This window comes from Synechococcus sp. MU1643, from assembly GCF_020514095.1.
Taxonomy (GTDB): Bacteria; Cyanobacteriota; Cyanobacteriia; order PCC-6307; family Cyanobiaceae; genus Parasynechococcus.
The window spans coordinates 107,227-161,720 of record NZ_VTKY01000005.1; the positions used below are offsets into that span (position 1 = coordinate 107,227).

Here is a 54,494-nt window from a genome sequence, read left to right on the forward strand (position 1 = left end):
GCACCCTTGTCGCCAACATGATCGAGGGTGTCAACAACGGCTACAGCAAGTCCCTGGAGATCGTCGGCGTGGGCTCCCGTGCCCAGGTCAAAGGCAAAACCCTCGTGGTGAGTGCTGGCTACAGCCACCCCGTCGAGATGGAAGCACCTGAGGGCATCACCTTCAAGGTGGAGAACAACACCAAGGTGATTGTCTCCGGAATCGATAAGGAGCTGGTGGGCAACGAAGCCGCCAAGGTCCGCGCCATCCGCCCCCCCGAGCCTTACAAGGGCAAGGGCATCAAGTACGAGGGCGAGCGCATCCTGCGCAAGGCAGGCAAGTCCGGCAAGAAATAAGCCTTGTCCTGACGTTCCTACCCTTCATCCACCATGTCCCAACTGTCCCGCAAACAGCAGACGCAGAAACGCCACCGGCGTCTGCGTCGTCACATCACCGGAACCTCAGACCGTCCGCGGCTGGCCGTGTTCCGCTCCAACAACCACATCTACGCCCAGGTCATCGACGACGCGGCCCAGAGCACACTGTGCTCAGCCTCCACCGTTGACAAGGAGCTGCGTGCCGGCCTCAAGGCTCCGGCTGGCGGCTGCGACGCCTCTGTCGCCGTCGGCGAACTGGTCGCCAAGCGCGCCATTGCCAAAGGCATCCAGCAGGTGGTGTTCGACCGCGGCGGAAATCTGTACCACGGCCGGATTAAAGCCCTCGCCGATGCCGCCCGGGAAGCGGGCCTTCAGTTCTGATTCCTGCTTAACCCATGACAGATTCCTCCCCCCAATCCAATCCCAACGCCGTACCGGGTGCAGCCGACGTTCCAGCGGCAGCCGAAGGGCAGCAGCATCAGGAACAGCGCCGCGGCCGTGGCGACCGTGACGGTCGTCGTGGCGACCGGCGTGGTGGTCGTCGCGGCCAAGAGCGCGACTCCGAATGGCAAGAGCGCGTGGTTCAGATCCGCCGCGTCTCCAAAACCGTCAAAGGCGGCAAGAAGATGAGCTTCCGGGCCATCGTTGTCGTCGGCAACGAGAAAGGCCAGGTCGGCGTTGGCGTCGGCAAGGCAGGTGATGTGATCGGTGCTGTCCGCAAGGGTGTTGCCGATGGCAAAAAGCACCTCGTCAAGGTGCCGCTGACCCGTCACAACTCCATCCCGACCATCTCCAATGGTCGTGACGGTGCTGCGAGCGTGCTCATCCGCCCTGCAGCGCCTGGTACCGGTGTGATCGCTGGCGGTTCAATCCGCACAGTGCTCGAACTCGCTGGCATCAAGAATGTCCTGGCCAAGCGTCTGGGCAGCAAGACCCCCCTGAACAATGCACGGGCTGCCATGGTGGCCCTGTCGCTTCTCCGCACCCATAAGGAGACGGCCAAGGAACGGGGAATCTCCCTCGAACAGATCTATTCCTGATTCGCGATGACTCTCCGACTCGATTCCCTCAAATCAAACAAGGGCGCTCGTCGCCGCAAACTGCGCAAGGGCCGCGGCATCGCTGCCGGTCAGGGCGCCAGCTGCGGCTTCGGTATGCGCGGCCAGAAATCCCGCTCGGGTCGCCCCACGCGCCCCGGTTTCGAGGGTGGCCAAATGCCTCTTTACCGCCGGGTGCCGAAGCTGAAGCACTTCCCCCTGGTCAATCCCAAGCACTTCACCGTGCTCAACGTCTCGGCATTGAACGACCTGAAGGACGGCAGCTCCGTCAACTTGGATTCCCTAGTTAAGGACGGCATCGTGACCAGCCCCAAGCATCCGCTGAAGATGCTCGGCAACGGTGAACTGAAAGCCCAAAAGCTGACAGTGCAAGCCGCGGCGTTCACAGCATCCGCCCGCACCAAGATCGAAGCCGCAGGTGGCACCTGCGAAATCCTCGACTAATCAAGGGCTCGCCCCCAAGTCAGCCCTAGGGTCTGAGCCGTCCGCTGGATTTCGATCCACGGGCGGCTTCTTGGCTTTTCGCCCAACTTCACTTTCTTCCGGACATGCTCGTCAGTCGGGGTCGCAACCCCAACGCCTCCGAAGTGATCGGCCAGCTGATCACCAACCCTGGGCTCCGCAGTCGTGTGCTCACCACACTCGGTCTGCTGTTGTTGGTGCGTCTTGGGATCTACATCCCGATGCCAGGAATCGATCGAGAAGCGTTCAAGCAGTTCATCGATCAGGGCGGACAGCTGATCGGTTTCCTCGACATTTTCACCGGCGGGGGCATCTCCACCCTGGGCATTTTTGCCCTTGGGATCCTGCCGTTCATCAATGCCTCGATCATCCTCCAGCTGCTGACCGCAGCGCTGCCGCAACTGGAAGACCTCCAGAAGAATGAGGGCGAGGCCGGCCGACGCAAGATCGCCCAGATCACTCGCTATGTGGCGCTGGGATGGGGGCTCGTCCAGAGCGTGGTCTTCGCGATGATCCTGCGCCAATACGCCGTGGAAGGCCTCAGCGAAGTGACCTTTGTGGTGCAGACGGCACTGGCCTTAGTCACCGGATCGATGGTGGTGATGTGGCTGAGTGAAGTGATCACGGAGCGGGGCATCGGCCAGGGAGCCTCCCTGGTGATTTTTCTGAACATCGTCGCCACCCTGCCGCGCACCCTCGGCGCCACGATCGAAGCCGCTCAAACCGGTGACCGCGACACCGTGCTGGGCATCATTGTTCTTGTGCTGGTGTTCCTGGCAACGATCGTTGGAATCATCTTCGTGCAGGAGGGGGCTCGCCGTATTCCCATCGTCAGTGCCAAGCGCCAGGTGGGTGGAGCAGGCGTTCTCCCCACCCGTCAGAGCTATCTGCCGCTCAAGCTGAATGCTGGCGGTGTGATGCCGATCATCTTTGCCTCAGCCCTTATTTTCCTGCCGGTCACCATCGCCAACCTGACCAAGAGCGAGTGGTTGATCCGTGCTGCCAGTGCACTAAATCCCGGAGCAGCGAACCCCTGGCCGTACGCTCTGACCTTTTTTGGGTTGATCCTGGGCTTCTCCTACTTCTACGCCTCACTCACGGTGAATCCCGCTGACATAGCCACCAACCTGAAACGGGGTGGTGTGGCAATTCCGGGCGTCCGCCCCGGCAGCGCCACGGCCAACTATCTCTCAGGAGTCCAGAACCGCCTCACCTTGCTGGGTGGTCTGTTCCTCGGCGCCGTCGCCATCATTCCTGCGGCCGTGGAACGCGCCACAAATGTGCAGACCTTCCAAGGTCTTGGCGCTACTTCACTGCTGATCCTGGTCGGTGTGGCCATCGACACCGCCAAGCAAGTGCAGACCTATGTGATTTCTCAACGCTACGAAGGCCTGGTTCGCCAATGAGCGCTGCTGAGCAGCGCACCTTCCGTTCACTTCACCCCACGATTACGAAACCATGAAAAATTGCTTGCTCTTTCTTGGCCCTCCCGGAGCCGGCAAAGGCACCCAGGCCACCCGACTGTGCGATGCCAACAGCATGAAGCATCTGTCCACAGGCGATCTGCTTCGCTCTGAAGTGTCAGCCGGCAGCGAACTAGGCAAAGAAGCTGAAGCGGTGATGAACCGCGGCGAGTTGGTGAGCGACGCCCTCGTGCTGGCAATTGTGGAAAGCCAGATGAAGGCACTCACCACGGATGGATGGCTGCTGGATGGGTTTCCACGCACAGTGCCCCAAGCGGAAGCCCTCGAACCCCTACTGGCCGAATTGCAGCAACCCATCCAGGCCGTGGTTCTGCTGGAGCTGGATGACGCCGTTTTGATTGAACGGCTGCTGGCCCGCGGTCGCGCCGACGACAACGAAGCGGTGATCCGCAATCGCCTTGAGGTTTACCGTGAGAAAACGGCACCTCTAATTCGCTTTTACAGCGATAAAGGTCTCCTGGTTTCCGTCCCTGCCCAGGGCTCTGTCGAGGAGATCACCAAGCGGATCGAATCCATACTGAGTTGACCCGCATGGTAATGTTGCCGTTTGGAAATTTGGAGAGCCACGCCTCATGAAGGTGCGCAGCTCAGTGAAAAAAATGTGTGACAAGTGCCGGGTGATCCGTCGCCACGGCAAGGTCATGGTCATTTGCACCAACCCCAAGCACAAACAGCGCCAGGGCTGATCCCCAGCTGTTCTAAAACATTCCTCGCCTCCAGGACCTCGGAGGTATCTGTCCTTTTCAACTGAACGAACGTGGCACGGATCGCCGGCGTTGACATTCCCCGCGACAAGCGGATTGAAGTGTCCCTCACCTACATCTACGGAGTTGGGCTCACCCGCTCACAGTCCATCCTGGCCAAAACCGGTGTGAACCCTGACATCCGGGTGAAAGATCTGGAGGACGGAGATCTTCAGAAGCTCCGCGGTGCTCTAGAGGAGTACACGGTGGAAGGTGATCTGCGCCGTCAGGAAGGCATGGCCCTCAAGCGCCTGCAAGACATTGGCTGCCTCCGTGGCCGTCGCCACCGCATGAGCCTTCCGGTTCGTGGCCAACGCACCCGCACCAACGCCCGTACCCGCCGCGGCGCGCGGAAAACTGTGGCTGGCAAGAAGAAGTAAGTCCTCTACATCCTTATCCCTGACTGCATACGGCCATGGCTAAAACCGTCAAAAAATCCGGGCCTAAGAAGGCCAAGCGCAACGTCCCCAACGGTGTTGCTCACATCCAGAGCACCTTCAACAACACCATCGTGTCCATCACCGACACGGCCGGTGAGGTGATTTCTTGGTCCTCCGCAGGCGCCAGTGGTTTCAAAGGTGCTCGCAAAGGCACCCCCTTCGCCGCTCAAACTGCTGCAGAGGCAGCCGCACGTCGTGCACTCGACCAAGGCATGCGTCAGATTGAAGTGCTTGTGAGAGGCCCTGGCTCAGGCCGTGAGACCGCCATTCGCGCACTCCAAGTTGCTGGCCTCGAAATCACCCTGATTCGCGACGTCACTCCCCTGCCCCATAACGGTTGCCGCCGGCCCAAGCGCCGCCGCGTCTGAACCGAGCTGATTTCCGTCCGGTTTCTCCACTTACCCCGATTCAGATCGTGTTGCAGTACCAGATTGATCGCATCGAGCATCAGGTGGCCGAGGATCGCGCCCAGTCCGGCGTCTTCCTGATCGGCCCCCTAGAGCGTGGCCAGGCCACGACCCTGGGCAACGCGTTGCGTCGCGTGCTGATGGGTGGCCTCGAAGGCAGTGCCGTCACCGCTATCCGGATTGCCGGTGTCAATCACGAATACGCCACGGTTCCTGGGGTACGTGAAGACGTTCTCGACATCCTGCTGAACTGCAAGGAGCTCACAGTCAGCAGCCGTTCGGCCGAACTGGAGATCGGCCGTCTTGTGGTGGCTGGTCCCGCTGAAGTCAAGGCCGGAGATCTGCAGTTCTCCTCTCAGGTTCAAGTGGTGGACGCCGATCGTCCGATCGCCACCGTGGCCGATGGCCACAGCCTCGAGCTGGAAGTTCACGTTGAGCGTGGCGTCGGCTATCGCCCGGTGGATCGGTACAACGAAGAAACCAGTGCCATCGATCTGCTCCAGATCGATGCGGTGTTCATGCCTGTGACCCGGGTCAATTTCACGATTGACGAAACCGCCGTTGCTGAAGGCGGTTCGGCCCGCGAGCGCCTTCGGATGGAGATCATCACTGACGGCTCCATTACTCCCGACGACGCCCTGGCTCAGTCGGCCAATCAATTGATTGAGCTGTTCCAGCCGCTTGCCACGGTCACTCTCGTGGAGGAAGTTCCTGCTGAACCCGAGCCCTCGGCGGAAGCACAGATTCCTCTAGAGGAATTGAACCTTTCGGTTCGGGCCTACAACTGCCTCAAGCGCGCCCAGGTCAACTCCGTGTCTGACCTGATGGGCTTCAGCTATGAGGATCTACTCGAGATCAAGAACTTCGGTTCCAAATCCGCTGATGAAGTCATCGAAGCCCTCGAGCGCATCGGCATCTCCATCCCCCAGAGCCGGACTTCTGCATAACCGCAGAACGGCCTGAACGTCCTTTTTCGTCTTCGTCACCGACAGAACCATGCGTCATCAATGCCGAGTTCCTCAGCTGGGACGTCCAGCTGACCAGCGCAAGGCAATGCTGCGCGCCCTAACCACCCAGCTGATTCGCGAAGGTCGGGTCACCACCACCAAGGCACGGGCCAAGGCGCTTCGCGATGAAGCCGAGCGCATGATCACCCTGGCCAAGGACGGCAGCCTCGCCTCTCGTCGCCGGGCCATGGGCTACATCTACGACAAGCAACTGGTGCATGCCCTGTTCGACAAGGCACCCAACCGCTACAGCGATCGCAAGGGCGGCTACACCCGCATCACGCGTACCGTTCCCCGCCGTGGCGATAACGCCGAGATGGCCATCATTGAATTGGTCTGATCAGGCCTCACGTCAGTCCTGACGTTTGAATACCGCACCCTCGTCTGCAAGTCTTGAGCCAGCGTCCCTTCAGCGGATCGGCCTCAGCCTTCAGTACGAGGGTTCTTCGTTTTGTGGCTGGCAGCGCCAACGCAACGGTCGCAGTGTTCAGGCCGTGCTGGATGACGCCATCGCCCAGCTCGATCCGCACCGGCCAGTGCAGACCTTTGCCGCCGGTCGTACCGATGCCGGCGTTCATGCCGCCGGCCAGGTGGTGCACTTCGACTGCAGTGGCCCGATCCCCGCTCACAAATGGGCCCCGGCCTTGAACGGCCGCCTGCCGAGCACCATTCGTGTGCGCGAATCCGTCGCCCGTTCCCTCGATTGGCATGCCTGTTACTCCGCCATCTACCGGCGGTACCGGTACACGATTCACAACGGCCGGCGCCCCAATCTGTTTCTCAGCCCCTGGAGCTGGCACCGCTACCAACAGAGGCTGGATGCGTCCCGCATGCGGGACGCTTTGAACACCATGCTTGGCCTACACGACTTCAGCGCCTTCATGAAGGCAGGCAGCCGTCGCGCCCATGCCCGAACAACCGTGCAGGAGGTGCTCGTGGAGCGCCAAGGCGATCTTCTCCGGGTTGAGATTCAGGCCAGTGGTTTTCTGTACGGCATGGTTCGCCTGCTGATGGCCCAGTTGGTGGCCGTTGGCGAGCACCGTCTCAGTGTTGCCGCCTTTGAACATCGCTGGCGGGAACGACGACGCCACGAGGTGAAGGAGGCAGCGCCAGCCACAGGCCTCTGCTTGCTTCGGGCTGGCTATGCGGAGCCCATCTTCACCAAAGCCGGCTGGTACGATTGTCAACCGTGGTTTTTTCTGGCCGAGAGCGATCCGCCTCCGGATCCACCCTCAACGCCGGAATAAACGGGCCTCTACTTGGAATGCTGCCCAACTCACAGGAGCTGGAGGGCTGAAGAGTAAGCTCGATCTTTAGCCCCGTCAGGTCCAGCTCTGGACCGACCCCCTTTGCCCAGTTCCGCTGCATTAGGCGGGACATACCCGAACCGGCATGCCGGCGCGATGAACAAGACCTCTCTCCCCCCGATTGATTCGATCGACCGCCAGTGGTACTTGGTGGACGCTGAGAATCAAACCCTCGGCCGTTTGGCCACTGAAGTGGCAGCCGTGCTCCGCGGCAAGAACAACCCCAGCTTCACCCCCCATCTGGACACCGGTGATTTTGTCGTCGTTGTGAACGCCGAGAAGATCAAGGTCTCCGGCCGTAAGCCCCAGCAGAAGCTGTACCGCCGTCACTCCGGTCGTCCCGGTGGAATGAAGGTGGAAACCTTCGAGGCTCTGCAGGAAAGGATTCCCGAGCGGATCGTGGAGAAGGCCATCAAAGGCATGCTTCCCCACAACGCCCTGGGCCGCCAGATGTTCCGCAAGCTCAAGGTCTACAAGGGCACCGAGCATCCCCACGCCGCTCAGAAGCCCCAGCCTCTTCAGCTCAACCCCTCCGCATCCGCCAAATGAGCAACAATTCCGTCGTTTATTGGGGCACCGGTCGTCGCAAGACTTCTGTCGCCCGTGTTCGCCTCGTCCCCGGCAATGGAACGATCACCATCAACGGTCGTCCCGGCGACAACTATCTGAACTACAACCCCTCATACATCGCAGCGGTGAAGGCTCCCCTAGAGACCCTCGGCCTTAGCAGCGAGTACGACATCCTCGTGAACGTTCACGGTGGTGGACTCACCGGTCAGTCCGGCGCCATTAAGCAGGGTGCTGCCCGCGCCCTGTGTGAACTGTCTGCCGACAACCGCAAGCCGCTGAAGACGGAAGGTCACCTGAGCCGCGACCCCCGTGCCAAGGAACGCCGCAAGTACGGCCTCAAGAAAGCCCGTAAGGCTCCTCAGTTCTCCAAGCGCTGATTTTTTACCGATGCCAAAGCCCGACATTCATCCCACCTGGTATCCCGACGCCAAGGTGATCTGCAACGGCGAAGTGGTCATGACCACAGGCGCCACCCAGCCCGAGATCCACGTCGACGTCTGGAGCGGCAACCACCCCTTCTTCACTGGCACCCAGAAGATTCTCGACACCGAGGGTCGTGTGGACCGCTTCATGAAGAAGTACGGCATGGGCACCAAGAAAAAAGGTGCCGACTCCGCCAAGGCCGAGTCCAAAGCCTGAGGGTGAGAACGGGGCATGGACGCCTCGACCTTGTTCACACGGCTGGAAACAGCCACAGCCAGCTTCCGCAACCTCGAGCGGCAGCTGGCTGATCCTGATGTGGCCGCTGATCCGAAGCGGATTGAATCGATCGCACGGGAGCGATCAAGGCTTGAGCCTCTTGTGCTCGACTTCGAGGAACTCAAGAAACTCGAATCCGAGCGTGATTCCGCACGTCAACTGCTCAAAGACAGTCGCGGTGACGCTGCGATGGAGGAACTTGCGCAAGATGAGTTGGCCAGCCTCCAAGAGCAGCATTCAACGCTGACGGAGCGGCTCACCCTCGCTCTGCTGCCGCGAGATCCCCGCGATGAGCGCAGCGTGATGCTGGAAATTCGTGCCGGCGCAGGGGGCGACGAGGCCTGTCTCTGGGCCGGTGATCTGGCACGGATGTATGAGCGTTACAGCCAGAAAGTGGGCTGGGCCGTGCAATCCATCAGCTGCACCGAGGCCGACCTGGGAGGGTTTCGTGAACTAATCCTTTCGGTGCGTGGCGACAGCGTTTACAGCCAACTGAAATTTGAAGCGGGAGTGCATCGGGTGCAACGCGTCCCGGCCACAGAATCCCAGGGTCGGGTCCACACCTCCACAGCCACGGTGGCCGTGATGCCGGAAGCCGATGCCGTGGAAGTTCAGCTCGATCCAAAGGATCTCGACATCAGCACCGCTCGTTCAGGCGGTGCGGGGGGGCAAAACGTCAACAAGGTGGAAACAGCCGTGGACCTTCTCCACAAACCCACGGGGATCCGTGTGTTCTGCACCCAGGAACGCTCCCAGCTGCAGAACCGGGAACGGGCGCTGGAAATCCTGCGCGCCAAATTGTTGGAGCGGGAGCAGGCTGCTGCTGCGGAACGGGAAAGCAGCGACCGCCGCGCCCAGGTGGGCAGTGGTGACCGCTCCGAAAAAATCCGCACCTACAACTACAAAGACAACCGAACCACCGATCACCGGCTGGGTCGAAACTTCACCCTTGAGCCTGTGCTGGAGGGCCAATTGGAGGACCTGATCGGTGCGTGCATCGCCGAAGAGCAACGTCAGAAACTCGAAGCCCTGAGCGATCAAGCCGAGACCTGACGGTCAAGCACCAATGACGTATTTCGCCCATTCCTGATGATGCCCGGAATGGATCTGGCGCCGGGCCTCAAAACTGAGGCTGCTGGCCGGCCGCCGCGGGACATGGCGCAAAGGCATGGCGGCTTCCTTCGGAGTTCGGTTGCCCTTTCGCACATTGCAGCTGAGACAGGCGGTGGTCACGTTCTCCCAGGTGTCACCACCTCCCCGACTGCGGGGCATCACATGGTCGATTGACAACTGATTGTCACGACTGCCGCAGTACTGGCAGGTGTGGTTGTCCCGCTGGAAGAGGTTGCGACGCGTCAGGGGCAGCTGACGGAAGGGAACGCGGACGTACTGCCGCAGGCGAATCACCGTCGGCAGGTGGGTGCCTTGACGAAGTTGTCGACAGGGGTCGTGTTCCAGGCTCTCGGCCTTGCCCTTCAGCATCATCACCACAGCCCTTCTCCAGGTGGTGATATTGAGCGGCTCGTAGGACGCATTGAGAACGAGAACCTGGCCCATGCCAGCTCACTCAATAAGGTTCATGCTATCGGCGATGTGAAGCCGTCTCGGTAGCGCCGAGCACTGCCTGTGACTCCGGAGCTGAATCCACGTCAGCGCGCCTGGGTGGAAGTTTCACCTGCAGCGATTCAGGCCAATGCCAGGGCTCTCTGCCAGCACCTCGGTCCTCGTACCCAACTGATGGCGGTGGTGAAGGCCGATGGTTATGGACACGGCGCCGAAACGGTGGCACGGGCTGCTCTGAAAGGGGGAGCCACCAGCCTTGGCGTGGCCACGCTGCAGGAGGGTCTTGAACTGAGGCGGGCCGGCCTGGAGGCACCGGTGCTGTTGCTGAGCAACCTCTGTGAACCAGACGACCTGCGCACCTGCCTGCACTGGCGGTTGATGCCCACCCTGAGCAGCCTCAAGGAGGCCCAGCTCTGCAATGAGCTCGCTGCCGACAGCGGTCGATGTTTCGACGTGCAGCTGAAGATCGACACCGGCATGGCACGGCTGGGCTGCTCCCTCAGCGACGGCTATCAGACCGCGACGGAGCTGCAAAATCTGGAACACCTCAATCTGGAAGGCATCTACAGCCATCTGGCCTGTGCTGATGAGCCAGACGATGCCTTGACCAGCCTCCAGCAGGATCGTTTCGTGAGCATGCTCTCGGCCCTGCCCCAAGCGGGCACCAGCATCAACCGCCATCTGGCCAACTCCGCGGGGACCCTGCTCAACCGGGAACTGCACCACGACCTCGTGCGCGTTGGTCTAGCCCTATACGGCCATGCCCCCGCTGCCCATCTGAGCGATGTCATTCCCCTGCAACCCGCGCTGGCGGTTCGCGCCCGGGTCAGCCTGATCCGCGAGGTAGCCGCTGGCACAGGAGTCAGCTACGGCCACCGCTTCATCACCCAGCGCCCAACTCGGCTAGCGGTGGTGGGCATCGGCTATGCCGATGGAGTTCTGCGGTCCCTCAGCGGGCACATTCACGCGCTGTATCGCAATCGCCAGCTGCCTCAGGTGGGAGCCATCACCATGGACCAGCTGATGCTGGATGCCACCGATGCAGCTGAGCTGGAGGAAGGCGACATCGTCACTCTGCTGGGCCAAGACGGCGATCTGGAGTTAAGCCCTCAGATTTGGAGCAACCACTGCGGTTCGATTCCCTGGGAGATCCTCTGTGGTTTCAAACGACGCCTACCCCGCGTTGAAGTCTGACCAACTGCCCAGCACTTGGTACTCTGGGTGCGCTGCTGGAGAGGTGGCTGAGTGGTTGAAAGCGGCTCCCTGCTAAGGAGTTACAGGAGGCAACTTCTGTCGAGGGTTCGAATCCCTCCCTCTCCGTTCCAAGTTCATTGACTCAATTCGCTGGCTGATCAGAGCTAGCTAACAGGTTGAGTTGCCGTGCCAGCTCCGGCAAAAGGGATTCGTCCCTGGCGCGATCAGGCCCCGTCGTGAAGACCACCAGCAAACTGGGTGGCTGCTGTTCGGAGGTCTGAAACCACGCTGCGTCGTGACGGGCCTGACTCATCCAGCCGGCTTTGCTCCAGAGGAGCGCGTCCTCAGGTAAGCCCCCACCGAGAAACCCATCAACCTGGTTTTCAGGATCGGCACGACGCTGCTGATGATCCAGCGAGCGCCGCAACAGACCCTGCAGTCGACGACAGGCCGGCGGTGAAACCGCAGCACCGGTCATCACCGCCTCCAGCATCCGGGCTGTCGCAGCGGTGGACAAGCCATTGCGGTTGCTGTTGTCAGCCCCGTAGAACAATTTCTCCCGGCCATAGGGACCATCACCCCAGGTCTTTTGGCAGCAATTCACCCCCTCAAGTTCCGGCCAGTCCAAGGTCTGCAACCAGCCGTTGATCAAACGACGCTGCTGCGTCCAAAGCTCCCAGCGTTCGCCGTGAAGTGCAGGGCCACTGGTGGTGCCTGTGAGTAGATCAACCACAAGCCCAGTCGCATCGTTGCTGGAGTCGGCGATCATGTCGCGCACCGCGCGCTGCAATTCGTCGTTTTCAGGGATCAGATCCCGTTGCAGCCACTGCTCAACGGCGACTGCATAGAACAGCTTCACCACGCTGGCCGGATAAAGGATCCGGTCTTGGTTCCAGGAAGCACCACTGCCCTGACCAGCCTCCGGTGCAGCGTCGTCGTACCTCACCCAGGTGATCGCCAGGCTGTTGCGCAGCCCTGGGCGGCCGTCAGCATCGAGCCCATCGAGGGCCGCCTCAAGCCGAGCCGCCATTGCGGGATCGGGACGGTAGAACGCCATAGCGATTCAATTGGGCCATGGCGACGTTAGGCACCCTGCTGGCCCCAGACCTGATTGAGACAGGCTCCTGTTGGCAGCTGTGCACTGACGTCAATGGCTACTCGAGATCCGACGGCGAGAGCCTGACCACCCAGGCCTGTTCTGGACGCCGCTTTCGCATCCTGGAGAGGCAGCGCAGGAGGATCGCTGTTCAGCTGCTTGAGGATGGTTACCGCTGCTGGCTCGCACTCGAGTCGGTTCTGGGACGAGCTGAGCAATGTGCACCCTGGCGACCGTCGCCGCTGAACGTGGCGGACATTGAACGACGTCTACCCGGCGTGCTCGCCTGGAGCGAAACCGCCCAGAAACGTCCCAACGTCTATCTTTGGGGCGGAACCACTGAACCGGACATGGATTGTTCCGGTCTGATGCAAATGGCCTTTGCCAGCCAGGGAATTTGGATTCCGCGAGATGCCTATCAGCAGGAGCGATTCTGCCAACCAATTGCCGCTCTCCCCAACGATCACAGCCTGCTGCTCCCAGGAGATCTACTGTTTTTTGGCACACGCCGGCGTTGCACCCATGTGGGGCTCCATCTCGGCGATGGCCGCTACCGCCATAGCTCAGGCCAGGACCATGGGCGCAATGGAATCGGCATCGACAACCTCCACAGCAGCGATCAACACCCGGTGGCTTGCCACTACAGGGCTGAATTCCGCGGCGCAGGCCGTGTGGTGCGATGCCATGACGGATCGCATCTCTCCTGACGTTGTCAGCCTGATCAACCGGGCCCCTGCTTAAGTTGACCAACTAGCAGCGCGACAGGCATGAGTGCACCCCTGAATCTCTCGGTGGTGGTGCCGCTGTACAACGAAGAGGAAAGCCTGCCCCATCTGGTTGAGCAGCTCCTTTCAGCACTGCGTCCAACCGACGAGACGTTTGAGCTGGTCCTGGTCGACGACGGATCCAGCGACCGTACCGCCAAAGTGCTGGCCGAGGTCAGCGCAGAGGTGCCCGAAGTGGTGGCTGTGCTGCTGCGCAAGAACTATGGCCAGACCGCAGCCATGGCGGCTGGTTTTGATGTGGCTGGCGGAGAGGTCATCGTCAGCCTGGATGGGGATCTTCAGAACGATCCAGCCGACATCCCCATGCTGCTGGTCAAATTGAGGGAGGGGTATGACCTCGTGAGTGGCTGGCGCCATCAGCGCCAGGACGCCGCCCTCCAGCGCAAACTTCCCTCCCGGATCGCCAACCGCTTGATCGGCCGGGTGACCGGGGTGCGGCTGCATGACTACGGCTGCTCCCTCAAGGCCTATCGACGGGAGGTGCTGGCAGACATGCGGCTCTATGGAGAGCTGCATCGCTTTCTTCCCGCCCTGGCCTTCATCGAAGGCGCACGGATCACCGAAGTGAAGGTGAACCACCGAGCGCGTCAGTTCGGCAGCAGCAAATACGGGATCGATCGCACCTTCCGTGTGCTGATGGATCTGCTCACCGTCTGGTTCATGAAGCGTTTTCTGACTCGACCGATGTACGTTTTCGGCTTCGGGGGACTGCTGGCAATCACCGCCAGCCTTGTCACCAGCACCTATCTCTTCGTGATTAAGGTGATGGGAGGCGACATTGCCAATCGCCCACTGCTCACCCTCGCGGTGGTGCTTGGTTTGGCGGGGATTCAACTGTTCTGCTTCGGGCTTCTCGGCGAACTGCTGATCCGCACCTACCACGAAAGCCAGGATCGACCGATTTATCGCATCCGAGAAACGTTGCGGGGAGCCCGAGCCGGCTGAGTGGTCTGGGCAGCGGCTGGCGCACCACGGAACGGTGCGATCGCGGCGGCTGCTTCTTCCACCACACGCGCATCGCTGTCCCGCAATGCTTGGCGCAGCAGGGGTAAAGCCGAGCGGTGCCCCCATCGGGCGGCCAAACGAACGGCGCGTAAACGCTCCTCGGGGCCAGCCTCCATGTCGGCCTTGAGGCGACGCTCCAGGTCAAGACGCTCGAGGGGAGTGCTCGGTGACATCCAGGAAACCAAGGAAGCATCGGCGGATTCCCCATCAGCGGCAGCCTCAATCACCAGTTCCAGCTGGGCACGGTTGATCTGTGCGACACGGCTGGCATCCGTGCTGGAGAGCATCGGCTTCACCGGCTTCCTGCGCAACCAGAGCACCACCGTGAGCAGCACGACGGCACCAGGGAGGAGAACGTTCTGCATGCGGATTGAACTTTTATGTCGCCGTCGGGGCCTAAAGCAGGCCTTCAGAACGGACCTACTTACAGTAGCTGCGAAGCTTTTGGCCTCGACATGACTGGAGATTTCGCTGCTGCCTGGCTGCCTGCGATTTTCGTGCCCATCACAGGAATCGTGTTCCCTGCAGTGTTCATCGTCCTTGTTGGTCGAGTGATCACCGCGGCCGAGTGACCGCGACCTGCGGACCGTTTCAACCCCTCAGCACTCGTAATTCATGACCGTCACTCCTGCTGCTGATCCCTGCGTCGGCAACCTGGCGACACCCGTCAACAGCGGCTATTTCATCAAGGGTCTGATCAACAACCTGCCCCTGTACCGCCCCGGGATTTCCCCGAACTTCCGTGGTCTGGAAACCGGTGCAGCCTTCGGTTATCTGCTCTACGGCCCCTTCACCATCTGCGGCCCCCTGCGTGCCACGGAGTACCAGCAAACCGCTGGACTGCTGGCTGCCATTGGCGCCGTGCACATCCTCAGCCTGCTGTTCCTCCTCTACAACCAGCCCGGCAAGCAACCCAACATCCCCCCTGCAGATGTGACGGTTGAGAATCCCCCCGCCGACCTCTTCACCCGCACCGGTTGGTCTGACTTCACCAGTGGATTCTGGCTGGGTGGTTGCGGCGGTGCCGTTTTCGCCTGGTTCCTCTGTAACACCGTTCACGTTCAGGAGCTGTTCAAGATCGCTGCTGGTGTCTGGAGCGTCGGCTGAAGCCATTCACCGAAACCTCTAAACCAAAATCACTAACCCCCCGGTTGCCTGGGATCAGGCAACCGGGGGGTTTTTCCTGGCAGGATTCATTCACATTTGAGACGTCCCGGTGCGGTCGATCTCCCAGCCGTTTCTTAGGCGGCCGATTCTTACGGTCGTCTGCAGCCTGCTGATCCTTTTGGCGGGGTGCACGGCGCTATTCGGCCTGGGGCTGGAGGATCTACCGCCCCTCGCTCCCACCCGCGTGAGTGTGAGCGCCAACTTCCCGGCGGCTTCACCGGAAGTGGTGGAGCAAAGCGTGACCAGGGTTTTGGAACAACAGCTGAATGGCCTTGAAGGGGTCGAAAGCATCAGCTCAACAAGCAGACAGGGCGGAGCAAGCATCTCGTTGCGCTTCAACGCGGGTGATCCCGAGCTGAATGCGATCAAGGTGCAGAACAAAGTGAACCTGGCCAGCCGCAGGCTGCCTCAGGCCGTGACGCGCCAGGGGCTCCAAGTGCGGCGCTCCTCGGAAGACCTATTGATGATCTTGGGGTTCAGCCACCCACCGGATCAATACGTCCCCACCTTTCTCACGGGCTGGCTGGACCAGACCCTGCGGGACGCACTGCTCACCACACCAGGCATCGGCGATGTGCAGGTGTTCGGCAGCAGTGAACTCTCCTTTCGCCTTTGGTTGGATCCTCAACGCCTCGAACAGAACAACCTCACCCTTGGCGACGTCAGCCGTGCCCTGGCCGAACAAAACGTTTTGGCTGCCGTTGGCAGCATCGGGGCTGCCCCAGTTCCATCGGGCCAATTGCTGAACCTTCCGGTGGAGGCGGAAGGGCGACTCCGCAGCCAATCGGATTTCGAGAATCTCGTGTTGCGCCGGCTGGAGAACGGCGGGCTGCTGCGCCTGAAGGATGTGGGACGGGTTGCACTCGGACAGCGCAATTACGGACGCGAGGCCATGAATTTGGCCGGCGAACGTTCAGTGGCCGTGGGTGTCTACCAGCGCGATGGGGCCAATGCCCTGGAGGTGAGCAGAACGATTAAGCGCAAGTTGCAGCAGTTGGAAGCGAGCTTCCCCCCGGACATCGAGCTATCCGTGATCGTGGATGTGGCCGACACAGTTCAGGCCAACCTTGATCGCACCTTCAACACCCTGCGCGATGCCGTGCTGCTGGTGCTGCTGGTGCTGGTGCTGTTTCTGGGCAGATGGCGTCTGGCCCTGATCCCTGGCCTTGCCGTGCCGGTGGCGCTGGTTGGAAGCCTCAGCCTGGTGAAACTGAGCGGTTCCAATCTCAACAGCCTGATCCTGTTTGGGCTGGTGCTGGCCACCGGGATCGTTGTGGATGACGCCATCGTCGTAAGCGAAGACATCGCCGGACGCATCGAACGGGGCACACCCCCCGAACAGGCGGCCGAAGACGCCATGGCTGAGCTGGCGACCGCCGTTGTGGCCACCTCATTGGTGCTGGCAGCCGTGTTCCTGCCCGTTCTGCTCATTCCTGGATCGATCGGACGCCTCTATCAACCGATCGCCCTAGCCATCAGCGGAGCGATTCTGTTCTCCACCTTGAATGCGCTCAGCTTCACCCCAATGGCCTGCGCCCGGGTGCTGGGCCCAGGTGGCGGCCATCTTCCTGGGGCGATCGGCAAGCTCAGCCGCTGGCTTCGGCAGGGAATGCAAACCCTGGAAGGACAATACGCGAAACATCTCGAGCACTGGCTGCAGCGCAAGCGACTCATCGCCTTTCTGCTGCTGAGCGGTCTGGTCTTTACCGCCTCCGGATTGGCGGTGATGCCGACAGCGTTCATCCCCGATGACGACCAAGGCCAAATTCGCGGCTACTTCACCCTTCCCGATGGCGCCAGCCTCGAGCGCAGCGTGGCAGTGATGGACGACATCCGACGCGTCGTCAGCGAAGAGCCGCTGGTGCGCACTGGAAACTTTTATGCCGGCAGCTCCTTCGGACAGAGCGGAGAAGACCGTGGATCGTTTTACCTGCGCCTTCAGCCACTCAAGGATCGACCTGGCAAAGAGCAGAGCAGCACCGCCATCAAACGCCGTCTCAGCCGAGAGGTTCAACAACGGGTTGGTGATGCCAGAGTCGTGCTGATCACCCCTCCAGCCGTGCGGGGCTTCAGCAGTGAATCAGGACTCTCGCTGGAACTGCTTGACCGCAGCGGAGGGCAACTCAGCCTGGAGCAATTCGGCCAAGTCGCCCAGGACTTCATCCAGACGGCCAAGGCGACAGACCGATTTGAACGGGTGAGCACCCGCTTTGATGCCAGTTTTCCCCGCTGGCGGCTTGAGCTCGACCGCGACCAACTGGCTGGCCTCAACCTCGACTACGGCGCAACGCTGCGAGAAATCGGCACTGCCTTCGGCGGCCGCTACATCGATGACACCTACGACGACGGTCGAATCCGCTCGATTGTTCTGCAGCTGGATGGCAGCGAGCGACGTCGGCCGGAAGATCTCACGGGTCTGATGGTGCGCAACCGCAGCGGTGAGCTGATGTCGGTCGCAAGCGTGGCCAGCCTGACCCGCGAGGAAGGCGTCAACAACATTCGTCATTTCGGGCTCAACCGGGCAATTCGGATCACCGCCATCCCCGCGCCAACGGTCAGCAGCGGTGAAGCCATCGAAGCGCTGAACCAGGCCGGTGATCGCATCGGAGGCAGCAACATCGGCCTGGCCTTCACGGGCCTGGCGTTGGAAGAACAACGGGCTGGGCAGGTGACCTGGGTGCTGTTCGCTCTCGGCGTGACGGTGGTCTATCTGCTGCTGGCCGCTCTCTACGAGAGTTTCGTTGACCCGTTGATCATCCTGCTCACCGTGCCGATGGCCCTGCTCGGAGCTCTGATCGGCTTGAAATTGCGGGGTCTCCCACTGGATGTTTACGGCCAGATGGGACTTCTGGTGCTGGTGAGCCTGGCGGCCAAGAATGGAATTTTGATCGTGGAATTCGCCAACCAGCGGATTGCGGCGGGCCTGGCCCTGCGCGAAGCCGTTGTGGACGCGGCCGTGAACCGGATGCGCCCGATCCTGCTGACAGCGGTCACATCCTTGGCGGGTTTCCTGCCCCTTCTGTTCGCCAAGGGCACGGGAGCCGCTAGCAGAACCAGCATTGGCACCGTGGTGTTCAGCGGACTGTTAGTGGCCTCGTTTCTGTCCCTGTTTGCCGTCCCTGCCGTTTATCTGATGCTGAAACGCAATCGAATGCCCACCGCGTAGGGTGCCATCTCGATTCAATGGTTCTGCTGCTGGAGGGAACGATGACCATCACCCCACGAGCGAGGACGGCAACCAGTTCCCAGGCACAGTTCTTCGACTACGCCTCAGCGGCCAATCCTCTGCAGCAGGAGCTGATCAGCACGATCCCCTACCGCAGCTTTTCGGCCAATTTTTTTGATGAAGCCGGAACAGCCCTGCAACCTCTTGATTTGAGTGCCGACTTGCACTGCGAAGGCCCGGCCACGGGTCCATCGCTCTGCGGCAACTTCATTCGGCTGGATCAGGGGTCCCTGCACACCCGTGCGGATGCGACCAGTCAGCTGTTTTTCGTAGCCCGAGGCCATGGGCAAACCGAAGCCTGTGGCCAGGTTTTTCATTGGAGTGAAGGCGATACATTCGTGCTTCCGGCTGGCGGTGAAGCCATCCACAGCAGCGAGGCCTGCGCAGGTCTCTACTGGGTGCACGATGCCCCCCTGCTTCGTTATCTGGGTGTGAGCACCGTGAAACCGGTGTTCGAACCATGCTTCTACAGCCATCAGGATGCTCGCGCGCAGCTGGATGCCATCGCCAGCAATCCGCGCGGAGCCAACGCCAACCGCGTGAGTGTGCTGTTGGGAAACAACGCGTTCCCTCAGACGCGCACCGTCACCCACACCCTCTGGGCCATGTTGGGCATTCTTCCCGCAGGCCAGATGCAGCGCCCCCACCGACACCAGTCGATCGCCCTTGATTTTGCTGTGGCTTGCCAACCCGGTTGCTACACGTTGATCGGCACCGAGCTGGACGAGAACGGGATGATCCGCAATGGGCACCGAGAAGTCTGGGTAGCCGGCGCAGCCTTCGTGACCCCACCGGGCTACTGGCACTCCCACCACAACGAATCCGGCGCCGACGCCTACGTGCTGCCCATTCAGGATGCCGGCCTACACACCTACCTGCGCACGCTCGACATTACTTTCAGCAAAAGAGGCCGAGCTGACTTGAGCAACACCCCATAGCCAGTACAGCCTCAACGGATGAGCAGTTGATGATCCACTGATATCAGGGCACCGTGTTCTGAATAACGACGTGAAATGCGCTCAAGGCGCGTCGAACTCGACAACCAAAGCGCTTCGATGTTGAACGGCTGGTGTGGATCAATCTGCGCAGGCGCCAGGAAAGCTCCTCCATCCGGCAAAAAGATCCAGCGATCAAGATCGCCTGCTGCAAAACGCATTTTCCCTCCAAGCGAAGGGAGGTCGCAACGCCAGTCGCCGATCAGCTGATCCGCCACCAAGGGAGGACATTCCACCGCTGAAGTTCCTGCAAGGAACTCGCGGATCAACACGATCCGATCCAATTGCCCCGCACCATTCCAAAGCAGCACCAAGCGGTGACGGCGTTGGTGCTGCAGGAAGCCAAACTCGGCATAAAGCTTGGTCCAGGTGGACCGGTAGAGCGTCCCCCTCGAAAAACTGCCGGTGCCGAAGACCCCCATATCGGGATCCACGCGCATGAAACTTTGAACGATCCGCTTTTCAGGATCGCCGGCAGGCGGTTGATGGGGAGAACTCGATCCCGCTGCCTCAGGCCAGAGCAGCAGGGTCAGATGAAGGGCAATGCCGGAAGGATCAGGCAGGAGCTTTAAAAGAGAGGGCTGACGTTTGGTGCGTTGCAGCTTCGGATCCATGCTGTCGAACCAGCCGCGCCACTCACCAACGTTGCGCTGCAGGTGCTCCCATTCGCCCACGATCATCCCGATCCCATCGATGCCTGAGGCTAGGCAGTGCTCAGGCCAGACGAGAACAACAACGCGGTCCAACACAACCACTCCGAAGAACAGACAACAAAAATCCCCACCCGGTAAACCGAGTGGGGACGTTTGAAACGAGGAACGACTCGTCGCGGGTTAATTCAGGAGGGAATTAACCGAATTTTCCTGAGGTCGAAGCAATCAGGAAGGCGGCGTAGGTCAAGACATAGCCAACCGTGAAGTGAGCCAAGCCGACGACACGGGCCTGAACGATGGAGAGTGCCACGGGCTTGTCGCGGTAACCCATCATGTTGGCGATGGGGCTGCGCTGGTGAGCCCAGACGATGGTCTCGATCAGTTCCTGCCAGTAACCCCGCCAGGAGATCAGGAACATGAAGCCGGTGGCCCAAACCAGGTGTCCGAAGAGGAACATCCAAGCCCAAACGGCGAGGTTGTTGCTGCCGAACGGGTTGTAGCCGTTGATCAACTGGGAGGAGTTGAGCCACAGGTAGTCGCGGAACCAACCCATCAGGTAGGTGCTGGATTCGTTGAACTGGGCCACGTTGCCGGACCAGATGGCCAGGTGCTTCCAGTGCCAGTAGAAGGTCAGCCAACCCACGGTGTTAAGAGCCCAGAAGACAGCCAGATAGAAGGCGTCCCAGGCAGAGATGTCGCAGGTGCCGCCACGGCCGGGGCCGTCGCAGGGGAAGGAGTAACCGAAGTCCTTCTTGTCAGGCATCAGCTTGGAGCCGCGGGCATCCAGAGCACCCTTCACAAGGATCAGGGTGGTGGTGTGCAGACCCAGAGCAATGGCGTGGTGAACCAGGAAGTCACCAGGGCCGATGGGCAGGAACACATCGGTGTTGCCATTGATCGCGTCCAGCCAGTAGTGCTCACCAGGAATGTTCTGGGCAGCAAGGCTGGCGGAGCTGGAGGCGTTGGAGAGCAGCACGTCCATTCCGTACATGGCCTTACCAGAGGCGGCCTGAACGAATTGGGCGAACACGGGCTCAACCAGGATCTGCTTCTCGGGGGTACCGAAGGCAACGACCACATCGTTGTGGACGTAGAGGCCGAGGGTGTGGAAACCGAGGAACAGAGAGACCCAGCTCAGGTGGCTGATGATCGCCTCCTTGTGCTCGAGCATCCGGGCCAGGACGTTGTCCTTGTTGGCTTCGGGGTCGTAGTCACGGATGAAGAAGATCGCACCGTGGGCGAAGGCACCACACATCAGCGCGATGGCGATGTACTGGTGGTGGGTGTACAGGGCTGCCTGTGTTGTGTAGTCCTTCGCGATGAAGGCATACGACGGCATCGAGTACATGTGCTGCGCCACAAGGCTGGTGACCACGCCAAGGGAGGCCAGAGCCAGACCAAGCTGGAAGTGCAGGCTGTTGTTGATGGTGTCGTAAAGACCCTTGTGGCCAGCGCCGAGGTCACCGGGGGTGCCCTTCGGGGGGTTGTGGGTTTCGAGGATCTCCTTGATGGAGTGACCAATACCGAAGTTGGTCCGGTACATGTGGCCGGCGATCACGAAGAGGCAACCTATGGCCAGGTGGTGGTGGGCAATGTCCGTCAGCCAGAGAGCTTCTGTCTGAGGGTGGAAGCCACCAAGGAAGGTGAGGATGGCGGTGCCGGCACCTTCAGAGCTACCGAAGACCTGATTCAGTGAATCGGGGTTTTCGGCGTACACACCCCAGTTGCCGGTGAAGAAGGGTCCAAGACCGGCGGGGTGAGGCAGAACGTTGAGGAAGTTGTCCCAACCAACGTGCTGACCACGGGCTTCGGGGATCGCAACGTGAACCAGGTGACCGGTCCAGGCGATGGAGCTGAAGCCGAAGAGGACAGCGAGGTGGTGGTTCAGACGCGATTCAGCGTTTTTGAACCAGGCCAGGGAAGGACGAAACTTGGGCTGCAGGTGCAACCAGCCGGCGAAGAGGGCCCAAGCCGACAGGATCATCATGAAGATGGAACCCTGGTACAGCTCGGCATTCGTCGTCATGCCGATTGTGTAGAACCAGTGATAAAGGCCTGAGTAGGCGATGTTCACCGGGGAGGAAGCACCCGCTTGGGTGAAGGCGTCAATGGCGCCTTGACCGAAGTGGGGATCCCAGATTGCGTGAGCGATGGGGCGCACGTGCAGGGGGTCGGCGACCCACTGCTCGAAGTTGCCCTGCCAGGCGATGTGGAACAGGTTTCCCGAAACCCAAAGGCCGATGATCGCGAGGTGACCGAAATGGGTGGAGAAGAGCTTCTGATAGAGGCGCTCCTCCGTCATTCCGTCATGGCTCTCGAAGTCGTGAGCCGTGGCGATCCCGTACCAAATACGGCGGGTTGTCGGGTCCTGGGCCAGACCCTGGCTGAACGAAGGAAATTTCGTTGCCATTAGAGGGAGAGGTCAGGTGAGGTCAGCCGACCACAAGAATGTGGGCGTGGAAGAAGGCCCACGTGGTCGCAATTCCGCCCAAGAGGTAATGGGCAACACCCACGGCACGGCCTTGGATGATGGAAAGGGCACGGGGCTGGATGGCGGGAGCCACCTTCAGCTTGTTGTGAGCCCAGACGATGGACTCGATCAGTTCCTGCCAGTAGCCGCGGCCACTGAAGAGGAACATCAGGCTGAAGGCGAACACAAAGTGAGCGCCGAGGAACATGATTCCGTAGGCGGCTGTGTTCGAGCCATAGCTGTTGATCACCTGCACGGCTTGAGCCCACAGATAGTCACGCAGCCAGCCATTGATGGTGATTGCACTTTGGGCAAAGTTGCCATTGGTGATGTGCGCGACGGAGCCGTCGGCGTTCACCGTTCCCCAGATGTCGCTCTGCATCTTCCAGGAGAAGTGGAAGATCACGATTGACAGGGAGTTGTACATCCAGAACAGGCCCAGGAACACGTGGTCCCAAGCGGAGACCTGGCAAGTGCCACCACGACCAGGACCATCGCAGGAGAAGCGGAAGCCCAGGTTTGCCTTATCGGGGATGAGGCGGGAGCTACGGGCGTACAGCACACCTTTCAGCAGGATCAGCACCGTCACGTGAATCGTGAAGGCGTGAATGTGGTGAACCATGAAGTCGGCTGTGCCGAGCGGCATGGGAGCAGCGGCAACCTTGCCGCCGACGGCGACAACGGAACCGTTGAACACTTCACTCACACCCGCGAGGGCGTTGGGAGCCGTGCTGCCGGCAGCTGCGGCGTGCACGTTCTGAATCCACTGAGCAAAGATCGGCTGAATTGAGATCGCCGAATCACTGAACATGTCCTGGGGACGACCCAGAGCACGCATCGTGTCGTTGTGGACATAGAGGCCGAAGCTGTGGGCTCCGAGCCAGATGCAGACCCAGTTGAGGTGACTGATGATCGCGTCGCGGGCCTTGAGCACCCGATCCAGCACGTTGTCGATGTGCTTCGCGGGGTCGTAGTCGCGAACCATGGCGATGGCTGCGTGAGCCCCTGCACCAACGATCAGGAAACCACCGATCCAGATGTGATGGGTGAAGAGCCCGATCTGGGTGGGGTAGTCGATGGCTTGGTACGGATACGGAGGCATCGCGTACATGTGCTGAGCAACGATGATGCTCACTGAACCACCGATGGCCAGGTTGACCGCCAGCTGGGCATGCCAGGAGGTGGTCATGAATTCATAGAGGCCGTCGTGACCATTGGTGGCAGGGAACAGCAGGGGATCACCCTTCTGACCTTCGTGGATCTCCTTGATGGAGTGACCGATGCCCCAGTTGGTCCGGTACATGTGACCGGCAACGATGAACATCACGGCGATCGCCACATGGTGATGGGCGATGTCGGTCATCCAGAGGCTTCCCGTCACAGGATTCAAGCCACCTTGAAAGGTGAGGAAATCGCTGTAAGCAGCCCAGTTGCCGGAGAAAAAGGCACCAACACCAGAGCTGAAGCCGGGGTAAAGCTGAGCCAGCAGGTCCTGATTGAAGAACTCGTGGGGCAGCGGAATGTCTGCAGCCGAAGCGATGGTCTTGCCGTTCAGAACCAGCGGTTGGCCGGCATCGATGGCATCCATCAACTTGGTGACAGGAGCCGACACGTGGATGACGTGTCCAGCCCAGGAGAGTGAACCGAGACCCAGCAGGCCTGCCAGGTGATGGTTCAGCATCGACTCAACGTTCTGGAACCACTCCAGCTTTGGCGCAGCCTTGTGGTAGTGGAAAACACCGGCGTTGAGCATGAGGCCGGCCATCACCAGAGCACCGATGGCCAAAGCCATGAGCTGGGTTTCACTGGTGATGCCCCAGGCCCGCCACATCTGGAAGAGGCCTGAAGTGATTTGGATGCCTTGGAAGCCGGCACCCATGTCTCCGTTGAGGATTTCTTGGCCAAAGATGGCCCAGACCTGCTGGGCGCTTGGCTTCACATGGGTGGGGTCAGCAAGCCAACCGGAATAGTTGGAGAAGCGGGCGCCATGGAAGAAGGCACCGCTGAGCCAAATAAAGATGACGGCCAGGTGGCCGAAGTGGGCGGAAAAGATCCGCCGAGAGACCTCTTGAAGGTCGCTGGTGTGAGCGTCGAAGTCGTGAGCGTTGGCGTGAAGGTTCCAAACCCAGGTAGTGGTTTTGGGACCTTTCGCGAGGGCGCGGTCGAAATGTCCGGGCTTGCCGAACAGCTCGAAGGTTGCTGGATTGTCAACCTTCTCGACCTGGCTTTTCGCGTCACTCCCACGCTCAGGTGGGCTGATGGTCATCGAGTCGTTCCTCGAGGGACGGGTTTCGAGGTGGTGGGCCACCCCTCCGACGGGCCGAAGCCAATCGGGGCCCCGAACAAGGATCCACAGGAGATCCGTGTTCGGGCGTCAGCACTGCAAGAGGCAAAACCCCTTACCTGCACTGAAGCTGGGGCCCCTAAGAGGGGACCGCTGGCGGAAGCATAGGGGCGGAGAAGGGGGTTAAAGGGCCTTGAGTTACAAAGGTTCAATCCCGTGGCGAGCCAGTCAGCGACAGGCGTCTGCAGAAGGCTGAGAATCAGCGAAACAACAAAGATCTGAAGCAGTAAACAACACAATTTCACGCATATTCCCCTCCTAAATAACTAAAACTCTGACAGTGAAGGGCGGATTGTTCAGAATGATCGAATCTGTTCATGCCCAATGCGTCGCCCTGGCCTGAAGTCGATATGGGCTGTTCTGCTGGCAGCAGTGCTGTTTCTTGGTGCCGGCTTACCTGTTCATGCGCGCCCTGGATTCTTCAATCGCGATGCCAGGTCCGGCACAAAACCGCTGCCGAGTTCAGCCCCCAGCGGGAAGCTCCAGGAAGTAGCTCCTCCAGGGGCAGTGCAACAGCTGCGCCAGAACCTGCAACAGCACCGTCCCTCCCTGCGGCTGATCGATCCAAGCAACGACAGCATCTTTACCACTGACGCCCTTGAGCTGAGCTTCGAAATCGAGGACTGGCCCCTCCGCACCGACCCCGAATTGGGTTTGGGGCCCCATGTTGTGCTTCAAATCGACAACCGCGCCCCCCTTCGGCTCAGCGAAAGCAATGGAAACCGCCTGAAGGTCCGCATCGATGACCTGGAACCGGGCAGCCATCGCTTCAGCGCCTGGGCCGCTTACCCCTGGGGCGAAGCCGTTCAAGCACCGGGAGCCTCAGTCCAGGGGCGCCTGCACCTCTGGCAAAAGCTTCAGGGCACACAACCTGAACGCGATGCCCCCTGGCTGGTTCCAGTCTCACCAGCCGGAGAGCAGGGCCTGCAACCGCTCTTGGTGGATTGGCTGATCTGGAATGCTCCGCTGCAAAACCTGCGGGAGGGCGATGCACGCTGGCGACTTCGCATCAGCATTGATGGAGACAGCTTTTTGGTCGATCACCATGAAGCCCTTTGGCTCAAAGGATCGAATAGTTCAGGCAGCCACGACATTCAGATGGAACTGCTGAATGGGCTGGGTGAGCCGATCACACCGATCTTCAACAATCAGCTGATCCATCTGAAAGCTGCATCCGGTCCCAAGCCGGGCTGGATGCGCCCACGTCTCACCGAAAGCCAGCTCGCGCGCCTGAGCGGCGCCCCTGAGCCTGAAGTTCTGGAGGTGGTCGAATCCTCGCCAGAGCCTCCTCAAAAGACTGAGGAGAAAAAACAAAAGAAGACAGAACAGCCCCGAGACCTTCCTCAGGCTGAGATCAAAGCCGAGGCCGTCGTCGAGGACGAGGTTGAAACCAAGCCCGAGGCCGCCCCCCAACCCAAGGCACCAGAGGAAAGCGATAAGCAGGAGCCTGAGCCGCCCCTTGCTGAACAGCTACCTGCTGAACAGCCATCCCAAGCAGAAACTGCTTGGCCCACTCCTCCCACTCCCGCCCCGGAGAAGCCAGCGGGGCCTCAGCAGCCAGCCGAGCAGGAACCCAAGCTGATGCCGAGCAGCAGCCTGGGAGGATCAGCCCGTGAGTTGCTCAACAGTGATGGGCGCTTGCGCAAACCCTGATCTGGATTCCCTGCCCTGAACCCCACATCTGCCGCTCCCGCTCTGGGCCTAGGACTGAGCCCCAGCGCCATACCGCTGTTGGAGCAGTTGCTGCTGCGCGGCCACATCGACCGGATCAAGGCAACCGACCAAGACATCAACACCGCCCTTGATGGGCACTGGATGGCAGGGAACGTCGTGCTGTTCGTGGGCGCCGTTGGAGCGGTGACACGCCTGATTGCAGCTCGGACCCAAGGCAAGGGGAAGGATCCAGCCGTTCTGGTGCTCGACCCCAAAGGGGAGTTCGTCATCCCGCTGCTTGGGGGCCATTCCGCAGGCGCCGACCAACGCGCCCAAGAGATCGCGATGGATCTAGGCGGGCAGGCGGTGATCACGGGCGCCTGCGCCCATGAAGGACGTCTCCCCCTGGATGCCTTTGGGGAGGGCTGGGGCTGGAGACGCAGCGGGACGGTGGCCAGTTGGCGCGATCTGATGGTGCGGCAATCCCAGGGATCCCGCATCAGCGTTCACCAGTGCAGTGGATCCACCGCCTGGCAAGGCCCTGAAGGCCATCCCTTGCTTCACAAGGTTGAAGCCAACGTTGCGCTGGAGTCCGCTGATCTTGTGATTGGAGCGCGCCTCCAAGGCGATTGCCAGTGGCATCCAGCAACGCTCTGGATCGGGATCGGCTGTGAACGCAACACCAGTCTTTCTCTGGTGGAGAAGGCCATTGCCGAAGCCCTGGCAACAGCAGGGCTGGCGGAAGAGGCTGTCGCCGGAATGGCCAGTGCAGAGCGGAAATCTGATGAACCAGCCCTACTGCATCTGAGCCAAAACCGGACATGGCCGTTCCGGACCTTTGCGGAGCAAGCTCTTGAGTCCATCGAGGTGCCGAACCCCTCCGAAGTGGTGCTCAAGGAAATGGGGACCGCGTCGGTGGCTGAAGCAGCGGCCTTGCTGGCTGCGGGCGAACAAGGTCGTCTAATCCAGCCCAAGCAGATCAGCCGTCCGGCAACAGGGGAAAAGGGTGCCGTGACAGTGGCCATTGCCGAGGCTGCCACCCCCTATGCGCCGGAACGGGGAGAACTGCACCTGGTGGGCAGTGGCCCAGGCGATCTTTCCCTGCTCAGCGGAGACGCCAAAGCAGCCCTCTCCCGTTGTTGCGCCTGGGTTGGCTACAGCCTCTACCTCGATCTTCTGGAACCCCTGCGCCGCTCGGATCAGGCCCGATTCGATGGCCAGCTCACCCGGGAATGGGACCGCTGTGCTGAAGCACTGCGCTTGGCCCAACAAGGGGCAAAAGTTGCTCTGATCTCCTCCGGCGACAGCGGGATCTACGGCATGGCGGGGTTGGCCCTGGAGCTGCTTCTCCAGCAACCCGAGAAGGACCGACCCAGCTTCTCGGTGCATCCCGGCATTTCAGCCTTCCAGCTGGCCGCCGCCCGGGCCGGAGCGCCACTGATGCATGACTTCTGCTGCGTCAGCCTCAGCGATCGCCTCACGCCGTGGACCGTGATCGAAAAGCGACTGGAGGGCGCGGCAGCTGGAGATTTTGTCCTTGCCCTCTACAACCCAAGGTCCAAGGGCCGGGATTGGCAGCTGGGACACGCCAAGGAGATTCTGCTGAAACACCGCCCACCAACAACCCCGGTGATGCTGGCGCGGCAGCTGGGCCGCGCGGAGGAATCCCGTCAGCTCACATGTCTTGAGCGCTTGAAACCTGAAGCAGTGGACATGCTCACGCTGGTTCTGATCGGGAACAGCAGCAGCCGTGCCGAGGATGACTGGATGGTGACGCCGCGCGGGTACCCAGGAGCGAGTCTTCAATGAGGAATGAGTTTTTGTTGGCCTAGCTCAGGTCTTCCATCAAGGCCTGGCAGTGCCACGAAACAATCAATCGGGATGACAGGATTCGAACCTGCGGCCCCTTCGTCCCGAACGAAGTGCGCTACCAAACTGCGCCACATCCCGGCCAGACAATCTTAAAAGATCGATGCTGCTGCGATTGATGCAACAGCACTTGGGCACGGACTAGGGTCATGGATTGAAGAAGCTTCGCCGTGCTCAAGCCGGAGTGGTTGCGCGTAAAGGCTCCGCAGCGCGAACGGATCGGCGCCGTGGCCGACCTGCTGCTGGACTTGAACCTGAACACGGTCTGCCAGGAGGCGAGCTGCCCCAACATCGGCGAATGCTTTGCGGGCGGCACCGCCACGTTTTTGATCATGGGGCCCGGCTGCACCCGCGCCTGCCCCTACTGCGACATCGACTTCGACAAGAGCGTGCGCGAGCTCGATCCCACCGAGCCGCAACGTCTTGGGGAAGCAGTGGCCCGTCTAGGCCTGAAGCACGTGGTGATCACATCGGTGAACCGCGACGATCTCGCCGATGGTGGAGCGTCTCAGTTCGTGGCCTGCATCGAACAGGTGAAGCAACGTTCGCCGCTCACCACGATCGAGCTGTTGATTCCCGACTTCTGCGGCAACTGGGATGCCCTGGCAACGGTGATGGCCGCCGCCCCCCACGTGATGAACCACAACATTGAAACGGTGCCGCGGATGTATCGCTTAGCGCGGCCCCAGGGCATCTATGAACGCTCCCTCGAGCTGCTGCAGCGTGTGCGGGACCAATGGCCCAAGGCCTACAGCAAGTCAGGGCTGATGGTGGGGCTCGGAGAAACCGATGAAGAGGTGATCGAGACGCTCCGGGATCTGCGCAAACACAGGGTCGACATCGTCACCATCGGTCAGTACCTCTCACCTGGCCCGAAGCACCTGGCCGTCGACCGCTTTGTGACCCCGACTCAGTTCGAGACCTACAGAACAGTGGGCGAAGAGGAACTGGGCTTCCTCCAAGTGGTCAGCACACCACTCACCCGCAGCAGCTATCACGCCGGTGATGTGCAACGGCTCATGGCCAGCCATCCCCGCTGACGGGAATCCATTCCTGCAACTGCCAGTGCACCAACCCGGCGCGGATAATTGGGTCGTTCTCCACCCACGCCAGTGCATCAGCATAAGACGACGCCTCAAAGATCAACAAACCCCCGCCGCCAGGCCGCCGGTCACCATCCACCAGGTAACCGCTGCGTAAACGGCGGCCGGCTGCAGCTTCCTGCTCCACCCAGTGGCGGTGAGCTTCCAAGGTGGGTCGCCGCTGCTCCACGGGCAGAGAGGCGGCAACGGCGGTGAAGGTTTCAGTCTTGAGGAACCAGGCCACGGGCTTTCGGCGGCGCTAGGCCGCCACAGCCTGCTTGTCGGCCAATCCCATCGCCTCCCGCTCACTGGGTGGGACCAACACCTTGAAGTGATTCTTCGCCGCAGACCAGTCGGCCAAGAGAGCAGCAGCCTTCTCGCTTCCCGTGAGCGCCACATGCTGTTCCAGCAGCCCCTTCAGAAGCGACTCCTGCTTATCGGTGGTGATGGAGCAGACCTCAACGATCTCCGGGTTCACTCGAGGAGCGACACTCCCCTGCTCATCCAGCAGGAAGGTCACACCACCGGTCATGCCAGCGCCGACATTGCGGCCGGTGCCGCCGAGAACAACCACGACACCGCCGGTCATGTACTCACAGCAATGATCACCAGCTCCCTCCACAACCGTGCGGGCACCGCTGTTACGAACACCGAAACGCTCGCCAGCCCGGCCATGGGCAAACAACTCACCGCCGGTGGCCCCGTAGAGGCAGGTGTTGCCGAGGATCACCTGATCCCCTGGAGAGGCGCAACCGTCTGATGGAACCAGGGTGATACAACCGCTGTTCATTCCCTTGCCCACGTAGTCGTTGGCCTCACCTTCCAGACGAACCTGCATGCCCTGCACCAGGAAGGCACCGAAGCTCTGGCCTGCTGCACCCCGGAAGATGAGATCGAGCTGTCCTTTGAAGCCGCGGTTGCCGTGGCGCTGGGCAATTTCACCAGCCAAACGAGCACAGACACTGCGGTCGGTGTTAATGATCTCGATGCTGCGGCTCACGGAACCGTGGTTCTCCAGCGCAGCCATCAGGTCAGCGTCGGCAAGGAGCTGATCTTCAAGGATCGGTCCATTGCCGTGGGCATGGTCGCTGTGGCGAAGCCAGGAGCGTTCTTCGGCTCCACTGATCGGAGCCAGCAGGCTGGTGAGATCCACGCCCTTGGTCTTGGTCAGATCAACCGAACGGGCCTTGAGCAAATCGGTGCGGCCAATAAGCTCTTCGAGGCGGGTAACGCCGAGCAGACTCATCAGCTGACGCACTTCCTCGGCGACGTACCAGAAGAAGTTGACGACGTGCTCGGGGATGCCGGTGAAACGCTTGCGCAGGTTCTCCTTCTGCGTGGCCACACCCACAGGGCAATTGTTGGTGTGGCAAACGCGAGCCATGACGCAGCCCTCGGCGATCATCGCGATCGAGCCAAACCCATACTCCTCGGCACCTAAAAGGGCAGCGATCACCACATCCCAGCCGGTTTTCAGACCTCCATCAGCACGCAGCAGAACCCGATCGCGCAGACCGTTCTCCACAAGGGAACGATGCACCTCGGTGAGGCCCAATTCCCAGGGGCTGCCGGCGTGCTTGATCGAACTCAGAGGAGATGCACCCGTGCCACCGTCATGACCGGAGATCTGAATCACATCTGCGTTGGCCTTGGCCACACCCGCAGCGATGGTGCCAATGCCAATCTCAGCCACCAACTTCACGCTCACGGGAGCAGCGGGATGCACCTGGTGCAGATCATGGATCAACTGCGCCAGGTCTTCGATCGAATAAATGTCGTGATGTGGCGGCGGTGAAATCAAGGCCACACCTGGCTTGCTGTTGCGCAACCAGGCGATGTACTTGTCGACCTTGGGCCCTGGCAGCTGACCGCCCTCACCGGGCTTGGCGCCCTGGGCCACCTTGATCTCCAGCTGCTTGCCGCTGCGCAAATATTCCGCCGTCACGCCGAAACGACCTGAAGCCACCTGCTTGATCGCCGAGCAGGCGGTATCGCCATTGTGCAAACCACCAATGCTGGGGAATGAGACGGAACGGCCCTCTCCATCCACATCCTTGAGGATCTGGAAGCGCGCAGGGTCTTCACCGCCTTCGCCACTGTTGCTCTTGCCACCGATGCGATTCATCGCCACGGCCAGCACTTCATGGGCTTCGCGAGACAACGCACCAAGGCTCATTCCGCCTGTGCAGAAGCGGGTGCAGATGCTCTCGACGCTCTCCACCTGATCGAGACCCACTGGGGTGGGAGCCAACTTGAACTCCAACAGGTCCCGCAGGGCCATCACCGGACGGTTCTGCAACAAGGCCTGATAAGTGGAGAAGTGGTCGTAACCAGGGCCTTGGGCCACCGCCTTGTGCAGTGCTTTCGAAAGCTCGGGATTGTTGCGGTGGTACTCAGCACCACTGCGGTACTGAACGAAGCCCATGAATTCGAGCTTGCTGCGATTTAGCTCAGGGAACGCCTTGGCATGCATCGAGAGCGTTTCGTTCGCCAGCTCAGCCAGCGTCATGCCGGCAACGCGGCTGGTCGTTCCGGTGAAGGCGGTCTCCACCACATCAGCACCCAAACCGATCGCTTCAAAGATCTGAGCGCCGTGATAGCTGGCCAGCAATGAAATTCCGATCTTGGAGAGGATCTTGCGCAGACCGTTCTCCAGGGACTCGCGAACGTTGGCCTGGGCCTGGTCGGCGTCAAGGGCGGGCAACTTGCCCTGCTCCATCCGCTTCTTGGTCTTGGGGTGATCCAGCCAGTGGCGGGTGGTCTCCCAAGTGAGCCAAGGGCACACAGCACTGGCGCCGTAACCAATCAGGCACGCCATGTGGTGGGTACTCCAGCACTGGGCGGTGTCCACCACCAGAGAGCACTGCAGCCGCAACTTCTGGCGCAGCAGATGGTGATGAACAGCACCAACAGCCAGCAAAGCAGGCATCGCCACAGTCGTGGGGGTCAGCTGTACCGCCGCCCCAGCGCCGTCGACCCGATCTGACAGCACCAGCACCTGCGCACCGGCGCGCACCGCCTGTTCCGAAACGCTGCACAGCGCGGCAATGGCCTGTTGCAGGCCTCCCGCACACGACTCCACAGCCACCTGAGTGGACACGGTCTTGACGGGCAAGCCCTGCTCACTGATCGCCGCCAGTTCCGCCTCGTTCAAAACGGGCGTCTCAAGATGAATGACGGAGGCAGCTTCCGGCTGGGGCTTCAGGGCAGGACGGCGTTCACCCAGATGCATCTCCAGGCTCATCACCAGCTTTTCCCTCAGGGGATCGATCGGAGGGTTAGTGACCTGGGCGAAGCGCTGTTTGAAGTAGTCGTAAAGCAGGTGGGGCTTATCGGAGAGCACCGCCAGGGGGATGTCATCACCCATGCAGTAGGTGGGCTCCTTCCCGAGGGCCGCCATGTCTTCGATGATCAGATCGAAGTCTTCAGCGGTGAAGCCCATGGCGGTTTGCAACCGCAGCAGGTCGAGTTCACCCACCTTTCGATCTTGGGTCCAGGGCTGTGGTGCCACACCGCGACGATGCTGCTGCAGCCAATCGGCATAGGGGAAGCGCCGTGCCGCGTCTTCCTTCACCGACCAGTTGTCGAGCAACTCCCCGCGTTCCAGATCAACGGCCACCATCTGGCCTGGGCCAAGACGCCCCTTCTGAAGAATCGTCTTGTCGCTGAGATCCACCACGCCGGTCTCCGATCCCATGATCACGAAACCGTCTGCCGTGGTGCACCAACGCGCGGGGCGCAGCCCGTTGCGATCAAGCGTGGCACCTACACGCTTGCCGTCGGCAAAAACCAACAGGGCCGGGCCATCCCAGGGCTCCTGAATTCCCGCGTTGAATTCGTACATCGCCGTCACATCAGGACGACTGTCGAGATCGGGCTGATTGCGAAACGCTTCGGGCACCAGCGTGATGAGGCTGTCGGTAATTGACCGACCGCTGCGCACCATTAATTCCAAGGTGGCATCCAGGTTGGCGGAATCGCTGAAGGCAGGGTTCACCACCGGAATCAGGTCATCAGCCGCCTCGCCCCAGACGTTCTCGAGGCTAGCTTCTGAGGCCTTGGCCCAGTTGAGGTTGCCCAGCAAAGTATTGATTTCACCGTTGTGGCCCAGAAGCCGCATCGGCTGCGCCAAGGGCCAGCGCGGCAGCGTGTTGGTGCTGAAGCGACGGTGATAAACGGCAAAGCTCACCTCAAATCGAGGGTCCTGCAGGTCGGCGTAGAACTGCGCCAGCACCTCGGAGCGCACCATCCCCTTGTAGACAACCGTCCGGCTGCTGAGGGAAGCGACATAAACGTCCTGAGCCACCTCAGCACCCAGAGCCGCCCGCACACGGGCACCGATGCGCCGCCGCAACCGCAGCAGCTGCCCATCAAACGTTGCATCGTCTGCATCACCATTCAGCACCCACTGCTCAATCACAGGAGCCGTGGCACGAGCCAAGGGGCCTAGAACCACAGGGTCGACAGGCACCGTTCGCCACCCCAGAGGCTGCATGCCGAGGGCTCTGGCCTCTTCATCACACAGACCTCTCACCTCAGCACGACGGCTGGCATCCGTCGGCATGAACATCATTCCGAGGCCCCGTGCTGCAGCCGCATCGGACCAGACGGCTTTCAGATACGACCAGGGGATCTCGCACAGAACCCCTGCGCCGTCGCCGGAGTCGCCATCCCCCCCGCAACCACCGCGGTGCTCCATGCATCCCAGACCACGAAGGGCCTGCTCCAGCACCCAATGGCTGGCCTGTCCCTGGAGCTGGGCCAGGAAACCAACGCCACATGCATCCTTCTCACCCTCAACAACCTCAGGTGCAGGGCTGTCGCAATAAGGCCAGACAGCGGAACGGATGGCGTCAGACATAGGAAACTCAACCGGACGATCGCATGGCTCTGCAGCTTCGAGCTCTGCAGAAACCATCTCGAGGGACGATCCTAGGCAGGCGCCTCACCGCCAAGGCATTTCATGCTGGCCTTTGCCCCACTTCCCGCGCCACCGCCCGAGCTTCGCCCGGCGCCGAACCAGAGCGGTGAGGTGATGCAAATCGGGCAAGAGCGCAGCAAAGCGATTTGGCTTTGGAGGGGCCGCGACGCAGCTCCAGAGGAGCTGTGGCTGCCCCTGGAGGTTCTGGAGTCCCGACTGGGTTTCAGACGGGTGTCTCGCTTCGATGGAGAGGCACTGGAATGGTTTGGTCGAACAGTCCCCTTGACCTCAATGACGACCCGATCTCTCGGGGACGAAGTCGGCCTTGAAGTAAGCGACTGGTTGGCCGCAACAGGCGTCAGCTCCAAAGTGAGAGGAACCACCTTGGAGCTGCGGCTGCCCCCTCCAACGGTGAACAACCTTCGCCGCGGCAAGGGTTCAACAGCCGATCGTTTGGTGCTGGACCTGACCGGCCCTGCCCTGGTGCAGCGGTTGAACGGCGACCTGTTGCTGGAACTAAAGATGTCGCGGACCCAGCGACGTCAACTCAAGGCGTGGGGGCTCACCCCAGAGCAGCATCGGCACGGCGGCCTTGTGCTGAAGGGGCAAGCCACCAAGTTGAGGAGCCTGAGCCTGGCGTCCCCCTGGCGGGTGGTGCTGGATGGCGTGCAGGTCGGCGGTCGCCGCCCAGCTCAAAGCGCACGCCTGCCCCTTAGCGATCCAGCTGTAGCTCAAATGCTGAGGAGGGGCTTCGTCTTGGAGCGACGCACCATCAAGGTGGGGGTGAAACCCATTCAGGTGTTCCGTGCCGGCGGCGACCTGAGCCGTCTCGGCATCACCCTTCAGCCCCTGGTCAAGGCCGAACAGCAACAGGGCCTGCGTTTTCTGCCTCAGCTTTCCCAACCCGCAGGAGCGCTGGTCGCAGTAAATGGAGGCTTTTTCAACCGGATCAATCAAGTCCCCCTGGGGGCCTTGAGGCATCAGGGGGTCTGGCTTTCAGGTCCGATCCTGAACCGCGGCGTGATCGCTTGGGGGGCCTCAGGAGATCTGCAATTCGGCCGGCTGCGGCTGAACCAGACGCTGCAGGTGAACAACGGTCGCCGTTGGAGCCTCACGGCACTCAACAGCGGTTACGTCCAGAAGGGGCTGAGCCTCTACACACCTGCATGGGGGGCCCGCTACCGGGCCCTGAGCGGCGAGGAGGAAGCTCTGTTAATTCGCGGCGGCCGCGTCGAGACAACATTCGACCACCACAGCCTGCAACGTGGCATCGCCATTCCCAAAGACGCTGCGTTGGTGATCGCCCGCGGGCGGGCGCCACTGCCCGCTCGACCTGGTGATCGGATCGAGGTGAAAGCGCGATCCAGTTCTCCCCTGGCCCAACATCCCAATGTTCTGGGCGGCGGTCCGCTTCTGATGCAAAACGGCCAAGTGGTGCTGAATGGACGCCAGGAAGGATTTAGTCCTGGCTTCATGAGCTTGGCGGCACCGAGAACGGTGGTGGCTCAGGGGCCGAGCGGCCAATGGCTGATGACCTTGCGTGGTGCCGCTGGCGGTGATCCCACTCTTGTGGAAACAGCCCTGGTAGCCAAGCAACTGGGCCTGCGAGATGCCTTGAACATGGATGGCGGCAGTTCCACCACCCTCGTGGTGGCCGGACGAACCGTGATGAACGGCCGAGGCAGCACCCCGAGAGTCCATAACGGTCTGGGGCTCATCCCCCTCTGAGACCTGCAAAAGTGGGGGCCCCGATGAACTGAGCATGGCTGCCAATCTGCGGCTGACTGCTGCCGCTGCTGCCGAGCTAGGGCGTCAAGCGGCCGTGGCGGGAACACCGGGGCAGATGCATCTCGATCTCACTCCCGGGGAGTGCGCACAACATGTGCTGCGCATCCGGGCAGGACATTTGGCCGGCGTCGCGATCGCAAGGGCCGATGGCGTGACTCTGCACGCCCCTACAGAACAACTCAAATTGCTTGAAGGCCTTTGCCTGGACTATCGGGGCGACCTCAGTGGTGGTGGTTTTCTGATCCGCAACAGCGACGGTGTTGAGCCCTGTGCATGCGGCAGCGCCTTCAGCCGCGTTTGAGGGGGGACCATCACCCGGTATCGTGGTCGATTGTCGAATCAGGTCGGGAGTCCGACCGCTCACCGACCATCGATGCCAACCATCCAACAGCTGATCCGCACTGAGCGCTCACGCCTCAAGGCCAAGACCAAGTCACCAGCCCTGAAGTCGTGTCCTGAGCGTCGCGGTGTTTGCACCCGCGTTTACACCTCAACGCCCAAAAAGCCAAACTCGGCTCTGCGCAAGGTGGCACGTGTACGCCTGACCTCCGGCTTTGAAGTCACGGCTTATATCGGCGGTGTCGGTCACAACCTGCAGGAACACTCGGTGGTGTTGATCCGCGGCGGTCGTGTCAAAGACCTACCGGGCGTCCGTTACCACATCATCCGCGGAACCTTGGATACCGCTGGCGTGAAAGACCGGCGTCAGTCCCGCTCCAAGTACGGCGCCAAGGCTCCGAAGGAGTGATCACCGGTTTTTTTTTCATCCCCATAACGTTCTGATCTCTAATGTCACGCCGCAACGCCGCTGAGAAGCGCCCGATTCTTCCCGACCCTCAGTTCAACAGCCGTCTCGCCACGATGATGGTTGTGCGCCTGATGCAGCACGGCAAGAAGTCGACAGCGCAACGGATCCTGTCCGACGCGTTCGGCCTGATCAACGAGCGCACCGGCGGAGATCCGCTCGAACTGTTCGAGACTGCCGTCAAGAACGCCACACCCCTGGTGGAAGTACGCGCCCGCCGCGTTGGTGGTGCCACTTATCAGGTGCCCATGGAAGTGCGCCAGGAGCGCGGCACTGCCATGGCCCTGCGCTGGCTCGTGAGCTTCTCTCGCTCCCGGAATGGCCGGAGCATGGCCCAGAAGCTGGCTGGAGAACTGATGGATGCCGCCAACGAGGCTGGCAATGCCGTTCGCAAGCGCGAAGAAACCCACAAGATGGCAGAAGCCAACAAGGCTTTCGCCCACTACCGCTACTGAGCCTCGCGTGACAGCCATCAACACAGATGTTCATGGCTGACCTGTAGAGTCACCCCGCCTTTTCACGCCCCACCCCCGGAGAATTTCCTGTGGCCCGCGACTTCCCCCTGGAACGCGTCAGAAATATTGGTATCGCTGCTCACATCGATGCCGGCAAAACCACCACGACTGAACGGATCCTGTTCTATTCCGGTGTGGTTCACAAAATCGGCGAGGTGCACGACGGCGCCGCAGTGACCGACTGGATGGCCCAGGAACGGGAGCGTGGCATCACGATCACCGCAGCTGCCATTTCGACGTCCTGGCAAGACCATCGTGTCAACATCATTGATACGCCTGGCCACGTGGACTTCACCATTGAGGTGGAGCGCTCCATGCGCGTGCTGGATGGTGTGATCGCCGTCTTCTGCGCCGTTGGTGGTGTGCAGCCCCAATCCGAAACCGTCTGGCGTCAGGCCGATCGCTATTCCGTTCCTCGGATGGTGTTCGTGAACAAGATGGACCGCACCGGTGCGGACTTCCTCAAGGTTCACGGCCAGATCAGGGATCGCCTCAAAGCCAACGCGGTTCCGATTCAGCTTCCGATTGGTGCTGAGGGTGAGCTCAGCGGCATCATCGACCTTGTTGCCAACAAGGCATACATCTATAAGAACGACCTCGGCACCGATATCGAAGAAGCCGATGTGCCGGCTGACATGGCCGACGAGGTGACCGAATGGCGTAACACCCTGATGGAAACCATCGCCGAAACCGACGAGGCTCTGATCGAGAAGTTCCTCGAGACCGGTGAACTCAGCGTTGACGAGCTCAAGAAAGGTATCCGTGAAGGCGTGCTCAAGCACGGTCTGGTGCCCATGCTCTGCGGCTCCGCCTTCAAAAACAAAGGTGTGCAGCTCGTTCTGGACGCTGTGATCGACTACCTGCCTGCTCCAGTCGACGTCCCCCCCATCCAGGGTGTGCTTCCCGACGGCAGCGAAGCGGTTCGTCCGTCCGACGACAACGCCCCCTTTAGTGCCCTCGCCTTCAAGGTGATGGCCGATCCCTACGGCAAACTCACTTTCGTCCGGATGTACTCCGGCGTCCTCGAGAAAGGCAGCTATGTTCTCAATTCCACCAAAGGTGAGAAGGAGCGCATCTCACGTCTGGTGGTGCTCAAGGCTGATGACCGTGAGGAAGTTGACGCACTTCGTGCCGGCGACCTCGGTGCAGTGCTCGGACTGAAGAACACCACAACGGGTGACACTCTTTGCACTCAAGACGATCCGATCGTCCTCGAGACCCTGTTCATCCCCGAACCGGTGATCTCAGTTGCTGTTGAGCCGAAGACCAAAGGCGACATGGAGAAGCTCTCCAAGGCTTTGGTTTCTCTGGCTGAAGAGGATCCCACCTTCCGCGTCAACACCGACTCCGAGACCGGCCAGACCGTGATCGCCGGCATGGGCGAACTCCACCTGGAAATCCTTGTGGACCGCATGCTGCGCGAGTTCAAGGTGGAAGCCAACATCGGTGCACCTCAGGTGTCCTATCGCGAAACCATTCGTGCTTCCGCAGGTGGCGAAGGCAAGTTCTCCCGTCAAACCGGTGGTAAGGGTCAGTACGGCCACGTTGTGATCGAAATGGAACCGGGCGAGCCCGGCTCCGGTTTCGAATTCGTCAACAAAATCGTCGGCGGTGTCGTTCCGAAGGAATACATCAAGCCCGCTGAGCAGGGCATGAAGGAGACTTGCGAATCTGGTGTGATTGCCGGATACCCCCTCATCGATGTGAGATGCACCTTGGTGCATGGCTCTTATCACGACGTCGACTCTTCGGAGATGGCGTTCAAGATCGCCGGATCCATGGCCTTCAAGGACGGCGTCAAGAAGTGCAATCCTGTGCTGCTTGAGCCAATGATGAAGGTCGAGGTCGAAGTCCCCGAGGATTTCCTTGGCTCGATCATCGGCGACCTGTCCTCCCGTCGAGGTCAGGTTGAGGGCCAGTCCGTCGATGACGGCACGTCCAAAATCTCGGCCAAGGTGCCCCTTGCCGAGATGTTCGGTTACGCCACCCAGCTCCGCTCCATGACCCAGGGCCGGGGCATTTTCTCGATGGAATTCGACAATTACGCCGAAGTTCCTCGCAATGTGGCTGAGGCCATCATTTCCAAGAATCAGGGCAATTCCTGATCTCTAAACTCCTCCCAATCCAACCCTCGATTCTTTAAACACCCATGGCACGCGAGAAGTTCGAAAGGAACAAGCCCCACGTCAACATCGGCACCATCGGCCACGTTGACCACGGCAAGACCACCCTCACCGCTGCGATCACCAACGTGCTCGCCAAGAAGGGTCAGGCTGAGGTTCAGAACTATGCCGATATCGACGGCGCACCCGAAGAGCGTGAGCGCGGCATCACCATCAACACCGCTCACGTTGAGTACGAAACCGAGACGCGTCACTACGCTCACGTGGACTGCCCTGGCCACGCGGACTATGTGAAGAACATGATCACCGGTGCCGCTCAGATGGACGGCGCCATCCTGGTGTGTGCTGCCACCGACGGCCCCATGGCCCAGACCAAAGAGCACATCCTTCTGGCCAAGCAGGTGGGCGTTCCCGCTCTGGTGGTTGCACTGAACAAGTGCGACATGGTCGATGACGAGGAGATCATCGAACTGGTGGAAATGGAGATCCGTGAACTGCTCTCCAGCTACGACTTCCCCGGCGATGACATCCCTGTCGTTCAGGTGTCTGGCCTGAAGGCCATCGAAGGAGAGGCTGAGTGGGAAGCCAAGATCGAGGAACTGATGTCGGCTGTTGACGCCAGCATTCCTGAGCCCGAGCGGGAAGTGGACAAGCCCTTCTTGATGGCTGTGGAAGACGTCTTCTCCATCACCGGTCGTGGCACTGTCGCCACCGGCCGTATTGAGCGCGGCATCGTCAAAGTCGGCGAAGAAATCGAGATCGTCGGTATTCGCGAGCCTCGCAAAACAACCGTCACCGGTGTTGAGATGTTCCGCAAGCTGCTCGACGAGGGCATGGCTGGCGACAACGTTGGCCTGCTGCTTCGCGGCATCCAGAAGGAAGACATCGAACGCGGCATGGTGCTGGTGAAGCCTGGCTCCATCACCCCTCACACCAAGTTCGAGGGTCAGGTGTACGTGCTGAAGAAGGAAGAAGGCGGCCGCCACACTCCTTTCTTCGCTGGCTACCGCCCGCAGTTCTACATCCGTACAACGGATGTGACCGGCCAGATCACCGCCTTCACCGCTGAAGACGGCAGCAATGTCGAAATGGTGATGCCTGGTGACAACATCCAGATGACTGGTGAGCTGATCTGTCCTGTTGCGATGGAAACCGGCATGCGTTTCGCTATCCGCGAAGGCGGCCGCACCATCGGTGCTGGCGTGGTCTCCAAGATCATCGAGTGATCAGCGCAAGCTGAACCTCACGGCAGGAGATGGAGGGGCCTAGCCCCCCATCTCCTACATTTCTAAGAACCTCGACAACTGAAGTCCTACTTCGAACTCGAAGATTTTTCGTCCCCCTCCTATGTCCACTGCCATCGCTCAGCAGAAAATCCGCATCCGCCTGAAGGCGTTCGACCGCCGCATGCTGGATCTCTCATGCGAGAAAATCATTGATACGGCCGATAACACCGCTGCTACCGCAATCGGCCCGATCCCCCTGCCCACGAAACGCAAGATTTACTGCGTTTTGCGCTCTCCCCACGTGGACAAGGACTCCCGCGAGCACTTCGAGACCCGCACCCACCGTCGGATTATTGACATCTACAGCCCGTCTGCCAAGACCATCGATGCGCTGATGAAGCTCGATCTCCCCAGTGGTGTGGACATCGAAGTGAAGCTCTGATCCGTTCGATCAGAACTTCACTTTCCTAGGATTCAGTTGCATACAACACGTCGTTCGTGTCCGAATTTTCTGTGAGGGAGCTTCCCCTGTTCCCCCTGCCGGACGTCGTGTTGTTCCCGCAGCAACTGTTGCCGCTGCACGTTTTTGAATCGCGTTATCGGATGCTTCTTCAGACGGTTCTGGAGACCGACAAGCGCTTCGGCATTGTTCGCATCAACCCTGAGAACGGCGAAATGGCCGAGATCGGTTGCTGCGCTGAGGTGCTTCAGCACCAAACAACGGAAGATGGTCGCAGCTACATCGTTTCGTTGGGCCAACAGCGGTTCCGGCTGCTGAACATCACGCGGGAAACGCCCTATCGAACAGCGATGGTGAGCTGGCTGGAGGATGAGTCCGTGGCCGACACCGACCAGCTCAACAGCTTGCGGGACAAGGTCAGCGAAGCCTTGGGCGACGTCGTTCAGCTGACCAGCAAACTGCAGAACCGAGAGGTGGAACTCCCTGACGATCTGCCTGATCTACCGCGGGAGCTGTCGTTCTGGATCAGCGCACATCTGGATCAGGCCGCCTCGGAGCAGCAGAGTCTTCTGGAACTGACCGACACCCACGAACGGTTGAGTCAGCAGTTTGAGATGTTGGATCACACCCGACGCCAATTGGCGGCCCGCACTGTGTTGATGGATCTGAAGTGATGGTGGGATCTCTGCTGCTGGTGGCCGGAGCCGTTGGAGCCACTGGAATCGCGCTGTGGCTTCGCCGCGACCGGCGCTACAAATCGTCGGAGAGTGTCGCCTCCGCTTACGACGCTTGGACGGAAGACCGTTTGTTAGAGCAGCTCTGGGGAGAGCATGTCCATCTCGGCCATTACGGGACCCCGCCAAGCTCCTGCGACTTCCGCGAAGCCAAGGAGACCTTCGTCCACGAGCTGATGCGATGGAGCGGTCTGGACCAACTTCCCGCTGGCAGCCGGGTGCTCGATGTGGGATGCGGCATCGGTGGCAGTGCCCGAATCCTGGCGCGGGATTACGGGTTGGACGTTCTCGGCATCAGCATCAGCCCAGCCCAGGTGAAACGAGCAACACAACTCACCGCATCAGGCCTGACCTGCCATTTCCAGGTGATGGACGCCTTGAATCTTCAACTGCCCGATCAGAGCTTTGATGCGGTCTGGAGTGTGGAGGCCGGTCCACACATGCCTGATAAACAGCGTTATGCCGATGAACTGCTGCGGGTACTGCGCCCTGGGGGACTGCTTGCTGTGGCCGACTGGAATCGCCGCGACCCATCCGATGGCGGCATGGCGCGAACCGAACGTTGGGTGATGCGTCAGCTGCTCAACCAGTGGGCCCACCCTGAATTCGCAAGCATCAAGGGGTTCTGTCAAAACCTCGACAACAGCGTCTACAACCGTGGCGAGATCGTCACCGGTGACTGGACCCAGGCCACGCTTCCCTCATGGATTGACTCCATTGTCGAGGGCATCCGACGTCCCTGGGCTGTGCTCAATCTGGGACCGAAAGCGGTACTGCAAGGCCTGAGAGAGACACCGACGTTGTTGCTGATGCACTGGGCCTTCGCCACCGGGCTGATGCAATTCGGGGTCTTTCGAATCAGAAAAGACTGATCCTTAACAACCGCTGAGATCGCTGCTGGGGTAGGCACCGAAATGGGCGAGATGCTCGCAAAGAGGCTGCAACTGGGCAATAAGATCCGCCAGAGCCAATGTTGGATCCGGCGGAAGATCCACATCCACGAAAAACACGTATTCCCCCAACTCCCGTTTGGACGGTCGCGATTCAATCCGACTCATGTTCAGGCCCCGCTCAGCCAAACAGGCCAGAGCTTCTAGCAGGGCCCCCGGCGCATTGCGATGCAGCGAGAACGCCAGGCTCGCCACATCGCCATATTCACTGCGCTGCCCACGACGCAACAGGAGAAAACGGGTGCGATTGCCCGCAACATCATTCACAGGGAATGCCAGCTCATCCAACCCATGTTCCAGTGCAGCGGCCTGGGAGGCAATCGCAGCACGGAATGGACTGCCCGCCACCATACGAGCTGCTTCAGCCGTGGATGATGTGGGAAGTTGCAATGCATCGGGCAGATGCTGGGCCAGCCAGCCACTGCACTGGGCCAAGGCCTGCGGGTGGGAGAGCACTTCCGTGACTCTGCTGAGCGGCCCACTCCCCAGCAGAGAGTGCTGAATAGGAAGCACCAAAGCCCTGCGAATACAAAGCTCGGGATGTGACCAAAGCGCATCGAGAGTCGCTGTCACCCCCCCTTCCACCGAGTTCTCAATCGGGACAACGGCTCCGTCACACTCCCCCCCCGCCAGCTGTTCCACAACCGATCGAAGACCGACGCAGGGCACCAGCTGGACATCCTCGAGGACATCCTGTTCGATCAACACCCGGGCGGCCTGCTCGCCATAGGTCCCGGCTGGGCCAAGGAATGCGAGACGTGTAGGCATCGAAGCCGCACTGCATGGACTCGATAAGATCATGCCTCGTCAGGTGATGTCCATGCCCCTGGCCTTCGAAGCCAGTCAAAAGCTTGATCTACCTGTCAAAACAGGAGCAGAGCGGCTGCCCACCTACCTACTGGAGGAGGAGCGCGTCCTCGGGGCGTTGCTAGATGCCAAACAGCTCAGCCGGTTGCAACCCGGGCGTTACCGCTATGTGGTGACCAGCCTGCAGGTCTTTCAGCTCCACGTGAAACCCGTGGTGTCACTCCAGATCCACATGGAAGGCGACGCGCTTGTGATGCAGGCCCTTGAATGCGAACTGGAGGGCCTGGGGATTGTTGACGACTTCGCCCTGAACCTGGAAGCACGGCTGACCTCCACGCCCGATGGGCTTCAGGGGCATGCCCATCTATCGGTGAGCGTGAGCCAGCCATCACTGCTCAAGCTGATCCCCAAACGGGTACTGGAGTCAACGGGGGAGTCGATCCTGAGTGGCATCCTCATTGGCATCAGAGCCCGTGTTGGAAAGCAGCTGATCAACGACTACCGCAGCTGGTGCCGGGAGACAGAGGGGCAAGGCTCAACCGAGCAAACGCTTCAAGAACGTGTGCCGATGCAAGGGCGTGGGGCCTGAGGCCATCAGGCTCTGCCGATGCTGTGCCGTGCCGTAGCCCGCATGGCGCTCGAGTCCATACCCAGGAAAGCGAGCCGACAAACGGCGGATGAGTGCATCCCTGGCCTCCTTGGCCAGAACACTGGCCGCAGCGATGGCAGCGGATCGGCTGTCCCCTGCCACAACACTGCGCTGTGGCCCCAGCCACGGCCGAAGAGGAAGATTGCCATCCACCAGAACCAGCCCAGGGGTCTGGGGCAGGCGCTGCAGACCCCGCAACATGGCGCGTTCTGTGGCGACGCGGATGCCACAAGCGTCAATTTCTCGCGCTGACGCCTGGCCCAAACCGGATGCCACACACAGCGACTGAATCAAGGGAACCAGAGCCGCCCGACGCTTGGGCGACAGTTTTTTGCTGTCGGTCAGCCCCGCCTTCAACAGGCATTCGGCTGCTGAGCTCTCGAGCACCACAGCAGCCGCAAAGACAGGACCGAACAAACAACCACGACCGACTTCGTCTACACCAGCCACGTCCCTCCCGAGAGGGAGGGACTCCTGCGCGGTCATCCGGCTCAGACCGTGGCGACGGCAGAGGAGCGACGGCGACGACGACGGGGCTCCTCGGGCTCAGCTGTTTCAGCCACCGCCACAGGCTCTGGCTCAGCCGGTTCGCTGATGGGGGCCGGTTCTGGTTCGGTGATCGTCAAATTGGTCACCGCCTCCAAGGGGGTGATCTCCACCATCAGTGGTGCCGACTCATCCGGAGCGGATGAGGTGACGACAACGGGCGTCTCAGCGGCTGGGGCTTCAGTGGGCTGACTCGCCACATTGCGTGACCCCGAACGACCGCCCCGGCCGCCGCGACGACGGCGCCGTCCGGAACTGGCCGCCAATTGCTGACGCGCGGCCTCAAGCACCCCCTGCTCGTCCTCGCCAGGACGCACAACTCTGACCACGACGTTGTCGGATTCAGGGGGCTCCTCCAACAACAGGGCAGGGTTTAACCCCATCCAACCAAACAACTGCTGTTGCTCGTCCGTCATCTGGACAGCAACCAATTCAGGGTCCTGACGACGGGCAGTCGCGGGCTCCTGAGCCTCTTGGGTCGACACCTCAGGGGCAGTGGTATCGGAGGTCTCAACTGGAAGTACGGCGTCCTGACTGCCGCGCCCTCGGCCACCGCGCCGCCGCCGGCCATTGCCACCGTTCTCTCCGGGCGAAACAACTTCGGCGCGGGCAGACGCTGCCGAGCGCACCAATCCCGTAGCCGTCGCCAGAGGTTGAAGAAGGTCTTTGCCGGGGAGAACAGCCACATGGCCCAAACCACCACAGCTGGGGCATGCCCGTCCGAACAATTCATAGATGTTCTGCCCTTGACGCTTGCGGGTGAGCTCCAACAGGCCCAGTTCACTGAGCTGCGCGATCTGAGGACGAGCTGAGTCGTCACGGACGGCTGTCGTGAAATGCTCCAGCAGCTGAAGCTGATCACGACGGGAATCCATATCGATGAAGTCGATGATGATCACCCCACCGATGTTGCGGAGCTTGAGCTGTCGAGCGATCTCGATCGCCGCCTCACAGTTGGTCCACAGAACAGTTTCGCGGGCATTGGCCGACCGTGTGAACGAACCTGAGTTCACGTCAATCACCGTGAGCGCCTCGGTGGGCTCGATGATCACGTAGCCACCAGACGGCAGATCAACCCGCGGCTTCAGCGCATCGCGGATGGCGGCATTGACCTTGTAATGCTCCAACAATTCGCTGGATTCACTGTGCGCTTCCACCAGCACAGTGCTGGCATCAGCACCAAGGAAGCTATTCACACGGCCCACAGCGGCGGCATCGTCCACCACAACCCGGGCCAGATCGGGGCCCATGTGATCCCGAAGAATCCGATGGATGAAATCTTCATCGCGATTGAGCAGCACCGGGGGTGCAGCTGTCTCAGCAGCTTGCTGAATCGCTTCCCACTGACGAAGTAGAGATTCGAGATCTTCAATCAGCAGGTCTTCACTGATGCCGTCGGCTTCCGTACGGATCAGCAGGCCAGCTCCAGGCGGCTTGATCAGAACACCAAGGGCCCGCAGTCGGTTCCGTTCTGCATCAGAACTGATGCGCCGGGAGATGTTGACCCCCTGGCCATGGGGCTGAAGCACCAGGTAGCGGCCTGGCAGAGCAAGATTGCCCGTCAACCGTGGGCCCTTGGTACCGGTCGGTTCTTTCATCACCTGAACCAGAACCTTTTGGCGGGGCTCGAGTAGTTCAGTGATCCCGGCCGAACCTTTCTTCAGACGCAGCGGCCCAAGATCAGTGACGTGAATAAAACCGTTTTTCTCACTCTCACCGATATTGACGAAGGCAGCATCAATACCTGGAAGAACATTTTCAACTGTTCCTAAATAGACGTCTCCGATCTGATAGCGACCCTGCGCAACGATCAGTTCATCAACACGTTCATCGGTCAGCACGGCTGCGATGCGCAGCTGCTCCGCGATGACAATTTGCTGGGGCATAAGAGGACTGGTTGAGCCCGGTTGAGGGCCAAATCCGTTCAGGAACCTGCCGGTTCTCCCTCACGGGGTGATGGAAAAATCTGAGCTGGTCAGCAAGACCAAAAGAGTGCGGAGCAAGAACTCCTATGACTCAGGCTTGGGGGTTCCAAAAAAGACCGCCGTGCAAGCCGTGATGTGGACCTCGATATCCGTGTTGGATCAGACAAGACCGAAACAAGGCTGATTCCGTCGAACCAAAAACCTGTTCTGTATTCAAATTAGCACTGTGCACTGAGCAACAGGGCTTCTCGGGCCAAGCGTTGCACCTGCAAGGGCTGGCCAACGGTCTCAGCAAGCCAGTGCTGAATCTGAGCAGGGCGCAGGCTTCGGCCCATCTCATCCACCGCTGCTTCCAACCGCAGCCGAACGAATCCATTGGGGTTCTGATCCGTCACCTGAAGGGCTTTCAACGCGGGGCGGCAATCCCGCTCTCGGGGGCGGCCCTTCTTATCGGTGTCGTGCCACACCAAGCTTGCGGCCTGCATGAGCTGATCCACTGCCGCATTCCAATCCAATGGCATCGGAGCCTGCTCCTCCGGCACGAGATCGAAACACCAAACGGCGCCCGTCAGTTCCTGGGAGAGGCTCCTACCGCTAACGGGCACCTCGGCTGCCGCTAGCAGCTGAATGCCCTCCGGCAGCAACGGCTGAAGCGTCTTGCAGAAATGGTTCGGATCAATGGCCTCGGTGAATTCCAAATCCATCCACTCGCTCAGAGCCTCAGCGCCGAGGGGCAGAGCCAAGGCGATCTGGATCCGCGGCAGGGGATGAAACCCACCGGTGAAGCTGATCGGAAGTGCACTGCGACGCAGGGCTCGCTCCAGCATGCGCATCAAATCAAGATGGCTCAGCAGCGCCATCGACCCCGTCTTGGCGAATTGCACCCTGATCCGGCAAACCCGTTGACTGGGCGGCGCCTGGGTCGGCACCTGGGTTGGCACCGGGGGAGCAGGAACAACCACGTTGTGCCCGAGATCCGGACCGCAGACACCACAGCTGCTGCAGCCGTCAAAGGAGCAGTCGAGCACAACCGCCGCAGCCAGAGCCCGTTGCAGATCGTCCGCCAGCCAGGCCTTGTCGATGCCGGTGTCGATGTGATCCCAGGGAAGCGGCTGAGCACAGAACGCTTCCAAATCCTCACGGTCCAGCGCAGCCACGGCACTCCAGCCCCCCACCTCCATCTCCCGGTAGCTCCCCTCCAGGCCGGCATCCGCGATGGCTTCGGTCCAGGCGGCGTAGGTGCGATCCAGCGACTCGAACCAGGCATCCATGCCGGCACCGGCCCGCCAGGCCGCCTCGATCACCGGGGCAAGGCGCCGATCGCTGCGGCCCACAAAATCCTCCATGGCCGACAGCCGCACATCGGTGAAGTTCACCTTCACGCCGCGCAAACGTCGGAAGGCGTCCTTGAGCAGGGCCTGACGCCGCTGGAACTCTGCCGTGGAGACGCTGTGCCACTGGAACGGGGTGTGGGGCTTGGGCGTGAAATTGCTGATCGTGATGTTCAGGTTCAGCCGCCCCAGGTCACGGCAGCGCTGCTGCAGCATCACGCAGGTCTCGGCAATGCCGAGAACATCGGCATCCGTCTCACCAGGGAGGCCGATCATGAAGTAGAGCTTCACCTTGCGATAGTCGTTCTGCATTGCCGTGCGGATGCCACGCAGCAGGTCGTCATCGGTTAAGCCCTTGTTGACTATGTCGCGAAGCCGCTGGGTTCCGGCCTCAGGAGCGAAGGTGAGGCCCGCTTTCCGCGTGCCACCGAGGATGTGGGCAATGTCTTCATCAAAGCGATCCACCCGCTGGCTGGGCAACTGAAGCGTGACGTTCTGATCCGCAAGGCGGTTTCGCAACTCAACGCCCACCGCCGGCAGCGCCAGATAGTCGCTGCAGCTCAAAGAGAGCAACGAGAAATCGCTGTAGCCGGTTTGTTTCATCCCGGTCTCCACGGCTTCGATCACTGCTTCGGGTTCCACATCCCGAGCCGGGCGCGTCAACATCCCGGGCTGGCAGAACCGGCATCCCCGCGTGCAGCCACGGCGAATCTCAACCGTGAGACGGTCATGGACCGTTTCCACATGGGGGACCAGCCCCATGGCGTAGTGCGGCATCGGCGTCGCCACACGCCGAAGCACCCGCGCCGGAACATCAGGGTGAAGCGGCTCAAGGGTGACCCCATCGTCACCAGTCCCGTAAAGCGCAGGCACGTAAACGCCGGGAACATTGGCCAGATCGCGCAGCAATTGCGATCGGGTCAATCCATCGGCTTTGGCCTGCGCCACCACCAAACCGATTTCAGGCAAGAGCTCCTCACCGTCACCCAGGGCGATGAAGTCGAAGAACGGCGCGTAGGGCTCTGGATTGCTGGTTGCGGTGGGACCGCCAGCAAAGATCAGCGGTGGCGATGCAGGGTCACCCAGCGGCAAGTCGCCCCGATCAGCGGAGCGAATCGGCACCTGCGCCAGATCCAGCATCTCAAGGATGTTGGTGGCACCAAGTTCGTAGCTGAGGCTGAAGCCCAGTATGTCGAAGGCCGGCAAAGGCCGACGGCTCTCCACGGCAAACAACGCCTGTGAGCGCTCCCGCAAGCGGCCAGCCAGATCGGCCGCCGGCAGATAGGCGCGATCACACAACTGCCCGGGAACGGCATTGAGGATCGAATAAAGAATGATGTGGCCGAGGTTGCTGGAGCCGACCTCATAGATCTCGGGGTAGGTGAGCGCCCAGCGAACCGACGCTGCCTGCCAATCCCGTGGTTCAACCCCTAACTCGTGCCCCATGTAGCGGGCCGGCTTGTTGATGCCGCTGTCCACCAGGCCATGGAAATCAACCGGGTGATCCAGGGATGAGACGACCACGTCGGATGACCAGACTCCTGAACTCATCGTATGGAGCTGCCGACACGGCAGGATGCCCCGCAGAAATAGCTCACGGTTACGTGGTTCAGGTCAACGGCAATTACCTCAAGCTCAAGGCGGGCTACCTGTTCCCTGAGATCGGTCGGCGCGTCAAGGCGTTCAGCACTGCCAATCCCGACGCAGCGCTGATCCGCCTGGGTATCGGTGATGTCACGGAGCCCCTGCCGCTGGCCTGCCGTGAGGCCATGAAAACGGCCATCGATGCGATGGGCACAGCCGAAGGTTTCCATGGCTATGGCCCCGAACAGGGCTACGGCTGGCTGCGGGAGGCCATCGCCAAAAACGATTTCCAATCCCGAGGCTGCGACATCAATGCCGAGGAAATTTTTGTTTCCGACGGCTCCAAGTGCGACAGCAGCAACATCCTCGACATCCTTGGCGAGGGCAACAAGGTGGCCGTCACGGACCCCGTCTATCCGGTGTACGTGGACAGCAACGTGATGGCTGGCCGCACCGGTGACGCCGGAGAGATCGGTCGCTATGCAGGCCTGACCTACCTGCCGATCAGCGCGAACAACGGTTTTGCAGCGCAGATTCCCAGTGAACCGGTCGACCTGATCTACCTCTGCTTCCCCAACAACCCCACCGGTGCCGTCGCCACTCGGGAGCAACTCCAAGCCTGGGTGAACTACGCCCGTGCCAATGGCGCACTGATCCTGTTCGATGCCGCCTATGAGGCCTTCATCCAAGACCCGGAACTCCCCCACTCCATCTTCGAAATCGAGGGAGCCCGGGACTGCGCCATCGAATTTCGTTCCTTCTCTAAAAACGCGGGCTTCACCGGCACGCGTTGCGCATTCACCGTGTTGCCCAAAGGGTTGAAAGGGAAGGCCGCCAACGGCGAAGCAGTGGAACTCTGGGGGCTATGGAACCGACGTCAGAGCACCAAGTTCAACGGTGTGAGCTACATCATTCAGCGCGGAGCTGAGGCTGTTTATTCCGAAGCCGGTCAGGCCGAGGTGAAGGCCCTGGTGAGCTTTTACATGGAGAACGCCGCAATCATTCGCCGACAACTCACTGCCGCAGGTCTCACCGTCTATGGGGGCGAACACGCCCCTTACGTCTGGATCAAGACCCCTGAGGGCGTCGACTCCTGGGGCTTCTTTGACCATCTGCTCAACAAAGCCAACGTGGTCGGCACACCCGGCAGCGGCTTTGGCGCCGCTGGAGAGGGGTATTTCCGCTTGTCTGCCTTCAACAGCCGTTCCAATGTGGATGAGGCCATGGCCCGGATCAAGGCCCTGTGAACCGCTCCCTTTCCCTATTCCCTTTAGATTGCAAACGCTTCGGGTTAATGGTCATGGCGGTGGACTCTCCCAGCCAAAAACCAGGTGGTGCAGCCGTTCTGGACAAAGCGACAGAGCGGGTTCGCAAGCGGTCACCCCGTTACAAGGTGCTGCTGCACAACGATCCGGTGAATTCCATGGAATACGTGGTGGCCACCCTTCAGCAGGTTGTGCCTCAACTCAGCGAGCAGGACTGCATGGCCGTGATGCTGGAGGCCCACAACACCGGCGTGGGATTGGTAATTGTGTGTGACATCGAACCGGCTGAGTTCTATTGCGAGACCTTGAAGGCCAAGGGACTGACCAGTTCCATCGAGCCTGAAAACTAGAGCGATGCAGAAAGCGCTGAACAGGTTTCTCCTGCTTCAGCCGGAATGGCTGCCCACTGTTCTTTTCATTCCTCTGCTTTACGCGTTGGGGTGGATGGCAGCGGTCCCGTTAACACTCGTTGGGCTGCCAACAGATCAGGTCTCTCTCACCGGAACCGTCTTGAGTTTCGTGCTGTTCATCGCGCTGATGCCTCGATGGGTTGCCGTGCGTTGGTCCGCTGAGAAACCTTGGGCAACCTTGGGCATCTGCCGAGCAAACCCACAAGAACAACCCGCGCCTGCAGCTGCTCTTCTTAAAGGCCTTCTCATTGCCGCAGGGCTGCTGACGGTGATCACTAGCGTCGTTCTGATCGAAGGCTCGGGAGTTTGGCGAGGCGAAGTGGATGGAAGCCACTTCGCGAATGCTGTGTTGCTCTGCCTCGGCGTTGGCTTTGCAGAGGAATTAATTTTCCGCAGCTGGCTCTGGGCGGAACTCAATCGAATGATGGGCTCGCGTCGTGGAGCTGTTGCTCAAGCCAGCATCTTCAGCCTCGTTCACACGCGTTTCAACCTGGGGCTGGGTGCCATGAGCGGCCTACTCATCGGCCTGTTTCTGCTGGGAATGGTTCTTGCCAAACAGCGACAAGCAGACCTGGGTTCCCTTTGGGGCTGTATCGGCCTGCATGGAGGGCTGGTCGCTGGATGGTTTTTACTCCAGAGCGGCTTGCTTCAGCTGTCAACCAATGCCCCGTCGTGGTTGGTGGGCCCAGGAGGGAGCGCCCCAAATCCACTGGGGGGAGCAGTCGGACTGATTAGTTTGCTGTTCCTGCTGCTGATTCAGCGCACAGCCGTTGCCAAGGCAGCTCGACCTGCCACAGGGGCTCGCAATGCTTCATGAAGCGAAGCCACTCCATAATCCCTTTCGAGGAGTGACATCACTGTGCGACCGAAATCCGCAGGATTGCGATCGAAAGCCTCGAGACACACCCGACCAAAGGTGCTCCCCATCGGCTCAGGGTTCCAGAGAAGCTTGCGCGCCGTCCACGGCATCATGCTCATCGGGTTGTAACCGGGCTTGATCCAACCCTGATCAAACCCGTACTGCTCAAGGTGGGTGTGGGGCTGCAAGCCAATAAAAAAGATCGCTGGCTCAACCAAATCAGCGCCGAAAATGGCCTCTAGCTCACGGTGGTAAGCCACGGTCTGACGGATCGTTTCTGGCCGCTCATCGATCACGTTGAAGGAGTAATTCACCGACACGTGATCGCGGAAGCCCGCATCCGCCAGCATCCGGCAACTCTCCAGAACGGTGCGCAGGTTGTAGCCCATGCGCATCTTGCGGACAAGCTCCTGAGAGCCGGATGTAATGCCGATCTCGAAATAGCTCATGCCGGTCTCCACCATGAGCTGAGCCAATTCGGGATCCAGATTGTCGGCGCGGATGTAGGCGGCCCAACGAATGCCGGTGAGTCCCTCAGCCTTGATCGCCCGTAGCAGTTCCTTGGCGTCTTCGATGTAGCGCCGCGCGGGAATGAACTGAGCATCGGTGAACCAGAAACCACGCACACCGCGGTCGTAAAGCTGGCGCATCTCTTTCACCACCTCATCTACTGGGTTGAGGCGCACCTGCTTGCCTTCCACCACCGTGTAGACGCAGTAACAACAGTTGTGGGGGCAGCCGCGCTTGGTCTGAACTCCCACATAGAAGTCCCCACCTTCGAGGTACCAATCGAGCTGAGGCCAGATTGAAGCGATGTAGTCGTAGTTGCAGGCGGTTTTGGGCCGACTTTCCGGCTGCTCATGGATCAGACCTGAACGTGGCTTCTCGCCCACCACGAAGCAACGTTCGCTCTCGAGGGAGTGACCCTGGATCAACTTCTCAAGAAGTGGCTCTCCCTCACCAATGGAGACAACTGTTCCCTTAGGGAGTGACTTGCCGAGTTGCTCATAGAACACACTGACGGCCCCACCGCCAAGTACGGCTCTGGCCGCCGGCTGGTGGCGGCGGGCACGTTTCAAGCCCTGAAACACCAAACGTTGGTTTCTGCGCAGCTCGCCGTAATGGCTGCTCATCAACTGAAGCCCGCCTAAGGCTCCATGCAGACGCTTCAGAGGATTGCGGGCATAGAACACCTCGAACGAGTTCTGTAGAGGATTACCCCCTCGTCCATCGACCGGCGCATAGATCTGGATGTCTCTCCAGGAAAAAACCAACAGCGTGGGCTTGAACTGGTCAACGGTGGCGTCCAGCACGCGATGAACATCGAGCACCGGCAGAGCCGCGAGATCCAGGATGCGTTGGGGCATCTCCGGGAAACACTTGTGCAGATGGTCGGCGAGATAGATAGGCCCGATCGGGAAGATCGGATTGCAGGGCAGCCGCACCAGCAACACCCGTTCTTGTTGTGGTGCCACGTCAGCTGCCATCGGGATTCGGGACGCTAACAAGCGCCGAAGCAAGAGGCGCCTGGACCCTCTTCACAACAGCTTCATAAAGCTGGCGACACACAGCGCAAACTTACGTTACACTCGCAATCAGGCAGGGCTTTCCTGCCCTTCCTTAAACCGTTCCTTCGGGAACATTTCTTTCCGTTCTCATGACCACCACCCTCCAGCAGCGCTCCGGCGCTTCCAGCTGGCAGGCCTTCTGTGAGTGGGTCACCTCCACCAACAACCGTCTGTATGTCGGTTGGTTCGGTGTGCTGATGATCCCCACACTGCTGGCTGCCACCATCTGCTTCGTCATCGCTTTCGTCGCCGCTCCCCCGGTCGACATCGATGGCATCCGTGAGCCTGTCGCTGGCTCCCTGATCTACGGCAACAACATCATCTCTGGTGCTGTTGTTCCTTCTTCAAACGCCATCGGCCTGCACTTCTACCCCATCTGGGAAGCTGCTTCCC

General features: G+C 60.6%; 52 protein-coding genes, 2 tRNA genes and 1 pseudogene (1 of these 55 running past the window's edge). 41 read left to right on the top strand and 14 right to left on the bottom strand.

Annotation, left to right across the window (positions count from 1 at the left end; genetic code table 11):
- The 16 genes from rplF to prfA form a co-directional block, all read left to right on the top strand.
- A protein-coding gene (rplF, locus tag FZX09_RS09135) for a 50S ribosomal protein L6 (RefSeq protein ID WP_226402146.1) crosses the window boundary here: on the top strand, positions 1–335 show its 3' portion. The gene continues 205 nt to the left of window position 1, outside the view; only the last 335 of its 540 coding nucleotides appear in the window; its start codon lies off the left edge, out of view; it ends in the stop codon at positions 333–335.
- A 33-nt stretch (positions 336–368) separates the two neighbouring features.
- Entirely contained in the window at positions 369–737 is a 369-nt protein-coding gene (rplR, locus tag FZX09_RS09140) for a 50S ribosomal protein L18 (protein WP_226402147.1), read from the top strand.
- Between the two features lie 14 nt (positions 738–751).
- The gene (gene rpsE, locus FZX09_RS09145; RefSeq protein WP_226402148.1) at positions 752–1,396 is read left to right on the top strand and encodes a 30S ribosomal protein S5; all 645 of its coding nucleotides are present in this window, start codon (positions 752–754) and stop codon (positions 1,394–1,396) included.
- Positions 1,397–1,402: 6 nt separating this feature from the next.
- A complete protein-coding gene (gene rplO, locus FZX09_RS09150) occupies positions 1,403–1,858 on the top strand; it encodes a 50S ribosomal protein L15 (RefSeq protein WP_226402149.1) in 456 nt (151 codons plus the stop codon).
- Between the two features lie 104 nt (positions 1,859–1,962).
- Positions 1,963–3,282, top strand: a complete 1,320-nt coding sequence (gene secY, locus FZX09_RS09155; protein ID WP_226402150.1) for a preprotein translocase subunit SecY — start codon at positions 1,963–1,965, stop codon at positions 3,280–3,282.
- Positions 3,283–3,334: 52 nt separating this feature from the next.
- The gene (locus FZX09_RS09160; RefSeq protein ID WP_226402151.1) at positions 3,335–3,886 is read left to right on the top strand and encodes an adenylate kinase; all 552 of its coding nucleotides are present in this window, start codon (positions 3,335–3,337) and stop codon (positions 3,884–3,886) included.
- 46 nt (positions 3,887–3,932) lie between these two features.
- Positions 3,933–4,046: a 50S ribosomal protein L36 gene (gene rpmJ / locus FZX09_RS09165; RefSeq protein WP_071840122.1), complete on the top strand. Its 114-nt coding sequence runs from the start codon at positions 3,933–3,935 to the stop codon at positions 4,044–4,046.
- A 71-nt stretch (positions 4,047–4,117) separates the two neighbouring features.
- Positions 4,118–4,483 carry a 30S ribosomal protein S13 gene (gene rpsM / locus FZX09_RS09170; protein ID WP_226402152.1) on the top strand — a complete coding sequence of 122 codons (366 nt, stop codon included), beginning with the start codon at positions 4,118–4,120 and terminating at the stop codon, positions 4,481–4,483.
- A gap of 35 nt (positions 4,484–4,518) precedes the next feature.
- Complete coding sequence (rpsK, locus tag FZX09_RS09175; RefSeq protein WP_006850182.1) at positions 4,519–4,911, top strand: 30S ribosomal protein S11; 393 nt, start codon at positions 4,519–4,521, stop codon at positions 4,909–4,911.
- Positions 4,912–4,958: 47 nt separating this feature from the next.
- Positions 4,959–5,897: a DNA-directed RNA polymerase subunit alpha gene (locus FZX09_RS09180; protein WP_226402223.1), complete on the top strand. Its 939-nt coding sequence runs from the start codon at positions 4,959–4,961 to the stop codon at positions 5,895–5,897.
- 49 nt (positions 5,898–5,946) lie between these two features.
- The gene (rplQ, locus tag FZX09_RS09185) at positions 5,947–6,297 is read left to right on the top strand and encodes a 50S ribosomal protein L17 (protein ID WP_006851925.1); all 351 of its coding nucleotides are present in this window, start codon (positions 5,947–5,949) and stop codon (positions 6,295–6,297) included.
- Positions 6,298–6,322: 25 nt separating this feature from the next.
- A complete protein-coding gene (gene truA / locus FZX09_RS09190; protein ID WP_226402153.1) occupies positions 6,323–7,204 on the top strand; it encodes a tRNA pseudouridine(38-40) synthase TruA in 882 nt (293 codons plus the stop codon).
- Between the two features lie 156 nt (positions 7,205–7,360).
- Positions 7,361–7,813 (top strand): 50S ribosomal protein L13, encoded by a 453-nt coding sequence (gene rplM, locus FZX09_RS09195; protein ID WP_226402154.1) that lies wholly within the window; start codon positions 7,361–7,363, stop codon positions 7,811–7,813.
- Positions 7,810–8,211, top strand: coding sequence for a 30S ribosomal protein S9 (rpsI, locus tag FZX09_RS09200; RefSeq protein WP_006849745.1), 402 nt, complete (start codon positions 7,810–7,812; stop codon positions 8,209–8,211). The genes rplM and rpsI overlap by 4 nt, the downstream gene beginning before the upstream one ends.
- A gap of 10 nt (positions 8,212–8,221) precedes the next feature.
- The gene (rpmE, locus tag FZX09_RS09205) at positions 8,222–8,473 is read left to right on the top strand and encodes a 50S ribosomal protein L31 (RefSeq protein ID WP_006851595.1); all 252 of its coding nucleotides are present in this window, start codon (positions 8,222–8,224) and stop codon (positions 8,471–8,473) included.
- Positions 8,474–8,488: 15 nt separating this feature from the next.
- On the top strand, positions 8,489–9,586 hold the full coding sequence (prfA, locus tag FZX09_RS09210) for a peptide chain release factor 1 (protein WP_226402155.1): 1,098 nt from the start codon (positions 8,489–8,491) through the stop codon (positions 9,584–9,586).
- Between the two features lie 3 nt (positions 9,587–9,589).
- On the opposite strand, the gene FZX09_RS09215 is transcribed toward prfA, so the two are convergent.
- Positions 9,590–10,090: an HNH endonuclease gene (locus tag FZX09_RS09215; protein WP_188021621.1), complete on the bottom strand. Its 501-nt coding sequence runs from the start codon at positions 10,088–10,090 to the stop codon at positions 9,590–9,592.
- Positions 10,091–10,159: 69 nt separating this feature from the next.
- Between FZX09_RS09215 and alr the strand changes: the two genes are divergently transcribed.
- Positions 10,160–11,290: an alanine racemase gene (alr, locus tag FZX09_RS09220; RefSeq protein WP_226402156.1), complete on the top strand. Its 1,131-nt coding sequence runs from the start codon at positions 10,160–10,162 to the stop codon at positions 11,288–11,290.
- 37 nt (positions 11,291–11,327) lie between these two features.
- A tRNA-Ser gene (locus FZX09_RS09225) sits at positions 11,328–11,416 on the top strand.
- A 16-nt stretch (positions 11,417–11,432) separates the two neighbouring features.
- Here the strand turns inward: FZX09_RS09225 and FZX09_RS09230 are convergent.
- Positions 11,433–12,347 carry a serine hydrolase gene (locus FZX09_RS09230; protein ID WP_226402157.1) on the bottom strand — a complete coding sequence of 305 codons (915 nt, stop codon included), beginning with the start codon at positions 12,345–12,347 and terminating at the stop codon, positions 11,433–11,435.
- A 17-nt stretch (positions 12,348–12,364) separates the two neighbouring features.
- Here FZX09_RS09230 and FZX09_RS09235 point away from each other — a divergent pair, with 17 nt between their 5' ends.
- Together FZX09_RS09235 and FZX09_RS09240 are read left to right on the top strand one after the other, a co-directional pair.
- Positions 12,365–13,093: a C40 family peptidase gene (locus tag FZX09_RS09235; protein WP_226402158.1), complete on the top strand. Its 729-nt coding sequence runs from the start codon at positions 12,365–12,367 to the stop codon at positions 13,091–13,093.
- Positions 13,094–13,153: 60 nt separating this feature from the next.
- On the top strand, positions 13,154–14,116 hold the full coding sequence (locus FZX09_RS09240) for a glycosyltransferase family 2 protein (protein WP_226402159.1): 963 nt from the start codon (positions 13,154–13,156) through the stop codon (positions 14,114–14,116).
- On the opposite strand, the gene FZX09_RS09245 is transcribed toward FZX09_RS09240, so the two are convergent.
- Positions 14,074–14,541: a HEAT repeat domain-containing protein gene (locus tag FZX09_RS09245; RefSeq protein WP_226402160.1), complete on the bottom strand. Its 468-nt coding sequence runs from the start codon at positions 14,539–14,541 to the stop codon at positions 14,074–14,076. The genes FZX09_RS09240 and FZX09_RS09245 overlap by 43 nt on opposite strands.
- Positions 14,542–14,631: 90 nt before the next feature.
- On the opposite strand from FZX09_RS09245, the gene FZX09_RS09250 reads away from it, so the two are divergent.
- From FZX09_RS09250 to FZX09_RS09265, 4 genes are all read left to right on the top strand, one after another.
- Complete coding sequence (locus FZX09_RS09250; RefSeq protein ID WP_006851672.1) at positions 14,632–14,748, top strand: photosystem I reaction center subunit VIII; 117 nt, start codon at positions 14,632–14,634, stop codon at positions 14,746–14,748.
- 43 nt (positions 14,749–14,791) lie between these two features.
- A complete protein-coding gene (locus tag FZX09_RS09255) occupies positions 14,792–15,283 on the top strand; it encodes a photosystem I reaction center protein subunit XI (RefSeq protein WP_226402161.1) in 492 nt (163 codons plus the stop codon).
- 109 nt (positions 15,284–15,392) lie between these two features.
- Complete coding sequence (locus tag FZX09_RS09260; RefSeq protein ID WP_226402162.1) at positions 15,393–18,509, top strand: efflux RND transporter permease subunit; 3,117 nt, start codon at positions 15,393–15,395, stop codon at positions 18,507–18,509.
- A gap of 41 nt (positions 18,510–18,550) precedes the next feature.
- Positions 18,551–19,507 carry a cupin gene (locus FZX09_RS09265; protein ID WP_226402163.1) on the top strand — a complete coding sequence of 319 codons (957 nt, stop codon included), beginning with the start codon at positions 18,551–18,553 and terminating at the stop codon, positions 19,505–19,507.
- 11 nt (positions 19,508–19,518) lie between these two features.
- Here FZX09_RS09265 and FZX09_RS09270 read toward each other — a convergent pair whose 3' ends face one another.
- The 3 genes from FZX09_RS09270 to psaA form a co-directional block, all read right to left on the bottom strand.
- The gene (locus FZX09_RS09270) at positions 19,519–20,310 is read right to left on the bottom strand and encodes a DUF3598 family protein (protein WP_226402164.1); all 792 of its coding nucleotides are present in this window, start codon (positions 20,308–20,310) and stop codon (positions 19,519–19,521) included.
- A gap of 103 nt (positions 20,311–20,413) precedes the next feature.
- On the bottom strand, positions 20,414–22,627 hold the full coding sequence (gene psaB / locus FZX09_RS09275; RefSeq protein ID WP_226402165.1) for a photosystem I core protein PsaB: 2,214 nt from the start codon (positions 22,625–22,627) through the stop codon (positions 20,414–20,416).
- 22 nt (positions 22,628–22,649) lie between these two features.
- Positions 22,650–24,953, bottom strand: a complete 2,304-nt coding sequence (gene psaA, locus FZX09_RS09280; protein WP_226402166.1) for a photosystem I core protein PsaA — start codon at positions 24,951–24,953, stop codon at positions 22,650–22,652.
- 402 nt (positions 24,954–25,355) lie between these two features.
- On the opposite strand from psaA, the gene FZX09_RS09285 reads away from it, so the two are divergent.
- Positions 25,356–26,684 carry a hypothetical protein gene (locus FZX09_RS09285; RefSeq protein WP_226402167.1) on the top strand — a complete coding sequence of 443 codons (1,329 nt, stop codon included), beginning with the start codon at positions 25,356–25,358 and terminating at the stop codon, positions 26,682–26,684.
- 69 nt (positions 26,685–26,753) lie between these two features.
- On the top strand, positions 26,754–28,493 hold the full coding sequence (gene cobJ / locus FZX09_RS09290; RefSeq protein WP_226402225.1) for a precorrin-3B C(17)-methyltransferase: 1,740 nt from the start codon (positions 26,754–26,756) through the stop codon (positions 28,491–28,493).
- 67 nt (positions 28,494–28,560) lie between these two features.
- Here cobJ and FZX09_RS09295 read toward each other — a convergent pair.
- Positions 28,561–28,634 (bottom strand) — tRNA-Pro (locus tag FZX09_RS09295).
- Positions 28,635–28,723: 89 nt separating this feature from the next.
- Between FZX09_RS09295 and lipA the strand changes: the two genes are divergently transcribed.
- The gene (lipA, locus tag FZX09_RS09300) at positions 28,724–29,593 is read left to right on the top strand and encodes a lipoyl synthase (RefSeq protein ID WP_226402168.1); all 870 of its coding nucleotides are present in this window, start codon (positions 28,724–28,726) and stop codon (positions 29,591–29,593) included.
- On the opposite strand, the gene FZX09_RS09305 is transcribed toward lipA, so the two are convergent.
- Together FZX09_RS09305 and gltB are read right to left on the bottom strand one after the other, a co-directional pair.
- Positions 29,571–29,879 carry a YciI family protein gene (locus tag FZX09_RS09305; protein ID WP_226402169.1) on the bottom strand — a complete coding sequence of 103 codons (309 nt, stop codon included), beginning with the start codon at positions 29,877–29,879 and terminating at the stop codon, positions 29,571–29,573. The two genes, lipA and FZX09_RS09305, sit on opposite strands and share 23 nt — an antisense overlap.
- A 15-nt stretch (positions 29,880–29,894) precedes the next feature.
- Positions 29,895–34,496: a glutamate synthase large subunit gene (gene gltB / locus FZX09_RS09310; protein WP_226402170.1), complete on the bottom strand. Its 4,602-nt coding sequence runs from the start codon at positions 34,494–34,496 to the stop codon at positions 29,895–29,897.
- Between the two features lie 102 nt (positions 34,497–34,598).
- On the opposite strand from gltB, the gene FZX09_RS09315 reads away from it, so the two are divergent.
- The 9 genes from FZX09_RS09315 to FZX09_RS09355 all read left to right on the top strand — a co-directional run bounded on the left by FZX09_RS09315 (position 34,599) and on the right by FZX09_RS09355 (position 43,079).
- On the top strand, positions 34,599–36,284 hold the full coding sequence (locus tag FZX09_RS09315; RefSeq protein ID WP_226402171.1) for a phosphodiester glycosidase family protein: 1,686 nt from the start codon (positions 34,599–34,601) through the stop codon (positions 36,282–36,284).
- A gap of 34 nt (positions 36,285–36,318) precedes the next feature.
- Entirely contained in the window at positions 36,319–36,645 is a 327-nt protein-coding gene (locus FZX09_RS09320; RefSeq protein ID WP_226402172.1) for an AIR synthase, read from the top strand.
- Positions 36,646–36,717: 72 nt separating this feature from the next.
- Positions 36,718–37,092, top strand: a complete 375-nt coding sequence (gene rpsL / locus FZX09_RS09325) for a 30S ribosomal protein S12 (RefSeq protein WP_006850614.1) — start codon at positions 36,718–36,720, stop codon at positions 37,090–37,092.
- A gap of 41 nt (positions 37,093–37,133) precedes the next feature.
- Positions 37,134–37,604, top strand: a complete 471-nt coding sequence (gene rpsG, locus FZX09_RS09330) for a 30S ribosomal protein S7 (RefSeq protein WP_226402173.1) — start codon at positions 37,134–37,136, stop codon at positions 37,602–37,604.
- Between the two features lie 89 nt (positions 37,605–37,693).
- A complete protein-coding gene (gene fusA / locus FZX09_RS09335) occupies positions 37,694–39,769 on the top strand; it encodes an elongation factor G (protein ID WP_226402174.1) in 2,076 nt (691 codons plus the stop codon).
- 44 nt (positions 39,770–39,813) lie between these two features.
- Complete coding sequence (gene tuf, locus FZX09_RS09340; RefSeq protein WP_226402175.1) at positions 39,814–41,013, top strand: elongation factor Tu; 1,200 nt, start codon at positions 39,814–39,816, stop codon at positions 41,011–41,013.
- A 121-nt stretch (positions 41,014–41,134) separates the two neighbouring features.
- Entirely contained in the window at positions 41,135–41,455 is a 321-nt protein-coding gene (gene rpsJ / locus FZX09_RS09345) for a 30S ribosomal protein S10 (protein WP_226402176.1), read from the top strand.
- Between the two features lie 56 nt (positions 41,456–41,511).
- The gene (locus FZX09_RS09350; protein ID WP_226402178.1) at positions 41,512–42,147 is read left to right on the top strand and encodes an LON peptidase substrate-binding domain-containing protein; all 636 of its coding nucleotides are present in this window, start codon (positions 41,512–41,514) and stop codon (positions 42,145–42,147) included.
- Positions 42,147–43,079, top strand: a complete 933-nt coding sequence (locus tag FZX09_RS09355; protein ID WP_226402180.1) for a methyltransferase domain-containing protein — start codon at positions 42,147–42,149, stop codon at positions 43,077–43,079. Before FZX09_RS09350 ends, FZX09_RS09355 begins: the two co-directional genes overlap by 1 nt.
- 3 nt (positions 43,080–43,082) lie before the next feature.
- On the opposite strand, the gene pheA is transcribed toward FZX09_RS09355, so the two are convergent.
- Complete coding sequence (gene pheA / locus FZX09_RS09360) at positions 43,083–43,925, bottom strand: prephenate dehydratase (protein WP_226402182.1); 843 nt, start codon at positions 43,923–43,925, stop codon at positions 43,083–43,085.
- A gap of 52 nt (positions 43,926–43,977) precedes the next feature.
- Between pheA and FZX09_RS09365 the strand changes: the two genes are divergently transcribed.
- Positions 43,978–44,553, top strand: a complete 576-nt coding sequence (locus tag FZX09_RS09365; RefSeq protein WP_226402227.1) for a DUF1997 domain-containing protein — start codon at positions 43,978–43,980, stop codon at positions 44,551–44,553.
- Here FZX09_RS09365 and FZX09_RS09370 read toward each other — a convergent pair.
- The 3 genes from FZX09_RS09370 to FZX09_RS09380 form a co-directional block, all read right to left on the bottom strand.
- Positions 44,500–45,099 (bottom strand): ribonuclease HII, encoded by a 600-nt coding sequence (locus FZX09_RS09370; RefSeq protein ID WP_226402184.1) that lies wholly within the window; start codon positions 45,097–45,099, stop codon positions 44,500–44,502. The genes FZX09_RS09365 and FZX09_RS09370 overlap by 54 nt on opposite strands.
- 5 nt (positions 45,100–45,104) lie before the next feature.
- The gene (locus FZX09_RS09375) at positions 45,105–47,045 is read right to left on the bottom strand and encodes an Rne/Rng family ribonuclease (protein ID WP_226402186.1); all 1,941 of its coding nucleotides are present in this window, start codon (positions 47,043–47,045) and stop codon (positions 45,105–45,107) included.
- A gap of 257 nt (positions 47,046–47,302) precedes the next feature.
- Complete coding sequence (locus tag FZX09_RS09380) at positions 47,303–49,966, bottom strand: TIGR03960 family B12-binding radical SAM protein (RefSeq protein ID WP_226402188.1); 2,664 nt, start codon at positions 49,964–49,966, stop codon at positions 47,303–47,305.
- Positions 49,967–50,019: 53 nt separating this feature from the next.
- Between FZX09_RS09380 and FZX09_RS09385 the strand changes: the two genes are divergently transcribed.
- Genes FZX09_RS09385 through FZX09_RS09395 form a run of 3 tightly spaced genes read left to right on the top strand, consistent with a single transcriptional unit; the run spans position 50,020 to position 52,491 of the window.
- Positions 50,020–51,246: an LL-diaminopimelate aminotransferase gene (locus FZX09_RS09385; protein WP_226402229.1), complete on the top strand. Its 1,227-nt coding sequence runs from the start codon at positions 50,020–50,022 to the stop codon at positions 51,244–51,246.
- A 47-nt stretch (positions 51,247–51,293) separates the two neighbouring features.
- Complete coding sequence (gene clpS, locus FZX09_RS09390; protein ID WP_226402190.1) at positions 51,294–51,614, top strand: ATP-dependent Clp protease adapter ClpS; 321 nt, start codon at positions 51,294–51,296, stop codon at positions 51,612–51,614.
- A gap of 4 nt (positions 51,615–51,618) precedes the next feature.
- Positions 51,619–52,491 carry a CPBP family intramembrane glutamic endopeptidase gene (locus tag FZX09_RS09395; protein ID WP_226402192.1) on the top strand — a complete coding sequence of 291 codons (873 nt, stop codon included), beginning with the start codon at positions 51,619–51,621 and terminating at the stop codon, positions 52,489–52,491.
- On the opposite strand, the gene FZX09_RS09400 is transcribed toward FZX09_RS09395, so the two are convergent.
- A complete protein-coding gene (locus FZX09_RS09400; RefSeq protein ID WP_226402194.1) occupies positions 52,431–54,020 on the bottom strand; it encodes a photosystem II high light acclimation radical SAM protein in 1,590 nt (529 codons plus the stop codon). The two genes, FZX09_RS09395 and FZX09_RS09400, sit on opposite strands and share 61 nt — an antisense overlap.
- Positions 54,021–54,190: 170 nt before the next feature.
- Between FZX09_RS09400 and FZX09_RS09405 the strand changes: the two are divergent.
- Positions 54,191–54,494, top strand: a pseudogene (locus tag FZX09_RS09405) (photosystem II q(b) protein); the annotation flags it as partial.

Excerpts from the sequence above, each read along its gene's own strand:
- rplR (WP_226402147.1), top strand. The coding sequence starts at position 369 with ATGTCCCAACTGTCCCGCAAACAGCAGACGCAGAAACGCCACCGGCGT.
- rpsE (WP_226402148.1), top strand. The coding sequence starts at position 752 with ATGACAGATTCCTCCCCCCAATCCAATCCCAACGCCGTACCGGGTGCA.
- rplO (WP_226402149.1), top strand. The coding sequence starts at position 1,403 with ATGACTCTCCGACTCGATTCCCTCAAATCAAACAAGGGCGCTCGTCGC.
- secY (WP_226402150.1), top strand. The coding sequence starts at position 1,963 with ATGCTCGTCAGTCGGGGTCGCAACCCCAACGCCTCCGAAGTGATCGGC.
- FZX09_RS09160 (WP_226402151.1), top strand. The coding sequence starts at position 3,335 with ATGAAAAATTGCTTGCTCTTTCTTGGCCCTCCCGGAGCCGGCAAAGGC.
- rpmJ (WP_071840122.1), top strand. The coding sequence starts at position 3,933 with ATGAAGGTGCGCAGCTCAGTGAAAAAAATGTGTGACAAGTGCCGGGTG.
- rpsK (WP_006850182.1), top strand. The coding sequence starts at position 4,519 with ATGGCTAAAACCGTCAAAAAATCCGGGCCTAAGAAGGCCAAGCGCAAC.
- rplQ (WP_006851925.1), top strand. The coding sequence starts at position 5,947 with ATGCGTCATCAATGCCGAGTTCCTCAGCTGGGACGTCCAGCTGACCAG.
- rplM (WP_226402154.1), top strand. The coding sequence starts at position 7,361 with ATGAACAAGACCTCTCTCCCCCCGATTGATTCGATCGACCGCCAGTGG.
- rpsI (WP_006849745.1), top strand. The coding sequence starts at position 7,810 with ATGAGCAACAATTCCGTCGTTTATTGGGGCACCGGTCGTCGCAAGACT.
- rpmE (WP_006851595.1), top strand. The coding sequence starts at position 8,222 with ATGCCAAAGCCCGACATTCATCCCACCTGGTATCCCGACGCCAAGGTG.
- prfA (WP_226402155.1), top strand. The coding sequence starts at position 8,489 with ATGGACGCCTCGACCTTGTTCACACGGCTGGAAACAGCCACAGCCAGC.
- FZX09_RS09215 (WP_188021621.1), bottom strand. The coding sequence starts at position 10,090 with ATGGGCCAGGTTCTCGTTCTCAATGCGTCCTACGAGCCGCTCAATATC.
- FZX09_RS09230 (WP_226402157.1), bottom strand. The coding sequence starts at position 12,347 with ATGGCGTTCTACCGTCCCGATCCCGCAATGGCGGCTCGGCTTGAGGCG.
- FZX09_RS09235 (WP_226402158.1), top strand. The coding sequence starts at position 12,365 with ATGGCGACGTTAGGCACCCTGCTGGCCCCAGACCTGATTGAGACAGGC.
- FZX09_RS09240 (WP_226402159.1), top strand. The coding sequence starts at position 13,154 with ATGAGTGCACCCCTGAATCTCTCGGTGGTGGTGCCGCTGTACAACGAA.
- FZX09_RS09245 (WP_226402160.1), bottom strand. The coding sequence starts at position 14,541 with ATGCAGAACGTTCTCCTCCCTGGTGCCGTCGTGCTGCTCACGGTGGTG.
- FZX09_RS09250 (WP_006851672.1), top strand. The coding sequence starts at position 14,632 with ATGACTGGAGATTTCGCTGCTGCCTGGCTGCCTGCGATTTTCGTGCCC.
- FZX09_RS09255 (WP_226402161.1), top strand. The coding sequence starts at position 14,792 with ATGACCGTCACTCCTGCTGCTGATCCCTGCGTCGGCAACCTGGCGACA.
- FZX09_RS09265 (WP_226402163.1), top strand. The coding sequence starts at position 18,551 with ATGACCATCACCCCACGAGCGAGGACGGCAACCAGTTCCCAGGCACAG.
- psaB (WP_226402165.1), bottom strand. The coding sequence starts at position 22,627 with ATGGCAACGAAATTTCCTTCGTTCAGCCAGGGTCTGGCCCAGGACCCG.
- psaA (WP_226402166.1), bottom strand. The coding sequence starts at position 24,953 with ATGACCATCAGCCCACCTGAGCGTGGGAGTGACGCGAAAAGCCAGGTC.
- FZX09_RS09285 (WP_226402167.1), top strand. The coding sequence starts at position 25,356 with ATGCGTCGCCCTGGCCTGAAGTCGATATGGGCTGTTCTGCTGGCAGCA.
- gltB (WP_226402170.1), bottom strand. The coding sequence starts at position 34,496 with ATGTCTGACGCCATCCGTTCCGCTGTCTGGCCTTATTGCGACAGCCCT.
- FZX09_RS09315 (WP_226402171.1), top strand. The coding sequence starts at position 34,599 with ATGCTGGCCTTTGCCCCACTTCCCGCGCCACCGCCCGAGCTTCGCCCG.
- FZX09_RS09320 (WP_226402172.1), top strand. The coding sequence starts at position 36,319 with ATGGCTGCCAATCTGCGGCTGACTGCTGCCGCTGCTGCCGAGCTAGGG.
- rpsL (WP_006850614.1), top strand. The coding sequence starts at position 36,718 with ATGCCAACCATCCAACAGCTGATCCGCACTGAGCGCTCACGCCTCAAG.
- rpsG (WP_226402173.1), top strand. The coding sequence starts at position 37,134 with ATGTCACGCCGCAACGCCGCTGAGAAGCGCCCGATTCTTCCCGACCCT.
- tuf (WP_226402175.1), top strand. The coding sequence starts at position 39,814 with ATGGCACGCGAGAAGTTCGAAAGGAACAAGCCCCACGTCAACATCGGC.
- rpsJ (WP_226402176.1), top strand. The coding sequence starts at position 41,135 with ATGTCCACTGCCATCGCTCAGCAGAAAATCCGCATCCGCCTGAAGGCG.
- FZX09_RS09355 (WP_226402180.1), top strand. The coding sequence starts at position 42,147 with ATGGTGGGATCTCTGCTGCTGGTGGCCGGAGCCGTTGGAGCCACTGGA.
- pheA (WP_226402182.1), bottom strand. The coding sequence starts at position 43,925 with ATGCCTACACGTCTCGCATTCCTTGGCCCAGCCGGGACCTATGGCGAG.
- FZX09_RS09365 (WP_226402227.1), top strand. The coding sequence starts at position 43,978 with ATGCCCCTGGCCTTCGAAGCCAGTCAAAAGCTTGATCTACCTGTCAAA.
- FZX09_RS09370 (WP_226402184.1), bottom strand. The coding sequence starts at position 45,099 with ATGACCGCGCAGGAGTCCCTCCCTCTCGGGAGGGACGTGGCTGGTGTA.
- FZX09_RS09375 (WP_226402186.1), bottom strand. The coding sequence starts at position 47,045 with ATGCCCCAGCAAATTGTCATCGCGGAGCAGCTGCGCATCGCAGCCGTG.
- FZX09_RS09380 (WP_226402188.1), bottom strand. The coding sequence starts at position 49,966 with ATGAGTTCAGGAGTCTGGTCATCCGACGTGGTCGTCTCATCCCTGGAT.
- clpS (WP_226402190.1), top strand. The coding sequence starts at position 51,294 with ATGGTCATGGCGGTGGACTCTCCCAGCCAAAAACCAGGTGGTGCAGCC.
- FZX09_RS09395 (WP_226402192.1), top strand. The coding sequence starts at position 51,619 with ATGCAGAAAGCGCTGAACAGGTTTCTCCTGCTTCAGCCGGAATGGCTG.
- FZX09_RS09400 (WP_226402194.1), bottom strand. The coding sequence starts at position 54,020 with ATGGCAGCTGACGTGGCACCACAACAAGAACGGGTGTTGCTGGTGCGG.